Source organism: Paenibacillus sp. USHLN196, assembly GCF_037144955.1.
In the GTDB taxonomy this organism is placed as follows: Bacteria; Bacillota; Bacilli; order Paenibacillales; family Paenibacillaceae; genus Paenibacillus; species Paenibacillus xylanexedens_C.
Genome location: NZ_JBBCYH010000003.1, coordinates 633781 through 683325 on the forward strand (window position 1 = coordinate 633781; position 49545 = coordinate 683325).

Annotated in this window: 40 protein-coding genes (1 of these 40 only partly in view); 34 read left to right on the forward strand and 6 right to left on the reverse strand. The window is 44.5% G+C overall.

Annotated features, from left to right (window positions below):
• The 11 genes from WFI24_RS09540 to WFI24_RS09590 all read left to right on the forward strand — a co-directional run.
• Window positions 1-1360: the 3' portion of a hypothetical protein gene (locus WFI24_RS09540; protein WP_336760186.1), read on the forward strand. Its footprint begins 104 nt before the window's first position; the window shows 1360 of its 1464 coding nt (coding positions 105-1464); its start codon lies off the left edge, out of view; its stop codon occupies window positions 1358-1360.
• Complete coding sequence (locus WFI24_RS09545) at window positions 1344-1979, forward strand: YIP1 family protein (RefSeq protein WP_017688482.1); 636 nt, start codon at window positions 1344-1346, stop codon at window positions 1977-1979. Before WFI24_RS09540 ends, WFI24_RS09545 begins: the two co-directional genes overlap by 17 nt.
• Window positions 1980-1996: 17 nt before the next feature.
• Window positions 1997-4573 carry a DUF5696 domain-containing protein gene (locus WFI24_RS09550; RefSeq protein WP_336760188.1) on the forward strand — a complete coding sequence of 859 codons (2577 nt, stop codon included), beginning with the start codon at window positions 1997-1999 and terminating at the stop codon, window positions 4571-4573.
• A 53-nt stretch (window positions 4574-4626) separates the two neighbouring features.
• Window positions 4627-5472, forward strand: coding sequence for a carbohydrate ABC transporter permease (locus WFI24_RS09555; protein WP_336760190.1), 846 nt, complete (start codon window positions 4627-4629; stop codon window positions 5470-5472).
• Window positions 5473-5489: 17 nt separating this feature from the next.
• Entirely contained in the window at window positions 5490-6437 is a 948-nt protein-coding gene (locus WFI24_RS09560) for a carbohydrate ABC transporter permease (RefSeq protein ID WP_105598719.1), read from the forward strand.
• 58 nt (window positions 6438-6495) lie between these two features.
• On the forward strand, window positions 6496-6630 hold the full coding sequence (locus WFI24_RS09565; RefSeq protein ID WP_256704251.1) for a hypothetical protein: 135 nt from the start codon (window positions 6496-6498) through the stop codon (window positions 6628-6630).
• Window positions 6631-6712: 82 nt separating this feature from the next.
• Window positions 6713-8419 (forward strand): RICIN domain-containing protein, encoded by a 1707-nt coding sequence (locus tag WFI24_RS09570; protein ID WP_336760194.1) that lies wholly within the window; start codon window positions 6713-6715, stop codon window positions 8417-8419.
• Window positions 8420-8711: 292 nt separating this feature from the next.
• Window positions 8712-11063: a helix-turn-helix domain-containing protein gene (locus WFI24_RS09575; RefSeq protein WP_336760196.1), complete on the forward strand. Its 2352-nt coding sequence runs from the start codon at window positions 8712-8714 to the stop codon at window positions 11061-11063.
• Between the two features lie 275 nt (window positions 11064-11338).
• Window positions 11339-12193 carry an ABC transporter permease gene (locus WFI24_RS09580; RefSeq protein ID WP_091034906.1) on the forward strand — a complete coding sequence of 285 codons (855 nt, stop codon included), beginning with the start codon at window positions 11339-11341 and terminating at the stop codon, window positions 12191-12193.
• 27 nt (window positions 12194-12220) lie between these two features.
• Window positions 12221-13150, forward strand: coding sequence for a carbohydrate ABC transporter permease (locus tag WFI24_RS09585; protein WP_145325958.1), 930 nt, complete (start codon window positions 12221-12223; stop codon window positions 13148-13150).
• Between the two features lie 20 nt (window positions 13151-13170).
• Window positions 13171-14829, forward strand: coding sequence for an ABC transporter substrate-binding protein (locus WFI24_RS09590; RefSeq protein ID WP_442956202.1), 1659 nt, complete (start codon window positions 13171-13173; stop codon window positions 14827-14829).
• A 285-nt stretch (window positions 14830-15114) separates the two neighbouring features.
• Here WFI24_RS09590 and WFI24_RS09595 read toward each other — a convergent pair whose 3' ends face one another.
• Window positions 15115-16257, reverse strand: a complete 1143-nt coding sequence (locus tag WFI24_RS09595) for a glycosyl hydrolase family 8 (RefSeq protein WP_336760200.1) — start codon at window positions 16255-16257, stop codon at window positions 15115-15117.
• A gap of 290 nt (window positions 16258-16547) precedes the next feature.
• Here WFI24_RS09595 and WFI24_RS09600 point away from each other — a divergent pair, with 290 nt between their 5' ends.
• The 10 genes from WFI24_RS09600 (at window position 16548) to WFI24_RS09645 (ending at window position 28914) form a co-directional block, all read left to right on the forward strand.
• Window positions 16548-17831 carry an SGNH/GDSL hydrolase family protein gene (locus WFI24_RS09600; RefSeq protein WP_336760202.1) on the forward strand — a complete coding sequence of 428 codons (1284 nt, stop codon included), beginning with the start codon at window positions 16548-16550 and terminating at the stop codon, window positions 17829-17831.
• A gap of 41 nt (window positions 17832-17872) precedes the next feature.
• The gene (locus WFI24_RS09605; RefSeq protein WP_336760204.1) at window positions 17873-18646 is read left to right on the forward strand and encodes an alpha/beta hydrolase; all 774 of its coding nucleotides are present in this window, start codon (window positions 17873-17875) and stop codon (window positions 18644-18646) included.
• A 71-nt stretch (window positions 18647-18717) separates the two neighbouring features.
• Window positions 18718-19353, forward strand: a complete 636-nt coding sequence (locus tag WFI24_RS09610; RefSeq protein ID WP_336760206.1) for a glycoside hydrolase family 11 protein — start codon at window positions 18718-18720, stop codon at window positions 19351-19353.
• A 133-nt stretch (window positions 19354-19486) separates the two neighbouring features.
• The gene (locus WFI24_RS09615) at window positions 19487-20326 is read left to right on the forward strand and encodes a formylglycine-generating enzyme family protein (RefSeq protein WP_336760208.1); all 840 of its coding nucleotides are present in this window, start codon (window positions 19487-19489) and stop codon (window positions 20324-20326) included.
• Window positions 20327-20671: 345 nt separating this feature from the next.
• On the forward strand, window positions 20672-21787 hold the full coding sequence (locus tag WFI24_RS09620) for a response regulator transcription factor (RefSeq protein ID WP_336760209.1): 1116 nt from the start codon (window positions 20672-20674) through the stop codon (window positions 21785-21787).
• Between the two features lie 4 nt (window positions 21788-21791).
• A complete protein-coding gene (locus tag WFI24_RS09625; RefSeq protein WP_145325965.1) occupies window positions 21792-23573 on the forward strand; it encodes a sensor histidine kinase in 1782 nt (593 codons plus the stop codon).
• A 13-nt stretch (window positions 23574-23586) separates the two neighbouring features.
• Window positions 23587-25128 carry a response regulator transcription factor gene (locus tag WFI24_RS09630; protein ID WP_336760210.1) on the forward strand — a complete coding sequence of 514 codons (1542 nt, stop codon included), beginning with the start codon at window positions 23587-23589 and terminating at the stop codon, window positions 25126-25128.
• 138 nt (window positions 25129-25266) lie between these two features.
• Window positions 25267-26922, forward strand: coding sequence for an ABC transporter substrate-binding protein (locus WFI24_RS09635; RefSeq protein ID WP_336760211.1), 1656 nt, complete (start codon window positions 25267-25269; stop codon window positions 26920-26922).
• Between the two features lie 111 nt (window positions 26923-27033).
• A complete protein-coding gene (locus WFI24_RS09640; RefSeq protein ID WP_336760213.1) occupies window positions 27034-27999 on the forward strand; it encodes an ABC transporter permease in 966 nt (321 codons plus the stop codon).
• Between the two features lie 12 nt (window positions 28000-28011).
• Window positions 28012-28914, forward strand: a complete 903-nt coding sequence (locus WFI24_RS09645) for a carbohydrate ABC transporter permease (protein WP_336760215.1) — start codon at window positions 28012-28014, stop codon at window positions 28912-28914.
• A 193-nt stretch (window positions 28915-29107) separates the two neighbouring features.
• Here the strand turns inward: WFI24_RS09645 and WFI24_RS09650 are convergent, their stop codons facing one another.
• On the reverse strand, window positions 29108-29779 hold the full coding sequence (locus tag WFI24_RS09650) for a Crp/Fnr family transcriptional regulator (protein ID WP_336760217.1): 672 nt from the start codon (window positions 29777-29779) through the stop codon (window positions 29108-29110).
• 226 nt (window positions 29780-30005) lie between these two features.
• Between WFI24_RS09650 and WFI24_RS09655 the strand changes: the two genes are divergently transcribed.
• On the forward strand, window positions 30006-31184 hold the full coding sequence (locus WFI24_RS09655; RefSeq protein WP_336760219.1) for an adenosylhomocysteinase: 1179 nt from the start codon (window positions 30006-30008) through the stop codon (window positions 31182-31184).
• A gap of 155 nt (window positions 31185-31339) precedes the next feature.
• On the opposite strand, the gene WFI24_RS09660 is transcribed toward WFI24_RS09655, so the two are convergent.
• On the reverse strand, window positions 31340-31693 hold the full coding sequence (locus tag WFI24_RS09660; RefSeq protein ID WP_336760221.1) for a winged helix-turn-helix transcriptional regulator: 354 nt from the start codon (window positions 31691-31693) through the stop codon (window positions 31340-31342).
• 311 nt (window positions 31694-32004) lie between these two features.
• Between WFI24_RS09660 and WFI24_RS09665 the strand changes: the two genes are divergently transcribed.
• The 6 genes from WFI24_RS09665 (at window position 32005) to WFI24_RS09690 (ending at window position 40788) form a co-directional block, all read left to right on the forward strand.
• On the forward strand, window positions 32005-33111 hold the full coding sequence (locus WFI24_RS09665; RefSeq protein ID WP_336760223.1) for a Gfo/Idh/MocA family protein: 1107 nt from the start codon (window positions 32005-32007) through the stop codon (window positions 33109-33111).
• 20 nt (window positions 33112-33131) lie between these two features.
• The gene (locus WFI24_RS09670; protein WP_336760224.1) at window positions 33132-34478 is read left to right on the forward strand and encodes an NtaA/DmoA family FMN-dependent monooxygenase; all 1347 of its coding nucleotides are present in this window, start codon (window positions 33132-33134) and stop codon (window positions 34476-34478) included.
• 18 nt (window positions 34479-34496) lie between these two features.
• Complete coding sequence (gene nfsA / locus WFI24_RS09675; protein ID WP_336760225.1) at window positions 34497-35237, forward strand: oxygen-insensitive NADPH nitroreductase; 741 nt, start codon at window positions 34497-34499, stop codon at window positions 35235-35237.
• A gap of 134 nt (window positions 35238-35371) precedes the next feature.
• Complete coding sequence (locus WFI24_RS09680; RefSeq protein ID WP_336760227.1) at window positions 35372-35797, forward strand: MarR family winged helix-turn-helix transcriptional regulator; 426 nt, start codon at window positions 35372-35374, stop codon at window positions 35795-35797.
• Window positions 35798-36087: 290 nt separating this feature from the next.
• The gene (locus WFI24_RS09685; protein ID WP_336760228.1) at window positions 36088-38406 is read left to right on the forward strand and encodes a glycoside hydrolase family 95 protein; all 2319 of its coding nucleotides are present in this window, start codon (window positions 36088-36090) and stop codon (window positions 38404-38406) included.
• Window positions 38407-38526: 120 nt separating this feature from the next.
• A complete protein-coding gene (locus tag WFI24_RS09690) occupies window positions 38527-40788 on the forward strand; it encodes a glycoside hydrolase family 3 N-terminal domain-containing protein (protein WP_336760230.1) in 2262 nt (753 codons plus the stop codon).
• 99 nt (window positions 40789-40887) lie between these two features.
• Here the strand turns inward: WFI24_RS09690 and WFI24_RS09695 are convergent, their stop codons facing one another.
• The 3 genes from WFI24_RS09695 to WFI24_RS09705 form a co-directional block, all read right to left on the reverse strand.
• Window positions 40888-41532, reverse strand: coding sequence for a TetR/AcrR family transcriptional regulator (locus tag WFI24_RS09695; protein WP_336760232.1), 645 nt, complete (start codon window positions 41530-41532; stop codon window positions 40888-40890).
• Complete coding sequence (locus tag WFI24_RS09700) at window positions 41525-42727, reverse strand: MFS transporter (protein ID WP_336760233.1); 1203 nt, start codon at window positions 42725-42727, stop codon at window positions 41525-41527. The genes WFI24_RS09695 and WFI24_RS09700 overlap by 8 nt, the downstream gene beginning before the upstream one ends.
• Before the next feature lie 160 nt (window positions 42728-42887).
• Entirely contained in the window at window positions 42888-43436 is a 549-nt protein-coding gene (locus tag WFI24_RS09705; RefSeq protein ID WP_336760235.1) for a TetR/AcrR family transcriptional regulator, read from the reverse strand.
• 189 nt (window positions 43437-43625) lie between these two features.
• On the opposite strand from WFI24_RS09705, the gene WFI24_RS09710 reads away from it, so the two are divergent.
• From WFI24_RS09710 to WFI24_RS09735, 6 genes are all read left to right on the forward strand, one after another.
• Window positions 43626-44627: an NADP-dependent oxidoreductase gene (locus WFI24_RS09710; RefSeq protein ID WP_336760237.1), complete on the forward strand. Its 1002-nt coding sequence runs from the start codon at window positions 43626-43628 to the stop codon at window positions 44625-44627.
• Window positions 44628-44639: 12 nt separating this feature from the next.
• A complete protein-coding gene (locus WFI24_RS09715; RefSeq protein ID WP_336760239.1) occupies window positions 44640-45653 on the forward strand; it encodes an NADP-dependent oxidoreductase in 1014 nt (337 codons plus the stop codon).
• Between the two features lie 3 nt (window positions 45654-45656).
• Window positions 45657-46508, forward strand: a complete 852-nt coding sequence (locus tag WFI24_RS09720) for an alpha/beta fold hydrolase (protein ID WP_336760240.1) — start codon at window positions 45657-45659, stop codon at window positions 46506-46508.
• A 229-nt stretch (window positions 46509-46737) separates the two neighbouring features.
• The gene (locus WFI24_RS09725; RefSeq protein ID WP_336760242.1) at window positions 46738-47322 is read left to right on the forward strand and encodes a TetR/AcrR family transcriptional regulator; all 585 of its coding nucleotides are present in this window, start codon (window positions 46738-46740) and stop codon (window positions 47320-47322) included.
• Between the two features lie 229 nt (window positions 47323-47551).
• A complete protein-coding gene (locus WFI24_RS09730) occupies window positions 47552-48253 on the forward strand; it encodes an SDR family oxidoreductase (protein WP_336760244.1) in 702 nt (233 codons plus the stop codon).
• A gap of 34 nt (window positions 48254-48287) precedes the next feature.
• A complete protein-coding gene (locus WFI24_RS09735) occupies window positions 48288-49376 on the forward strand; it encodes an alkene reductase (protein WP_336760245.1) in 1089 nt (362 codons plus the stop codon).
• Window positions 49377-49545: the final 169 nt, after the last annotated feature.

Sequence of the window (49545 nt, forward strand, 5' to 3'; positions counted from 1 at the left end):
GGATGCGTATCTTTATTCCTTCTGGGGTGACGCAGTTCCGGCACCGGCGGCATATGAGGCAACAACCATTATCACCGGCAAGAAGCTGAACACAACTCCTATGAAAGAGCCTAGCGACATGCATGTTACCGCCAATCAGCACGTCTTTGTGCTCGATTCGGGCAATGGTCGCATCATTGAGATGGATCGCAATTTCAAGCTGGTACGGACGATTGATTCATTTGAGCAGGAAGGCAAGGAAGATCATTTTAAGAATCCACAGGGATTGTACGTCACGGAAAAAGGCCATCTGCTGGTGGCAGATTCGGATAATCATCGGGTGGTGCATCTGGATGAACAGGGGAAGCTGGTCAAGATTGTGTCTGAACCGAAATCGGATCTGCTTAAAGCAGACTTCCAGTTTAAACCGATACGGATTGTTATGGACAAAGGGGAACGCATCTACGTCATGGCCGAAGGCGTATTTGATGGATTCATGGAGTTCAGCGCCGACGGTACGTTCTCTTCCTTCATTGGAGCGAACAGAGTCCAGGTGGACCCGGTGGAATATCTGTGGAAAAGGTTTGCAACACGGGAGCAGCGCAGCCAGATGGTGATGTTCACTCCAACGGAATTTACCAATCTGGATATGGATGAAGAGGGCTTTATTTACGCCACTAGCGGGGATCGCGGCAAAGATCCGGTCAAGAAGCTGAATGCCCAGGGGACAGACATTTTGCGCAGAGAAGGCTATCAGACTCCGCAGGGTGATATGGTATATACCCAGGAAGCCGGGCCATCTCGCCTGATTGATGTGGATGTGGGGGACAGTGACATGTATTCCGTACTGGATTCCAGCAAGGGCCGAATCTTCACCTACAATGGAGACGGATATCTGCTCCATATTTTTGGCGGCATCGGGAACCGCCTGGGCCAATTTAATACACCTGTTGCCCTGGAACGTGCGGGAGACCGGATGTTAGTTCTGGATAAAGCGCTGGGCGAAATCACCGTCTTTCAAACAACTGAATACGGACGTACGCTCCACGAAGCGGTGCGCAGCTACTATAACGGTGATGAAGATCAATCTTCAGTGCTGTTTGCCCAAGCTGCCGAGATGAACGCTAATCTGGAATATGCGTATGCGGGAATTGGCAAAGCACTGCTTCGTCAGAAGGAATACGCCGAATCTGCGAAATATTTCAAACGCAGCATGGAGCCCAAAGGGTACTCCAAAGCTTTTCTTTTGTACCGCAAAGAGCTGATGCGTGAGAATTTTTCATGGATGATGTCCGGTATATTCCTGGCTGTCGCTGCGTTTGTCACCGTCATCATCGTTCGCAGGCAGAAAAGGAGGACTACGAATGCAGGCATCAAGTAAGCAATTATACCAGTACCCGCTGCATCTGATTTTTCATCCGTTTGACGGATACTGGGAATTGAAATATGAACGGAACCAGAGAAACTCACTGCTGATTGCTTTCATGATCCTGGTGCTTCTGGTCATCACCAAAATTTTGCATGCCCAGTACAGCGGTTTTCTCATTAACCTCAGTAATCCAAAGTACCTGAACAGTCTGCTTGAAATGGTGTATGTCATTATTCCAGTGCTGTTTTGGTGTGTGGCCAACTGGTCGTTAACCACATTGATGGACGGGGAAGGCAAGTTCTCCGAAATTTTCATGTCAACGTGTTTTGCACTGGTACCGTTGTTCCTCATTCATTTCCCATGGATCTGGCTGAGTCTTGTGATCTCTGCGCAGGAAACTGCCTTTTATTATTTCTCCAATGCACTCGCCGTTGCGTGGACGGTATATCTGTTATTTGTGGGGAATATGACGGTTCATCAGTACACACCAGCCAAAACGGTGCTCACGATGCTGCTGACACTTGTAGCGATGGCATTTATGGCATTTCTGTGCCTGTTATTCTTTAGTCTTGTACAGCAGATTGTATCGTTTGTCGTAACCATCTATCAGGAATTAGTGCTTCGGGGCTAAGGGAGGAGGAATTTGTTATGAATTATACCGTAGCCAAAAAAATAACAGGAATGCTGCTCGCGGGCAGTCTGCTTCTTGGCGGTTGTCAATTCTCGCCAACACCGCTCGCTCATGAGACAGTGACTGCCGCAGATCCGACGGAATTTCCCTCCCTGCCTCCCGGAGAGAAACTGAAATCATCTTTCAGCGATGTCCGCCTTCCCGGCATGGTAGGCATTGCGCAGAATGCTGCGCTGCAATTGTTCATTAAAGAAGAGACTGCCGAAATTGCAGTGATTCACACGCAGAGCGGCCAGATCTGGCGCAGCAATCCTGCAGATCGTGAGCAGGATGGGGTTGCAGCCGGGATAAACAAAGACCTTTTGTCATCACAAACGAAGCTCAGCTTCTTCAACAGCCTTGGACAGAGTAGCACCGTGAATTCCTTCACGGATAGTGTTGCATACAAGCAGATAAGCTACGAGGTGCTGCCAGGCGGCGTGCGGGTTCACTACCAGTTTGGAAGCACTGAGCGATCCATAGAAGACTTGCCGATGAAGATCAGCAAGGAGCGATTCGAACAAAAGCTGCTTGCACAGCTAGATAAGGCCGGGCAGCGGGCCTTGAAGGTCGGCTATGCGGAAGATAAGGATGAAGGCGCTTACGTCCGGATTGATAAGGCGATGCAAGGATTGCAATTGTCCCGGGCCTTGAAGGCTTTTGACACAGCCGGTTACACATCGGAGGATCTGGCTCAGGATCATGCCGAGTTTGGCATTGAAGAGGAACGAAGTGGACCACGTCTGTTTATGCTTACGATGGAATATGAGCTTGATGGAGAGGATCTGCTCGTGCGTGTTCCGTCCTCAGGCATACATTTTCCAGAGGAATATCCGATCAACAGCATATCTGTAATGGATTACTTCGGGGCCGGGGGTTCAGAAGAAGAGGGCACCATACTGGTGCCGGACGGTTCGGGAGCGCTGATCCATTTTAACAATGGCAAGCTGCAGTATCCTGCCTATCAACAAGATATATACGGACCGGATATGACCATGAAACTGCGGGAAGCAAGTTCGAATGAAGCCAGAGCCAGGTTGCCGGTATTTGGACTGATTCGGAAAGAGGGAGCTTTCTTGGGCATTATTGAAGAAGGGGATGCCGTTGCAGTTGTGAATGCCGATATCAGCGGTAAGCTGAACAGTTACAACAACGTATATCCCAGCTTCTATGTGGTGAACAAGAGCGATGTGACGCTTCAGGCAAGTGATATGGTTCGTACACTTCCGAAATTCCAGAAGAAACCGACCGCGTCTGATTTCGTCGTTCGATATGCTTTTGTCGGGGCGGATAAGGCCTCGTACTCGGGGCTTGCATCTCTCTATCGGGATTATCTGATACAAAACGGCGGGCTTCCCGAGCTGAATGCCAGCAAGGAGCAGAGTAACGTTCCCTTTTATCTGCAACTGTTCGGCGGCATGACAACAAGGCAGCATATGCTGGGCATACCGTATGATTCAACGGAGGCTTTGACCACATTTGATGAAGCCAAAAACATTCTCTCCGCCTTAACGGAGAAGAAGGTATCCAATATTCAGGTGCGCTATGCGGGATGGCTTAACGGCGGACTTCATCATCGACTGCCGGATTCCATCCAAGTAGATGGCGCGGTAGGCGGGAAAAAGGGATTGCGGGATTTCAGCGCATACACACAAGAAGCGGGTATCGGTTTCTATCCCGATATCGCTCTGCTGAATGTGCAATCCAAAAAAGGGTTTAAACCGTCCAAAGAAGCTTCGCGCACATTAACTCAGGAACCGGCGGTCTTGTATCCGATGAACCAGGCCATCCAGCGGCGGGACCGGGATCGTTCACCATCCTATGTGCTTTCGCCCAACATGCTGGAGGACGTGACGGCAGACATGTTAGATGAGCTCAGGTCTCTTCAAAAGGATGGACTGTCGCTAAGCCTGAATAATCTGGCAGCTCAGTTAAACAGCGATATGAATCCGAAAAAGCTGATGGACCGAACACAAGCGCTTGGCTCCGTAAAGAAGGCACTTGAACAGATCGGGCAGCAGGCTGGCTCGCTTGTTGCTGAAGGCGGGAACGCTTATGCCCTGCCGTATGTAACTGGTCTGACAGATGCGCCAATGACCAGCAGTCGTTTCAAGCTAGAGGATGAAGAGATTCCGTTCTATCAGCTCGTTGTACACGGCAGCATCGGTTATACGGGGACGCCATACAATCTCTCCACATATACCAATGCAAGGCAATATGTGCTGAAGCTGATTGAATATGGAGCCAGTCCTTACTTTGCATGGTTCAATGCGCCAAACCATGTTGTGAAAGAAACGGATTATGATGATCTCTACGCGGCGAATTATGAACAATGGATCGATCTGGCCGCCGAGATCTACAACGAGGTGAACCAGGTGAACCAGCCGTTTGCCGGACGTTCCATGATATCTCATGAATCCCTGGAGGAGGGCGTCTTCCGGACAACATATGAAGGTGGCGGGTTCGTAATCGTCAATTATAACGACTTCCCTGTAGAAGTTGACAACGATACAGTGGAAGCCCAAAGCTATGTGACTGGTGGTGAGCAGCTCTGAAGACGCTCCTGAAATGGAAATGGGGAAGTCGTACGTATGCTCAGCAGAAAGCCATGTGGGGCGTAATCTACGTGCTTCCCTGGCTCATTGGTTTTGTGTTGTTTTTCTTCATTCCGCTGTTAGCCTCTCTGCGATACAGCATGAGTACAATTCAAGCCAGCGCGGAAGGCATAGCGATTCAGTTCACCGGTGTCGCCAATTACATTCAGGCGCTCACCGTCAATACAAGCTTTAACCGTGCGTTAATTGAGGCGATCACAGACGTACTTATCAACGTACCGCTTATCGTTATATTCAGTCTGTTCCTTGCCGTCATCCTGAATCAGAAGTTCAGGGGCCAGGCTGTAGCGCGGTCGATCTTTTTCCTGCCCGTTATTCTGGCATCGGGAGTGATTATGACACTGGAGAGCACCAGCCTGATTGAAGCGGTTAATCAGAGCAGCACAGGTGGAAGCTCACTCGGGACATTTGAACTCGAAAATCTGATGGTTAACGCCGGAGTGAGCGATTGGATCGTCACGTATCTGAGCAGCGCCGTAGATCGGATCTATCAGATCGTCAGTCAATCCGGTGTACAGATTTTGATCTTTTTGGCAGGGATCCAGACGATTTCCCCTCAACTGTATGAGGCTTCGAAGATGGAAGGGGCGACGGGTTATGAAGCCTTCTGGAAAATTACGTTCCCGATGGTCAGCCCGCTTATTTTTGTCAATGCGATCTATACAATCATTGATTCGTTTGCCAATAACGCCATGACGGAACTGATCCGGGATACCGGCTTCGTCAAATTTGACTTTGGATTAAGTTCTGCCATGGCATGGGTCTACTTTCTGGCCATTGCCATCATTCTGGTTATCGTATCCATCATTTTCTCGAAGCGAGTCTTCTATCAAGATTAGAAAGGAGGGTGTCCCACTTGACAACATCACGATTATTATCGCTGGAGCATTGGAAAGGCTGGCTGTGGGCCATGATCCGATTCGTTCTGATTACCGGGCTTTCCTTCGTTATCCTGTTTCCCATATTTCAGAAGGTTTCCACATCCATCAAAGCTAAAGGTGATCTGTATTCGGCAGTGGTGGTGTGGATTCCACAGAACTTCTCCATCGACAATTTCAAAGAGGCGATACGCGTAATGGATTACTGGGCAACGCTGTTTAATACGTTTGCCCTGTCTGCAACGACTACACTGCTGACTACAGCATCCTGTGCACTTGCAGGATACGGATTCGCCAGACTGAAATTCAGGGGAAGCAACTGGCTGTTTGCCGGTGTAATTCTGACGATTCTTGTACCGCCAACGACCATTCTCATTCCGGTATACCTGAATCTGAAAAGCTTTGACCTGATGGGGCTTATGACGCTTATAGCCGGCAAACCTGTTAATTTGCTTAACACCTATTGGCCGTTTATTCTGACGGCGATTACGGCCAATTCACTTAAGGCCGGCTTGTACATCTTTATCTTCCGGCAATTCTTCAGAGGTATTCCGAAGGAAGTGGAGGAGGCGGCCTATGTGGACGGCGCGGGCATCGGACGAACATTTTCAAGAATCATGCTGCCCAATGCCATTCCGTCTATGGTAACAGTCATGCTGTTTTCCTTCGTATGGCAGTGGAACGACAGCTTCTATACGACGACTTATCTGACTTCAAGTAAAGTCATGTCGACCCAGTTATCGTCGCTTCCGTATAATCTGGCCCAGCAGGTTACTGACGGTGCAGCTTCCCAGGCCGATCCGTTCTATCTGAGTATGATCCAGGATACAGGAATTCTTCTTGCCATTCTGCCTTTGATCGTCATCTATTTATTCGTGCAACGATATTTCGTAGAGAGTGTAGAGCGTACGGGAATCGTCGGTTAAGTTAAGTTCTCCTGTTCGTTTGGAGTGGGATCAGACTGGAAGAGGAAGGAGGAACTTCATGCAACATTCCATCTGTGAAAAGGGGGCATGTAACGATCTCATGAACGTCTGCTCACAGCAGAACCGCGATCCTTCCCTGCGCAGGATCCCCCTGCTGGTGTGGAACGGGCTGCGGGAGCGGGCGCCGACCTGAGCGATCTGTTTGATCAGAGATACTCTGACGGAGCTAACCTCGCAATATTGCAAGGCAATATATCAGATCAGGAGGAATTAAAGTGAACAAGTTCATGACATCATGTAAACTTGTACTCATTCTGGCTTTATTGATCACAATTGCTCCATGGGGAGGCAGCCGTGCCGAAGCATGGGTGGGCATGCCGATGGGCAAGCTGCACGTAAACGGCAAAAACCTGGTGAACAGCAACAACCAGCCTGTGCTTCTGAACGGTTGGCATCAACCCTCAGGTGCCTACTGGACATATCAGGACAGCAATTATTATCTCAATCTGCACGGTAATAACCGTCATGCAGCTACACTGGCTTATCTGAAAGACATTACCGATACATTTGCGGACACCAGCGCGAAATACGGAAGCAATCATGGCTGGAATATGAATCAGGTACGTCTGTTCATCGATCGTCAGGACATGGGAGATGTGGCTGCTGGTACATATAACTTTGCCGGTGTGCAGACCGTTACGCAAAATGTAATTATTCCGTACATTCAATATGCCAAGACAAAAGGTGTCTATGTTGTCCTGGGACTGGACTTCACATTGAAGGATGATCAGGCAACAACACCTGCCAACCTGCAAAAATTCAACGAAATCTGGGGTTATCTCGCTTCACGCCCGGAGATCAAAAGTGCAGACAACGTTCACTTCGAACTGATCAACGAACCGGTGAAATCCTATGCCAATGGACATTGGGGTGGATACAACGGGGAAAATGACTTTGTGGATCACTGGAATGACTTGCGTAATTTCCAAAATTCCATGATTTCAACAATTCGCAGCAAAGGTGCGGACAACGTCATCTGGGCGGCAGGTCTGGGATACAACCAATTTTACAGCTTGACGGCAAGCCATCCATTGACTGATCCGCTCAATAACTATGGATATGCGGTTCACTGGTACCCTGGTTATGGCGCATATGACAACTTCTCCATCCTGCAAGACCAGTGGAATACCAACGTGAAGGCAGCTGCTGACAAATATCCGATTAACATTACCGAGGTAACCTGGTTCAAAAACAAACCTGGCGATTCGGCCTATTGGAACTTGTTTAATGGCAGCAATGAAGGGTTTGGCACTAATACCAAAACAATCTTCAACGCGGCAGGCAATGTCAGCATTGCAGCTCATATGAACGGATTCATTCTGGAGCCAGGCCAACGTAGTTCTTTTGCTGACCCAACGGCTGGACTGAAATGGGATGGAGATGCTTCACGGAGTGCCATGGGACGATTCCTGTTCAACTGGTACCATGAACGTGCTCAGACTTATCCGGGCAGTGGACAAGGCGGTGGACCGACAACAGGTCTGGTATCCGGTGCAACCTATAAAATTGTAGCCCGACATTCCAACAAGGTTGTTGATGTGCCTGGTGGTCAAAATGAAAATAATCTTCAGCTCCAGCAGTGGAGTGATCTGGGCGGTAACCCTCAGAAGTGGGTTCTTACCTCGATCGGTAGCGGCAACTATACACTGACAAGTGTGAACTCGCCGGACAAAGTCATCGATATTCGCAATGGTACCCTCACCAATGGGGAAGCGGTTCAACTCATGAGCAATCTGAACACAACCGCTCAGCATTTTAAGGTCAACGATCTTGGTAACGGGTACTGGAGTATCATTAACGTGAACAGCAATAAAGCGATTGAAGTGGCAAACGCTTCCACTTCGGATGGAGCCTTGCTGCAGCAGAACACCTACACAGGTGCTACAAACCAACAATGGAAATTTGTTGCCGTTAGCAATTAATAAGCACAACGTTAAACAAGAACCTCCCCAAGTCATTTCATGTCTTGGGGAGGTTTTTTGCGTTTATTTTGATACTTTGGGAAGGAGGGCATGCAAAGGTAAAATACAACTATATTTCTGCGCCAACCCGCAGAGTGACAATTATTTTCATGCAAGCATTGTACACTGCAGTACGTAAATGTACCATAAGGAAGAAGTTGTACCTTCACCAGGAAGAAATGCCCGGTGTATCATTGAACAGCTACCTTATCACATAGAAATGTAAGCGCTTGATAAAAAAGGGAGGGTACATATGCAGCTCCTATGGTCCAAATTTTCACCCGTGTTCCGCCGATTCCTCATTTCGTATCTTGTCATTCTGATGATTCCTCAAATTGCGGGATACGCCTCTTACCGAGCTTCCATTGAAGCGGCCCGTTCCAGCTCCATTGAAAACAGCTTGAAGTCACTGAGTCTCGGGAAAGAGATCATTGAGCGAAATCTTCTTCAAGTCGAAGCTTTTACCAGACAGCTTGCCATCAATCCCGATTTGCAAAATTTAATTGCTGGCCCAAAGCCGCATGATCTCTACAATGTCTACGGTATGAACCGCATGCAGCGGAGCCTCTCCATGTACAGCAGTACCAATGATTACTTGTCCCATTTCTTCATTCACATTCCAAACTACAATGCCATCATTACACCAAGAACCGTGTATTATCGTCCAGAGCATTATTATGCTGCCAATCAGCTGGATGGTATGTCGTTTGAACAATGGTATGACCGAATTCTCAAACAACCACACTTTAATGAAATCATACCGCTTCGAAACTATAAACGTGAAATACTCGGCACTGTGCTTGCAGACGTTCCCGCCATTACGTTTCTGCAATCTCTGCCTTTGAACAGCTTCAACAAACCGCAAGCGACGATTGGTGTCATGATTGATCAGGATCAGATGGCCAGCCTTACTCAACATATTGTGGATCAATATGGCGGCTGGACTCTCGTCACCGATGCGGAAGGGCAGATCATTTTCTCCCTTGGCATTGAACAGGTCGAGGCTGAGCAAATGGCACAGAAACATCGGAGAGAAGGTAACACTGCGGAAACGGAGCTGAACGTGCAGAATGTACAGCCTGGAAGTGATGGTCGGCTGCTGATATCGATACAGTCCAGTCAAAATGGATGGAATTACATGGCAGGGATTCCAGAGAAAGCACTCATGACAAAAGCGGACCAAATCAAACAAGTCACGCTGGTCTTTACTTTGGCAACCATTGCCTTGGGACTGTTATTCGGGCTGGTTCTGGCCTATCGGAATAGTGCACCCGTTTACAGATTGTTGGCCTCTTTTCGGGAACAAATCACCGATTCTCCAGGCAGACGGGGCAATGAATATGATTTTTTGGCAAGCCATATTAACAATCTGATTGCTAATAATGACTCACTTAAAAACGCCATGAATGAGCAGATTCCGTTATTGAGAGACGGTTTTATCAAACGTTTGTTAACCGGAGAAGTCTATACCTCACTTGAGTTGGAGGTTATCTCATCCCAAGCGCACATTTCTCTTCATAGCAGCAAGGGCTTGGCAGGCTTAGTGAAGGTAAACGGATATGCCAATCCGGACAGTGAAGAAACTATCCATGAACTGGGTGTCGCAAGGCTGCTCATCAAACAAGTACTTACAGAATGGAATGCGCAGCTGCTGATCACGGATTGGGGAACAGACCAGATCGCTTTTGCCTGTCCATTGGATGAGAACTCACTGAATGAAGCTATAGGGAGATGTGAAAAAGAGCTGAACACCTTGATGGAAGTGATCTACCGGGAGCATCGGGTATCCACAACAATTGGCACAGGTGCAGCTTACGAGGTCTGGAATGATGCGGGTCGCTCCTTTGACGAAGCCAAACAAGCTCTGGATTATGCCATTCATATGGGAACAGATCATCTGGTGAGATTTGAAGATACGATGAAGGAAAATGAAATGTACTATTATCCGATTGAGTCTGAACAGCGCCTGCTGAACACGATCAAAGTCGGGGAGCCTGAAGAGGCGATACGCATTCTGGAGCAATTGTTTCTTCGTAATTTAGAGGAGCGAGAACTGTCCTACGAGATGACACAGCAGTTCATCATGGAGCTGAAGGGGACTTTTCTGAAGCTGGACGAACCCAAATTCAAGCTGGATGACTCCCTGCTGGAGGAATATAAATCTCGGGTGACATCCATTCAGATGACAGAAACGATTACTTCGCTGCGTGCAAAATTCAAACAGTTAACAGAAGACATCTGCGGTGATTTCCAGAGAAGAAGAGCAGGAGCACATGCGGATACTGCAAGCGAAATGATTTGTTTTATCCAACATAATTATGGGGATGCAAACTTGACGATCTATCGGATTGCCGAGCACATGAGCAAGTCCGAGAAGTTTATATCCCAACTGTTCAAAGAACATACGGGAGAGAATCTTTCCGATTATGTAGAACGAGTACGCATTGATGCTGCCTCGAACTTGTTGCACTCCACCGGTCAGACCATTGACGAGATAGCGGAGGCCACCGGGTATAATAGTGCACATTCATTCCGTCGAGCTTTCAAGCGGGTACGCGGCATTTCTCCGAGTGTGTTTCGGAAAATGGACGTTCATAGCGGTTAATGTAGGTTGTTTCTCGGGAACTATATTCGCCTTTTGTACTTTCTCAGCGTAACTGTACCTTTACGCATCCCCAGCGCAATCTTATGATTACTCAAAAAGTAAGCGCTACCAAGTCAAGTTGCAGTTCAGCACGATTTGGAGCCAAGAATGGGGGGATGATTCTGAGAACCACAATGACCAGTGAATCAAAGTCCGTGGAGAAACCAAGTAAACCGTTTGCCTTGAAGCAAGCATTATCCAGAAGCTGGAGGCGACATTGGCAGCTGTATCTGCTGATCCTGCCACCGATTGCTTACTTTATTATTTTCAAGTATGTACCCATGGTGAATGCGGTCCTGGCATTTAAAGATTACAACGTCATCAAGGGGATCTGGGGCAGTCCGTGGGCCGGAACCAAGTATTTCGAATTACTTTTTCAGAATCCGGCGTTTGTCATGCTGATCAAGAACACGCTCTACATTTCGTTTTACAGCCTGATCGTTGGTTTCCCGATTCCTATATTACTGGCGCTGGCGCTGAACGAAATCAAAAACATACGATTCAAAAAAACAGTACAAATGGTGACGTATGCTCCATATTTCATCTCTACCGTTGTTATGGTCTCCATCATTATGCTCTTTCTGTCTCCTAGGCTGGGTATTGTCAACACGATTGCAGGTGCCCTTGGTTTCGAAGCGGTGAATTTTCTCGGTGAGCCTGGACTGTTTCGATCCATCTACGTATTCTCCGATGTGTGGCAGGGAATGGGGTACTCCGCTGTGATATATCTGGCTGCTCTGGCAGGTGTTGATCCATCCCTGTATGAAGCCGCCAAAGTGGACGGAGCCAACCGAATACAGAAAATCATTAATGTTGATCTGCCTGGACTACTTCCGGCAGCCGTCATCATTCTGATCCTGAGTGTAGGGAATATCATGGCTGTTGGGTTCGAAAAAATATATTTGCTGCAAAATCCGCTCAACCTGTCTGCTTCGGAGATCATTTCCACGTATGTCTATAAAATAGGATTGCTGAATGCCAATTATAGCTTCGCTACTGCGGTTGGCCTGTTCAACTCGGTGATTAACCTGATTCTGCTATTAATCGTAAACGCGGTCGCCAAGCGACTGTCCAATACAAGCTTATGGTAACAGGAGCGAAAGGAGGAGAACCAACCCATGCCTAACACACAGACAAATGCAGGTCGTTCGCGGGTCAAGAGCAGTAGTACGATTCGTGAATCCTGGGGAGACCGCTTATTTATAACAGTTGTTTACTTCATGCTGACAGTGGTGCTGATTGCCGTGCTATATCCCTTGATATATATTGTGAGTTCTTCGCTCAGCAGCCCTGCTGCCGTCTCCTCGGGAAAAGTCTGGTTGTGGCCCATTGACCTGACGTTTGATGGTTACAAGTCTGTATTGCGGAATGATCAAGTCCTTACCGGGTATGCCAATTCCCTTTTCTATACAGCCTGCGGCACCTTCATCAGCGTGGCACTGACCATTATGATTGCTTATCCATTATCCAAAAAAACGTTTGTTGGGCGCAGCTCGTTAATGATGTTTATTACCTTCACCATGCTGTTCTCGGGCGGTTTGATCCCTACCTATCTGGTGGTCAAAACCATGGGTCTGATTGATACCCGCTGGGCGTTGCTGATTCCCAATGCCGTCTGGGTATGGCAAGTCATCATTGCCCGCACCTTTTTTCAGAACTCGATACCGGAAGAATTGTCCGAAGCAGCAGACATCGATGGCTGCAGTGACATCCGGTTTATCTTCAGTATTATCCTGCCACTCGCCAAACCGATTATCGCCGTGTTGTCACTTATGTACGCTGTCGGTCAGTGGAATGCATACTTTGACGCCCTCATTTACTTAAAATCACAGTCGCTCTATCCGCTACAGCTGATATTGCGCAGTATTCTTATTCTGAACAGCAGTACGGGGAGCATGGATGCATCGGAAATGATTAAACAGCAGCAAATGGCTGAACTCATGAAGTACTCGTTAATTGTGATGGCCAGCTTGCCGGTGCTAATCATCTATCCTTTTGTTCAAAGGTATTTCGTGCAAGGCATGCTGATTGGCTCAGTTAAAGGATAAGTTCATTTTTTCTATTATTCATGAAGGAGAGGATTGTATTGAAAAAAGCGGGATTCATCATTCTTGCCTGTATGCTGTTTACCTCGTTGGTACTTGCCGGATGTTCAAGTTCTGATAAGGGGAACGGGGAAGGCAGCAATCCGTCAGGCAAGACGGCCATTAATGTGTTTGCCCACCAGGGTTCGGATACCAACCTGTCCACTAATAAATTCACGAAGAAAATGGAAGAGAAGTTTGATATTCAGTTCAACTGGACTACCGTTCCATTCGACGGTGCAGCGGAAAAAAGACAGATTTCACTGGCTTCCGGTGATTATCCGGACTTGTATCTGCTCATCCCTTGGGTAGATCGTTTCTCCCAGACAGACTTGTTGAAGTTTGGTCAGCAGGGGGTTATTTTGCCGCTGAATGATCTGATTGAGGAGCATGCTCCCAATATTAAAAAAGTGCTCGAAAGCAATGACTATTATCGGGCCATGAACACTGCTCCCGACGGAAATATCTATGGTCTGACGGGTCTGAATGAATGTTTTCACTGTTCATACCCAAACAAGATGTGGGTCAACACCAAATGGATGGAACAACTGGGCCTGACCGAACCCACGACGACAGAAGAATTTAAGGAAATGCTTCGGGCATTTAAAACGAAAGACCCGAACGGGAACGGCAAAGCCGACGAAGTACCGCTAAGCGGTTCGACTGAAAATTTCGGTGTGCACATTATTCCGTACTTGATGAACGGTTTTATCTATGACGACGATCGGAATTATCTCATTGTCAATCAGGGGAAAGTGGAGACCGTAGTGAACAAACCGGAGTGGAAAGAAGGGCTTGCCTATATTAAATCCCTGTACGATGAAGGGTTGATTGATCCAGGGGCATTTACCCAAAACGTCGGGGCCTTCAAAAAAATTGGAGATAACGCTGATGCACAGCTTCTCGGTGCGGGAGCAGCGATGCATCCATCATTATTTGTAACGACTACGGAAGGTTCACCTTACGGAAATGATTACAATCCCATCCCTCCACTGAAGGGACCAAATGCCGCTTATGCTACGTACAACTATCCGATTGATCCTGGAGCGTCCTTTGTACTGACAAACAAAGCCAGTGAGGAAACGCAGATCGCGGCCATAAAGCTGCTGGATTATATCTATACCCAGGAAGGAACCATGGCATCATATCTGGGAGAAGAGGGCGTAAGCTGGCGCAAACCACAAGAAGGAGAAGTGGCGCTCAATGATCAGATTGAGCCGTTATATAAAGCCATTCCGCTTCCTTCTGGAGAAGAACCTCGTAATGACAGTTGGGCTGCATTGAGTCAGTACAATCATTATCAGGCATATCGGGACTCCGAAGTACAGGGGACAGACATCTATGCCAATGATGGTGGTGAGCGACGTCTCTATGAGGCGACATTGTTAATGGAGGGCAAGGAACCGAAGGAGGTTTTCCCTCATTGGGCATTGTGGGTAGATCCGTCCCAAGCTGATGAAGCCAGCATGATGCAGACCAATCTCAAGGATTACATCGATCAGAACGCCCTGCAATTTATTACAGGCGCCAAAAGTCTGGATAAGGATTGGGATGAATATGTGAAAGGCCTGGAGGGACTGAACATTAATCGATATCTGGAGATAATGCAGTCTTCCTATGATACTTCTTCTGTCTCCAAATAATTAAAGTATCTGAATCATATCCAGTGTAACAATTCAGATATGTAGTTGAAACGAGGTGTCCCTCTTTTTAGAAGCATGGAGTACAGAGCGGGAAAAGTTACTGTCTGTATTTGCACAACCAAACGTTTCCGGTTCGCAGTCAACATATGCGAGCCGGGAACGTTTTTTATTGATATAGATTAAATCGTAATGTCATGCATCCTTCTTAAAGTTCTGTGATTGAACCTGTCCTGGAAGCCAAACGTTCACAGGACAGGTTCAACGGCTCATGCACATTCCCTTAGTTTAGTACATGCGATATCTTCCGCTTAGAGCGAGCATGCTGAAAAAATACAGGCAATTGTCGTAATAACGTCGCTCTCCCTGACGCAGAGGTGTGTTCCAGAAGTTACGAACGAATGTGTCAGCATGTGGAGTGTCTGCAGCCAGTGAAGCCATGGCATTGGTAGCCAGCAAACCTACAGGATGCAGTGAAGGTTCGTCGAAAGGTTCACCTTCTATTGTATAACGACGATAATCGGATATTTCAATATCACTGAAGAAGGATTGAATCCGATTGGATTGTTCGATCTGCCAGTGATCCTTGCGGAACCATTCCCAGTCCAGCGCTATATTCGCAGCAACACGGTAGGCATCACTGTAAAAATGTCTGAAATCACCATGCGGCTGTATTGGAGCCGGAGATCCGTCATAGTTCGCATATTCAGGTGATAGTCCGGTTACGGGATGGCAGGCTGTATGAAGGTAAGCACGACTAGCGGCCGCCGCTTCTTTCCAGAAGCTCTGATCTTCTTCATCCGCATATTTCGCGAATAGTTCATAAAAATGAGGCAGATGGTAGGATGGGTCGCTAAACGGTGTTTCTGGTATGAATTTGATCAGTTTTGTTTCCGGGTCCCACATGGGATCGCCTTCGCCGTCTTCGCCCTGATGTATACATGCACGAAGAATCTTGCGGGCTTGTGCCTTGTAATCATAAGGTTCAGCGCCATCGCCCCAGCGGTTGGAGGCAAAAAAAAGTGCCATGGCAAAAAACTCCTCACCATCAGGAGCAGGACCTTGTGAGAGTCGGGTTCCGTCAGGCTTGCAATGCCAGGCAAAATAATCTTTATAACGTCCCGCTTTATGTTGCATAAACGTGTGTGAGAAATTCCAGAGTCGATCAAATTCTTCCTTTTTGTCCATCTGAACAGCCATCATCATGCCATAGGACATGCCCTCGGAGCGAACATCGAGATTACCGGTGTCCAGCAAATAACCCTTGTCCTCACCCATGGGGTAATATATTCGAGTATTTTCATCGCCATAAAATAGCTCGTTCCATGTTTCTTCCAATCTGTTTGTGATCTCATTCTCATCGTAACCTAGCTTCAAGAAAAGATTTGTATATGTACCTGTATCCCACGCGCCTTGACCCGTGATATTCATGAGTATCCTCCTTCATCAATGCGGTTTTTCAAAATTATAACATGGAAATAGTATACAAATTAAAGCGTTTACACGAAAAATTATAGGTGTTCTGATCTGCAGGTCATTGCACTCAAATTAAAATGATATAGTGGTTAAAATCCTATACTTTGTCAGGTTGTTGTAAAATTATGTAAGCGCTACACTTTGGGAGAAGGATCACATCTGATCTAATAATAATACAAGCTGTGATCCTTTAAATGTTGTATGAGGATGGTCAGAATCTAACCGGAAGGATGTGATGATGATTTATGCTCCAGGATTCAGGAGATGCAGGTGAAAACACGGAATTCACTGCACCGCGCGATCCAGTTGGAGTGACAGCGTCGGCAGTCAAGCCCGCAATTGATTTTGAATCACATGGATATCGCGACATGATTGGCCGATCTCTTCTGAACAAAGGGAATAATGTCAGATTAAAACGAGCCATTGAGAAGGCAAAAAACGGTGAACCTGTCGTTATCGCTTATATTGGAGGCTCCATTACCCATGGTGCTGGTGCAGTACCTATTCATCTCCAAAGTTACGCTTATCGGTCGTATGAGTCGTTCAAGTTTATGTTTGCGCTTTCAAAAGATAGTCCGATTCATCTGATTAAAGCAGGTGTGGGTGGAACTCCTTCAGAACTGGGGATTGTACGTTATGATCGTGATGTGCTGAGGGGAGGTGCCGTTCAGCCGGATATTGTCATAATCGAATTCGCAGTCAATGACGCAGATGATGAAACCCAAGGTAAATGTTACGAGAGTCTGGTACTCAAAGCACTTACTGCCGATAACAAGCCAGCGGTCATCTTGTTATTCAGTGTATTCGAAAATGACTGGAATCTACAGGATCGTCTCGCTCCGGTAGGTTGGCATTATGATCTGCCAATGGTAAGTGTGAAAGATGCTGTCGTTGATCAGTTCAGCAAGACAAAAGGTGAAGGCAACGTTATTTCCAAAAAGCAATTTTTCCATGATATATATCATCCAACTAACATAGGACATCGAATTATGGCCGATTGTTTGGAATATTTGTTCGACGTGACGAATCGTTCTGAGTGGGATGAGAAAGATCATGATATTGAAAAAGCTCCGCTAATTGGAAATGAATTTGTTAATGTGAAGCTGTTGGATCGGAAAAACGGCAATAATATTGCCCGAATCGATGCAGGCTCTTTTTGTAAAACGGACACGGATCTGCAGATGGCTGAGATGGATGCTCATGACTATGGTACACCTCAGTTCCCCAACAACTGGATGCGTACAGGAGAGGGAAAAGAGGATCAGAGCAGCTTTCGGATAAGTTTGCAGTGCAAACGCCTCATTCTGATCTTCAAGGATTCTGGTAACGACGAATTCGGAACTGCACATATCAAGGTAGATGGGGTATTCGTCCAAAAAGTCGATCCGCGTCAAGTGAACTGGACCCATTGCCATGCCACACTTCTGCTTAACGAAGAGCATGTGGGGGAGCACTCCATCGAGATCGAAATGGCGGAAGGTCATGAACATAAATGCTTCACCATTCTGGGTTTTGGCTATGTGGATTAACTGAAGACTGATAGTCACTCATATGTTCGGAGGAAAAGAGAATGGAATTGATCTCACCAGCAGTAACGGGATATGACCAGTATCGGGAGAATATACCACGTGGAGTCATGGAGACGGTAGAGTATCCTTCTACCACGGTTGGCAATTCCCGTAAAGCTATGGTGTACACCCCACCAGAATTTTCTTCGACAACGATGTATCCTGTACTTTTTCTTTTGCATGGTATTGGTGGAGACGAAACCGAATGGCATAATCATGGTTCTCCGCAAATTATTCTCGATAATCTGTACAACGATAACTTGCTTGAGCCGATGGTTATTGTTTTCCCCAACGGTCGCGCAATATCGAATGACCGAGCCGAAGGAGACCTGTTTGAACCTGAGAAAATCAAAGCATTTAAACGGTTTGAATCCGATCTGCTCAATGATTTGATACCTTACATGGAGTCGAACTACCCTTTGCATAAAAGCCGGGATAAAAGGGCGATTGCTGGTTTATCCATGGGTGGAGGTCAATCCTTAAATATCGGATTAAGTAATCTAGACCATTTTGCATGGATCGGTGCTTTCTCCGCAGCCCCGAATACCAGAAGTCCGGAGCTACTTGTCCCTGATCTTTCGAAAGCGCCTTCATTTCTCTCGCTGTTATGGATCTCTTGCGGTGAACAGGACAATCTTATTGAGATTAGTCTTGGGGTTCACCAATATTTGACGCAACACGGAGTACCTCACATTTGGCATGAGGAAAGTGGAGGACATGATTGGCCCGTGTGGAAGAACGATCTGTATCTGTTTTCGCAACGTCTTTTCAAGTGAATTTGCTGAAGAACATTCATATCGGATTGTAGAATCAACCAAATCTATTAAAATTTCAGGAGGTATAATCTATGTTCAAATTTAGCAAAAAATTGTTAACCGTTGTTCTTGCAGCTTCCATGAGTTTTGGTGTCTTCGCAGCAACATCAAGTGCAGCAACAGATTATTGGCAAAATTGGACAGATGGCGGAGGAACGGTCAACGCCGTGAATGGATCGGGCGGGAATTACAGCGTGAATTGGCAAAATACCGGGAACTTTGTTGTCGGGAAAGGATGGACATACGGTACGCCTAATCGAGTGGTCAATTATAATGCCGGCGTATTCTCTCCTTCAGGTAACGGCTATCTCACCTTCTATGGTTGGACTAGAAACGCTCTAATTGAATATTACGTGGTGGATAGCTGGGGAACATATCGTCCTACCGGAACGTATAAGGGCTCGATGACTAGTGATGGCGGCACATATGACATCTATACAACGATGAGATACAATGCACCTTCCATTGATGGTACTCAGACTTTCCCTCAGTATTGGAGTGTTAGACAGTCCAAGAAACCAATCGGAGTCAATTCTACCATCACGTTCAGTAATCATGTGAATGCATGGGCGAGCAAAGGGATGTACTTAGGCAACAGCTGGTCCTATCAGGTGATGGCAACGGAAGGTTATCAAAGCAGCGGAAGCGCAAACGTGACGGTTTGGTAAAAATGATGTGATGCAGTTCAACTTCTGCACCTGCATTTGAATTCAATTTTCCGGTAGCGTTGAGTAACGTTATTCTCCAGACTAACGGACCTCGACGTTGCCGGATTTAAACTTAGTAAAGGAGAATAATTGAATGAGGAAGCTGGTATGGTTAACTTTAATCGCTATAGTTGTTAGTCTAAGTGCTTGTTCAGCAAGTAATACCAAATTAAACGATGACTTGGTATTTGTCGAAGGGGGAGCCTTCAAGAGTAGTAAGCCGAGTCAGATTGATAGGAATGAAACGCTGGATTCCTTCTATATTGGCAAATACGAAGTAACTCAAAAAGAATGGATGGAGGTTATGGGGGAAAACCCTTCTGGCTTCAAGGGAGATGACCTGCCTGTTGAAATGGTCAGCTGGTATGACGCAGTGGAATACTGTAATCAAAAAAGTATAAAAGAAAACCTGAAACCTTATTACAATATAGATAAAGACAACCAGGACACGAATAATCACAATGAAAACGACAATATAAAATGGACTGTAACGATCAACGAGGACGCCAACGGTTACCGTTTACCCACAGAGGCAGAATGGGAATACGCTGCAAGTGGAGGTCAAAAGAGCTTAAATTACACATACAGCGGAAGTAATAATCCTGATGAAGTTGCTTGGTACTGGGTAAATGCCGGCGAGAACATTCTGACGGGTGACTGGAGCTGGCCCGCTATTGAGAGCAACCGTAATCAAACCAAAAAAGTCGGAACTCAGAAGGCGAATGAGTTAGGAATCTACGATATGTCTGGGAATGTGAGAGAATGGTGCTGGGACTGGTACAGTGATTCGGAGAGTCCCAATCAATCCTGGCGAGTTGTAAAAGGCGGAGGCTGGATTGGCGGTGTCAATAACAATGAAATATCATTTCGAGGCAAATTTGATGCGAATGGTTTTGGTCCCGATCAAGGATTCCGTATTGTGCGTGGAGAATAGCATTTTTTTCCGAAAAGAGACCTCCTACAGTTCAACCTATACTTTGTCGGGTGAAAACCTATAGTTTAACAGGTTGTTGTACCAAAATGTAAGCGTTACACTTGAATTGTTATCCCGGCGCTTCGCTATAATCGGAGCGTTCTTATAGTACGGTCCGATGGAATCATTTTCTATGTTATTAATTAATGACGATGAGACTGGTAGAAATTTTGTTCTCCAAGTTGTGCGAGCAGACAACAATCCTGCTGTTGTTCTGCTGTTTAGCGTTTTCAGAACAACTGGAATCTACCTATAGATATAGATAAAATACATGCAGCTGATCAAGGATTAAAGAGAGGTGAGCTAATGTTCAAGGTCATTGTCGCGGATGATGAGCCGTTTATGCTAGAAGGATGGAGAACGATGATTGACTGGGGAGCTTGTGGATATGAACTGTGCGGAACGGCAACGGATGGGGAGGAAGCACTTGCTTTATTCAACTCGGTTGAACCGGATCTTGTCGTCACTGATATTCAAATGCCTGTTATGGATGGTCTTGGCTTGATTCACACCTTGCGAGAAGATCTCGCCTATACCTCTAAAATTGTTATCGTTACAGGATACTCGGATTTTAATTACGCGAAGCAAGCCATACGGTATCAGGTCGATCAGTATGTGCTTAAACCTCTTGTTCCCGAGGAAATTCATCAAATCCTTATGGAAATGATTGAACCTCTGGACAAACGCAGAAATGAGCAAAAACAGCAAAATGGAGTCATGGTTACAGATGAAACCTATGAGAATCATCTTAATGAATATCGGATAAGCGAAGAATATGATTTAGAGCAAATGATGAACATCTCCAAAGAGATCTTGGCGTTTATTGAGGCAGAAAATACGTATTCTATCGATATTGCAGTGAGCGCACTGTTAGAGAAGAGTGAAAAAGCAGAGGTTTCGTTGGAATGGATACATCATGTCATCCGATATATCCATGGGGAGTTGCTACGTAAATATGGAAAAAGAGAGGGTTGCAGAGAAATACTATGTGAAAAAGAATGGCATGAGGCTGCGAGTTGGTCTTCCGGCACCTTGCAAGACCTGTGTGTTCGACTGTCCAAGCAACTTTCCCAGTCTGAATTGAAGCAAAAGAACGGTACGGGAGGGCTGGTTGTAGAAGCAGTGAATGAATTGAAGCAACACTATCGAAGTAAAATTAAATTACAAGATGTAGCTAATCGTATTCACGTGAATTCTGCCTACCTGGGTCAACAGTTCAAGCGGGAGATGGGGGTCAGTTTCAGTGACTATGTGCACCAGCTTCGTGTTGAGGAGGCCCGTAAACTCCTGCGACGTACCAATATGAAGATCACTGACATTGCATTCAGGCTAGGATATCATGATGCTGAATATTTCACCCAAAAGTTCAGAGCGCATACAGGGGAGCTTCCGTCAGTCTATAAAAACAAAAACCAAGGGTGATCATATGCGTCATAAATTCTGGATGTTCAGTAAGGTTAATGATATTCCTCTCCGATCCAAATTTCTGCTTATTTATGTACTTAGTATTCTCCTTCCTGTAATAACGATTAATATCTTCTTTTATGAACGAACCTCTGCGGATATCAAGATTAGAGAACAGGAAAATCTGCGTAAATCCATCGACAGGGCTGCGGGGGAACTGCTAGGCATGATTGATGAGAGCGTTGCCCTGAGCCGAATTATTGCAGCAGACGATTCGCTCTATGAGGCACTGGATCGGACCTATCACTCCCCCGTTGATTATTACAACGTCTACCATGCATTCCTACGAGATAAATTAACACGGTATATGTCAGCGAATATTCTGGAGGTGCGTATCTATACGGATAACGATACCATTCAGACGGGCAGTCATTATATCGTGATGAAAGACAAGAATGTACTCCCTGGATTGAAACAGCTGAAATCCACCAGTGGAGGCATTCTTGTCGTTGATTATATTGAGCCATCCGGATTTAACGCGGGAAGAAGAATCAGTGTGATTGGCAAAATGGATACCTATACTTCCTATGCCAATTACAACAAGTATTCCAAGATTGATCTGGAACTTAGCCGGGTGTATAGCATTTTAAATCGTGAATCAGACAGTCTTCAGCTGCGTCTGGTGGACAGCAACAATCGAACTGTCGTTTCAAGTGGGGAATTCAGCGAAACCGACTTATCCCCCCCTGATAATGAATCAATGCTCAAGGAATCTGGCAATTCTGCTTACACGCTCGAAAAATCGTTGGGGAATCTAGCCTACCTAAAGGGTTGGAAATTGATTGGAGTTGCCGATACGCGTCACCTTGACCATCTTTTGCAAGAAGCCTTTAAATCAATTCTGGGGTTGCTCGCATTAAGTATCGTGGTCCCCTCTGTATTGATCTACATTATTTTGCGGTCCTACCACTATCGGATTCGCAAGCTATCCAGACATATGGAGAAGGTTCGTAACGAACGATTCGATCTGATTGAAATTCACGAAGGACGCGACGAAATTGGCGGGCTTATTCGTACATTTAACATCATGATTGGTAAAATTCATACGCTGATTAATGACGTATATAAACTGGAAATCCGTCAAAAAGATCTGGAGCTGGATCAAGTGAGGACTGAATTGTCCATGCTTCAGAGTCAGATGAATCCTCATTTTTTATTTAACACATTGAATGCTTTGCTGGTCGTTAGTACGAAGAATGGATATACAGAAGTAATTGAGATTATCAAAAGTCTGTCCAAACTGATGAGACAGTTGCTCAGTCATTCTGACAATCTGATTCCTTTGCAAGAAGAGCTGCAATTTACGAATCTTTATCTCCAGATTGAGAAGTTTCGCTTTGGAGAGCTGTTTGATTACACCTTCGAGGTTGATCCTGATGCAGCTTCGTTGCTCATTCCCCGAATGAGTATTCAACCACTCGTCGAAAATGCCTGCAAACACGGCTTGCAGGCGCGAAAAAATGGAAGAGAGATCAAGATAACGGCGAGACAAAACGCTTCTGAACTGGTTATTCAGGTGATCGATAATGGAATCGGTATGGATGCAGGGAGACTAACAGAGCTCCTGCGAGATATTCGTTCTGAAAGACCTAGGAACGGCGAGCATGTAGGACTCCGCAATGTCTACCGCAGGTTGGAACTCTTTTATGAAGGAAATGCGATATTTGATCTAAGCAGTGTACCTGGAAAGGAAACCATTGCAGGGTACCGTATACCGATCTCCAAGCTGGAACAGAGGAAATAGGAGGTAAACTCTCATGTATAAAGTACTGTTAGTCGATGATGAACCGTATGCCATTGAAGGGTTACAGCTTCTGATCAATTGGGAAAAGTATGGTTTCGAAATCAGAGGCGTGTGCGCCAACGGTGAGGAAGCCATTCGGATGATGGAACAAGATCGACCTGATCTCGTGGTGACAGACATTCGTATGCCTGTGATGAATGGGCTGGAACTTGTAGAAGAAGCACGACGATTGGAACATGATTCTGTGCTGTTTGTCATCACGAGTGGATACAGTGACTTTAATTATGCCAGACAAGCTATTCGATTAGGTGTCTCCAACTATTTAACCAAACCGGTTGATAGTACAGAAGCAGAGGATATGTTGGTCCGTCTCCGTATGCAATTGCAGGAGCGTGAAAACCAGGAGCGTATAAGGGAACATGCAAACGAGCAAAGGATCAAAGCGTTTTTGTCTGCACTGATTAAGGATAAGCAAAATATATCGGAGGAGGAGATGTCAGAGATCCTTCCTCGTTTAAACAAATCCCATTGGGCATACCTGCGGATAGCCTTTCAGGGAGATATTCAGGAAGTCTGTTCAGTAGCCGAACAAACGGCTGAAGAAACAACTTGCTGTTATGTGATAGACAGAACAAGAGACTCATTGGGACTTGTATGGGGGGAGGAAACGAATGATAGAAATGAGACATTTGAAGAAATTAAAGCTTTTACTCAGCGTTTGATGAACTATATGCAACATAACGGCTGCGAAGAAATTCATATCGCGGTTGGATTAACGGTCAACAAACTGGAGCATTTATCTGAATCCTTCCGCTCCGCTCAGGAAGTTGGGCGTTATTTATTTTTTAACCAAGAGCGTCTTTTGTTTGCCGAAGATATTCAGCTGGAGAATTGGCAGTTTGATCCGGAAACGCTGTCAGAGGTGGACCATATTTGCGATTTGCTTGAAAACGGTTCTGTAGAGGAACTCTCGTCTGCGATTCGGAGTGCTTTTGAACTGTTTGTACAGATGAAGGCTGCGCCAGAGATTATACATATTTTCTCTACACACATTATGTTCCGGGGACTGTCCCTATGTAAAGAATTGGGGGGGATTCCTAATGCTCTGATGAGCGAGTCAGCGAGCCGTATTTTGGAGAAGAGTCAACGAAATATAGAAGAGGTTGCTTGTAATCTGGAACAGTTTTGTTTGCAATGCAAATCAGAACTGGCAATTCTCCGGGAAAGACAAGTGGGAGGAACTCAGGCCTCAGTAGCTGAATACGTGCAGAAGCACTACAAGGAGACATTTACGATCCAGGAGCTCGCAGAGCGATTCTATATGAACCCGGTTCATCTGGGTCAATCATTCATGCGCAAGTACGGCAAGGGTGTTATAGAGGTGGTACATGATCTGCGAATGGAAGAAGCGAAGCGCATGCTCCGGGAGACGAACCAGACATCAAGTGCGATTGCAGAACAGGTAGGGTATCGCAGTTACCAGCACTTTCTTAGACATTTCGAAAAAAGAACAGCCATGAAACCTGTAGAATACCGGCTGAAGTATACGAATTGAGGCTTGTAAGAAAAGAACCCTCCTGAACAATACCTAAAATTACAGGGGGGTGGACCTTAAATTCGTGTATTTTGTAACCGCATACATTTATTCATACTAAAAATAGTAAGACATACCACTTCCAAGGAGGGCAAGTACATGGGGGGACTTAAGAAAAAGAAGCTTTGGGGTTCCGTATCACTCGTTCTGGCTTTAAGTTTGGCACTGGCAGGATGCAGCGGTGACAATGAGAAAGCGACTACACCAGATGGTAAAGAGGTACTGAACATCTCGGCCTTTATCGGAACGCCAAATCAGGCGCCAGCTAAAGATAACCGAATCTACAAGAAGATCCAGGATGAACTTGGCGTCAATCTTGAGATGGAATTTCTGGTAGGTGATCTTCAACAGAAGCTCGGCGTTATGATTGCCGGTGGCGATTTCCCTGACCTGATCACAGCGGATACCAAGTTGGTTTCAGCCGGCGCGGTTATCCCGCTGGAAGATCTAATCGAGGAGCACGCACCCAATCTGAAGAAGCACTTCGGTAAAGACTGGAACCGAATGAAAGACTCCAGTGACGGACATATTTACTGGTTACCTAACTATGGTGTGTATACTGGGGAGTTCATTAGTAACTATTACTCTGGCCCTGCCTTCTGGATTCAAAAATCCATACTGAAGGATGCCGGGTACCCGACTCCTAAAACGCTGGATGAATTCACTCAGTTGATCCGTGATTACGCAGCCAAGAATCCGACTATTGATGGTCAACCGACAATTGGCTTTACTACACTGGCTTCTGACTGGCGGACCTTCCCCTTGCTTAATCCACCAGAGCATCTTACGGGTCATCCCAATGATGGTGGTGTGGTTGTAGATGAGAACGGCGTGGCAAGTTTTTTTGCCGACAAAGACATCTCCAAACGGTATTATAAGGAACTGAACAAAATGTACAATGATGGATTGCTTGATAAAGAAGCCTTTGTTCAAAACTACGATCAATATTTGGCCAAAATTTCTTCGGGACGAGTGCTTGGCATGTTTGACCAGCACTGGAATTTCCAAGCCGGAGAAGACCCACTCGTAGCACAGGGCAAGATTGGCCAGACATACGTAGGCTTCCCGCTAGTCTATGATACAAGTATTAAAGATCATTATCTGGACCGTCCGGTTATTAACTTGAACAATGGTTTTGGTATCAGTAAAGATGCTGAAGATCCTGTCGCACTCATCAAATTCCTCGATAAGCTTATGGACGAGAAGTACCAGAAGCTACTTTCATGGGGTGAAGAGGGTGTAGACTATCAGGTGAATGAAGAGGGCAGATTCTATCGTACGCCAGAGCAACGGAAAGAGCAGGATGATCCGGCATGGAGATTGGTCAACAAAGCAGAAGGTTTCTACGCTGCAGCACCAAAGCTCGAAGGAACATTTGAAGATGGCAATGCGATTGGAGCAATCAACCAGCCTGAGGAATTCTATGACAACCTCAAACCGGAAGATAAAGAACTTCTGGATGCTTATGGCTTCAAAACGTGGAGTGACTTCTTCTCCCCTGCACCAGAGAATCCAGTGTACTATCCAGCATGGCAGGTCGATCTGAAAGAAGGCTCTGATGCTGCTGTAGCGAACAAGCAAATGACAGACACTTCATTGAAATTCTTGCCTAAGGCGATCATGTCGAAACCGGATGAGTTTGATAACATTTGGAACGAATATGTAGACGCTTACAAGAAAATCAATGTTAAATCCTATGAAGACCGGATTAATGAACAACTGAAATGGAGAATTGAAAACTGGTCTGTTAAATAAAAAAATGCGGCAATGATTCCCTCGGAAGGTACCAACCAGAGGCTTACTCCGAGAGTGCCTTCCGGGACAATCATGCATAATGTCGCTGCAAGCCAATAGGAGGAGTGAAACATGGCGAACACGCCTGGAGCCATACCGGAGCAATCTACCCGCACAGCCGTTCCCAAAACACCCATATTAAAACGGTTACGCGGTCAAAGACAACTGATGTTCATGTCATTGCCCATCGTTGCGTACATTCTCGTATTCTCGTATTACCCCATTTGGGGTTGGGTTATGGCTTTTCAGAATTATAGTCCTGCCAAGAGTTTCTCCCAGCAGGAATGGGTCGGGCTCAAGCACTTCAAGTTTTTGCTAACAGACGATGCATTTCTAAATGTGCTTCGTAATACCATTGCGATGAGTGTAATCAATATGGTGCTCGGATTTGCGACAGCGATTATATTTGCCATTTTACTTAACGAGATCAAACATAAGTTATATAAGCGAACCATTCAAACCATATCGTATTTGCCTCACTTTCTCTCATGGATCATCGTGACAGGCATCGTGGCAAGTTCACTGTCTGTGGACGGCGGGATCGTCAATGTGGTACTCATGAAGTTGAATATCATTCAAGAACCTATCATGTGGCTCAGTGTTCCCGAATACTTCTGGGGTATTGTAGGCGCATCTCATGTGTGGAAAGAAGTAGGCTGGAATGCCATTATCTATTTGGCGGCCATTACTTCTATCGATCCTTCGCTCTATGAAGCGGCAGAGATCGATGGTGCAAACCGATATAAGAAAATGCTGTATGTGACCTTACCCGGAATCAAATCCATTGTTATCATTTTGCTGATCATGAATATGGGCTGGATCTTGGAAGCTGGATTCGAAGTTCAGTATCTGTTGGGTAACGGTGTGGTTGTGGACTGGTCACAGACGATAGATATATTTGTCCTGAAATACGGACTACAGATCGGGAACTACTCTTTGGCTACCGCAGCAGGTATTTTCAAGACGGTAGTTAGTATTACGCTGATCTTTGCGGCGAATTCTATATCCAAACGACTCGGGGAAGACCGATTAATATAAGGGGGACTAGAGATGGGAATCAATAAATCTCGGCTTGAGCCGATTGTCTTCCATACGTTAAACGGTGTGCTGATGATCGCGATCGCGATTGTTACCCTGTATCCGTTTGTGAATACACTCGCCGTATCGTTCAATGCCGGTAATGACACCATCCGGGGCGGGATTTATCTGTGGCCTCGGGTATGGACAGATCAAAACTACAGGGCTGTATTTGCAGGAGGGACTATCTTTAGCGCCTTTGGTATCTCGGTGGCGAGAACGGTTTTGGGAACAGTCTTAAGTCTGTTTCTGACCTCCATGCTAGCGTACACATTAAGTCGAAAAGATTATATATTACGTAAACCAATCACCATATTTGTTGTACTGACGATGTATTTCAGTGCAGGACTTATTCCAACCTACTTCTTGATGAAAGATCTACACTTGTTAAATAATTTCCTGGTGTATATTATTCCTGGACTAATCAGTGCCTTCAATATGATTGTTATTCGAACTTATATCCAGACACTACCCGAAGGATTGATCGAATCGGCCAAAATCGATGGTGCTGGAGATTTCAGAACATTCATATCGATTATTCTACCGCTGTGCCAACCAGTTCTGGCTACCGTTGCTCTGTTCATTGCAGTCGGTCAATGGAACTCCTGGTTCGATACGTTTCTGTACGCCTCTTCCAAGCAAAACCTGAGTACCCTGCAATATGAGTTGATGAAACTGCTGTCCTCTTCCATGAACTCTAACAGCAGCGCTGCGGTTGCCAATGGTGCAGATCTTGGTGCTGCACGTAACATGGTCACTCCAGTATCGATCCGGGCAGCCATTACAATTGTAGCGGCATTGCCGATCCTGGTCGTCTATCCATTCTTGCAGAAGTATTTTGTTCATGGCTTGCAGCTTGGTGGGGTAAAAGAGTAAACTTAGATGCAGTTGCAGTTAACAGATCAAAAACGGTCACTATGGTGACCGTTTTTTTCATGTTTTTCAAACGGAACGTCATATGAAAGAATGGGTACGGAATTTTCGAGCCAGAATATGATAATCAATGAATTGCAGTTCTGCTACTTTTAGCAGGACTATTTTTATAGGTGGACTGATTGCAGAGAACGTTCTAGAAATCGGTTGAATATCGGTGTAACTGCTCCATATCCAACACCTTTATTGTTCTATTTTCCTTCATGATGATCTGTTCTTCAACCAAATGGCTTAATAATCTTCTAATATGTCGATCTGAAATACCCATTATGCTTGAGATATCTTTCATGACAAATGGGATCGTTAATGATTCCAATTTATCTGCGGTTTGCAGAATATACTTACACAGTTTATTTTTCGCAGGATACAACAATGACCTTGCATTTTTCACGGAAGACTTCATGAGTTTATCCGTAAGCACGGTACACATATGCGATAAAAAAGAGACTGAATGGGTTAAATGAGAATGTACAATTTCCAAAGGAATGAGTAGTATGGTTGATGGTACAACAGCGACAGCAGTATGAAGATAATTGCATTGTTGAAAAAATTCCAAGTCACCCAATACTCCGTTTTTTTCTACATAATCGACAATGGCCACGTTTCCTTGATCTGAATAATTATGAATGGCGACTCTGCCGTCAATTACAATATATAAATACCTCAATTCGTCGTCTGAGATAATAACCGTCTCGTTTTTCTTATATAGTTTCACTTGTAAAGTGGTCAAAGCTTCATCCGTAATAATATCCTGTAAGTTCACTTCGAATAAGGCATTTGTGATATCAGTGTGAATCTTATTTGCCATAACACGTGAGGACTCCTTTATCATTAAATTTACAAATAACCACTACACATACATATTAATGATTTAAATACATCATTTAAAATGAGTTTTTAAATTTATTGTTACAATGATTATATTGGTGAATTGGGCAAAAAAAGCGGACATTTGTCCTCATTGTTATTCCTTTTTTAAGATTATACTTACCTCGAATTACAGAACAAAACGGAATAGTAATAGGGGTGCGTATATGAATAGTATTATTGATGATTTTAGTTTGGCTAGTGCGGGGTTAACGAGATTGCAGTGGTTTAGGGAGAGAATGCCATTGGTCACTGAGGTTAATCAATTGTTCAAGGAGCAGCAAGTCCTTAATGAAATGACTATCGCGATCAGTATGCATATTGAACCCAAAACGGCATTTTGGGTAGAGGGACTTCTAGCTGGCGGGGCTAAACATATCTATTTGGTGGGTTGTCTTGGAACAACCAAGAAGGACACCGCAGCTTACTTGGCATCGCTACCTAATGTCACTGTTTTAGCGAAAGAAGGAGATCGTTATGACGACCACAAACGCTATCTTCAGATGGTCATGGCACATCCAATTGATCTTTTCCTGGACAATGGTGCAAGTCTGATTCTTGCTCACCATGAACTGAAACCCAATTGGATTCCAATCGGTGCAAACGAAGAGACACGTACGGGAAGATTGTTGATTGAGAAGAGTGGGATTCAGCCTGATTACCCAGTCATCGTGATTGATGATTCGCCTTTAAAGCAGACTTTTGAGAATGCTCTAGGTGTTGGACAGTCTGTTGTAGATGGCTTCATGCGCACAACGAGTCTTCTCGTTGGAGGGAAAAAAGTTCTTGTTGTGGGGTACGGTTATTGCGGCAGCGGCATTGCTAAAAAGTTTCGGGGATTGGGTGCAACTACGTTAGTCTATGACATGAATCCTGTTCATCTCTTGAATGCAAAAACAGACGGCCATTGGGTTGGCGAACTGCATGAGTTAATCCCCCAAGCAGACGTGATTATTACGGCAACAGGATCTTTTAATGTCATTACTGAGCAGCATATTTCTCTTTTCAAAGAGAAAGTCATCCTTGCTAATTCAGGGCACTATGGGTTTGAGATAAATGTTGAAGCAATGAAACAAGCTTCTCAATCCGTTGAAGTCGTCAAAGAAGGCATTGAACGAATCACTTTTGCAGAGAAAAGCATATATTTACTTCACCATGCGAGCCCCCTTAACTTAGCAGGAGCTGATGGCAATCCCATTGAGATTATGGACATGGGTTTTGCACTGATATCCTATTCTGCCTATCGCATTGTTACAAATGCAGAATCACTTCAACAAGGGTTGCAACCCGTACCGAAAGATATTGATAGTCAAGTTAGTCAGCTATTTATGAACTCCATTCAATAAAGGTAGGTTACACGAAGCGCCGATAGCCGCTATATTAGCGGCTTTTTTGGATTTTATTCAATAAATTGCAGCTAACCACGGATATGCTAGATGCCCCAAAAATAATTAAAACCAATATTATTGAATACGGTGGATGTTGACGTTGTATTCTAAGCTTACGTTGTCTCACCGTATTCTCTACCGAAGTCCGCCATCTTTTCAAGGATCGGAAGTAACTTGATTCCCTTGTCTGTTAATGAGTACTCGACCCGGGGAGGAACTTCCGGATATACATCACGTTGAATAACGCCATCATTCTCCAATTCTTTAAGCTGCTTCGTGAGAGAGCCTTGAGACAGATCCCCAAGGAATTTTTTGATATCCGTATATCGACGTGTTTCGTCTTTTAGATACCATAATATAAAATATTTCCAACGCCCGGAAAGGACATTCTGAGTAAACGCTATGGCGTACATGTCACTTTTTCCATCTATAAACTCTTGATCAAATCCTTCGTTGCATACTCTCATTGATATCACTCCTGATCCAAAGGTACAAAAAGATGTACTATGTTCATTTAAATTGCCCTCTTTGCAAACAAAACGAATACACCTATGATGGTGTCAACACCAAAACAATTTTAGTTTACCTAAAATGTAAAAGAATAATAATGATATTTTGATTCTATAGTTAGCAAGCTAAATAAATATATCATAGAAAGGAGTGACTGATAAGGGCATACAGCAAGTAGTAGGAAATAGGGATGCGTTGTTTAGATATACATGGTTGGAGAAAAACTGATAATCGATCATACCGTGAACTATAACAAGGGAGATGTTTAATGATGAGTAAAAAAATTCGTACAGGAATCATTGGAGCTTCAATTAATAACGGATGGGCAAGTGGCACTCATATTCCAGCGATTGAGCACCTGGATGAGTATGAGCTTACCGCAGTGGGAACAAGTAATATGGCAAGTGCGAAGAAGAGCGCAGAAGCTTTCGGCGCAGATCACGGATTTGATAACATCGAGGAATTGGCTCATCATACCGATGTTGATATGGTGGTTGTTAGCATTAACGTTAGGGAGCATTATAATGCAGTCAAAGCTATCGCTCCTGCTAGCAAACCAATCTATTGTGAATGGCCCCTGGGTTCTAATACAGAGGAAGCGCTCGAAATGCAGGAGTGGGTATCCTCTGCCCAATTGCCAAATGCGATTGGACTTCAGGCCAGACAAGCACCAGCAATTCAGTATGTGAAAGATCTGTTGGCAGAGGGCTATGTAGGGAAAGTGTTGTCTGCCAACCTGAAGATCTCTATAGATGGCATGGGTGGCATTGGTGACAAGTCGACTGCGTACTTGTATGACCGAAAAGTTGGAGGGAACTTGCTGACCATTGTAGGGGGACATAATCTGGATGCCTTCACTTACATGCTTGGGGACTTTACAGAATTGTCTGCCACCACAGCTCAACAGTTTCCAGAAGTGGAATTGGTAGATATTCAGAAAGTCATCAAGAAAACAACGGATGATCAGATCATGATTACTGGAAAATTGACTAATGGGGCAGCAGCCAGCGTTCATATTCAAGGTGGAGTTAAACATCAGACAGGACTAACGCTAGAAATTTTCGGAGACAAAGGAACGATCGTGCTGAGTGCACCTGCATCCATTCAATTCGGATCACACCAATTACGCGGTGCGGGACCAATGGACAACGAACTTCGTGAACTTAGTATTCCTGATTCCTATTACTATGCTCCTGACTCACTTAAATCCGACTCTGGATTTGTTCTGAATATAGCTCAAGCTTATCGTAAGTTTGCCCAAGATATCCACGAGGGGACATCTACAACACCTAATTTCGCGGATGCAGTAAAACTTCATCAGTTACTTGATGCTGTCGAAAAATCAGCACAGAGCGGTGAACGTCAATATCTATAATCTTCAAGGAGAAAAACGTTATGAGTAAAAGAAGTGAGATGCAACTGGCACTACAGATGGTTTCGGGATATGGAGCAGAATTCAGTGCGTGGAGAATGCCTGGGACAGATCCCGGAGCTTATACGAACACGGATAGTTATGTGGAACGAGCTAAATTGGCCGAAAAGGGCAAATTTCATATGATTTTCATCGCTGATACACCAGCACTAACCGTTAACTTAGGTCCTCAGACGCCTATGTTTCCTATGGATCCAATGTTGGCACTGATGGCCGTGGCAAGAGAGACAACGCACATTGGATTAGTTGCTACGCTGTCTACGACATTTAATTATCCCTACAACATTGCACGTCAGTTCAAAGCACTGGATGTAATCAGTCATGGACGTGTGGGCTGGAATGCGGTTACCACATCCGATCCTGCAGCAGCGGCAAACTTTGGGGCACGTGTGGCAAGTCGCCAGGAACGCTACGACAGAGCACATGAAAGCATTCAGATTGTTCAGTCTTTATGGGGAAGTTGGGAATCAGATGCTTGGACGTTAGATGTGGAGGGAGGGGAATTTGCGGATATGAACAAAATCCGACCTATTAACCTTCAAGGTCAATATTACGCATCTCGTGGTCCTCTGCCGATTCCTCCATCCGAGCAAGGACAGCCGGTTATTTTCCAAGCTGGAGGAGGGATTGAAGGACTTGAGTTGGCGGGGAAATACGCTTCAGGTGTATATGCTAATCCATATGACATAGAGTCCGCTCGTGAGCACAGACAAGCTATTCAACAAAGTGCTATTCGTTTCGGTCGAAACCCAGATGATATCAAAATGTTTGCGGGTTTTATGTTTTCTCTGGCTGCTACGGAAGAAGAAGCGTTGGAACGTCGAAAACAGCTCATGAGTTTTAATCCTGAGGAGATACCCCATAGGGTAAGTTACCTTGGTTCCATGATCGGTATACCGCTCTCGGTAAACTCGGTAGATATCGATAAACCATTAGAACCAAACTTGTTGAAAAATGCATATGCCAACCCAATGGACCCCCGTTCCGCAAGGGCTTTGAAGTTACTTTTAGAAGGATTAACGATTCGTGAGGTTTTGGCCCATGGCGTTATTAACTATCACCCAGTGGTTGCTGGTACCCCCGTGCAAGTTGCTGATTTCTTGGAAGAATGGTTTTTGGCAGGTGCATGTGATGGATTCTCAGTGGTACCGGATATATCTTTTGACGGAGTTGCCGATTTTGTCAATATGGTTGTCCCCATTTTGCAGGAACGCGGTCTGTTCCATAGAGAATATGAAGGGAAAACACTACGCGAGAATATGGGTGTTCCTTATGAGTATGGAATGCGGGAAAATGAAATAACTAGATAGGTAGAGGAGAGGGCTTTTATGAATAACACACTCGAATTGCTTCATAACCATACATCGTATCGTTCTTACACATCTCAACCTCTGACAGTGGAACAACGAGATGCAATCTTTCAGGCAGCGAATCAAACTTCATCGTTCAGTCTTCTGCAGGCTGTGTCCATTATTCGCATCACAGATCCAGTTCTTCGAAAAAAAGTCAGACATCTCTGTGTCGATCAACCCTATATTGAAGAAGCGGCAGAATTCTGGATCTTCTGTGCAGACTTCAACCGAAATCATGAAATCGCTCCGGATGTGGATATTGAATATATTGAATTTTTGTTGATTGGTTCATTCGATGCCGGCCTGATGGCACAAAATGCGTTAACCGCGGCCGAATCGATGGGACTTGGCGGAGTGTTCATTGGTGGGGTCAGAGCCAATATTAGCGAACTATCTGACGTATTGAATTTACCTAAATATGTTATCCCTCTGGTGGGATTATGTATCGGTAATCCAGCTGGAGATAAGCCGGAACTGAAACCACGGCTCCCCCAATCCATGGTATTGCTTGATAATCAATACCAACCAATGGATCAAGAGAAATTAGCAATCTATGATGAGACCATGCTGAAGTATTATGAGAATCGTCCGACGAGAGCTCCTTTCACCGTAAAAAAAGTAAAAGGATGGAGTGACCATATCCAGGATCACCTCGAGAGAAGTATTCAGCCGCAAATGATGGCCTATTTGAACAAGCAAGGTTTTGCCAAAAAATAAGGACCAACCAATCTTTGTTGTGAAACTTGGATAGGAAATAGCTCTTGAGGACGACACTAAGGTGAATTGACACCTATATATCCCCATGATACATTTAGTCTGCTAAAAATTCGGATGCTAGGGAGGGATCGTTCATGACAGATGCAGTAGATTGTGATATTCGACAGTCCTTAGATCGAATTTCCTCCCAAATGCGTCGAAATTATAGTGAATCTCTTCGGGAACTTAATCTCTATGTAGGACAAGATAATTTGTTGTATCGGCTGTGGTTGGGTGATGGAGTAACACAGATGCAACTAAGTGAACATATGAAATGCGAACCACCAACGGTTACGAACATGGTCAAATCACTGGAGCAGAACGGATTTATCTATCGCAAACGTGATGTACAGGATGCAAGGATCATGCGTATCTTTCTAACCGATAAGGGCAAAGAATTAGAAAAACCGGTTGAGTGTAAATGGAAAGAGCAACAAGAGAAATTACTTCAATCCATTTCTTCGGAAGATCGGCTGATATTGAGGAAATTGATGCAACAAATGGAGCGAAATATCCTATAACTTAGGTCAAGTTTTTCACGTTAACTAAATGGAATGAACGAAACAGAGTCGCTATTATAGCGGCTTTTTTTATTGCCATACCTATACTTCCTTACACAGAACAAAAACTTGTACTGTCAGTTTCGGAATTTACGATTAAACACCTCTAATGCTGGGATAGGATTGTGATAATTCAAGTTAATTTTGTTCATTTAGATGTTCATGAGATTACAGTACACTGAAACAACATACAAACGGAACAGACTAAACACCAAAAATTTGAGGAATTATAATTCGTTGGAGGGTTTAACGTGAAGACCAAAAATATCTGGTTTACTCAACCTGCTGGAACATGGGAAGAGGCATTACCTATCGGAAATGGAACTCTTGGAGGCATGATTTTTGGGAAAACACAGCTCGAAAGAATTCAGCTTAATGAAGATAGTCTGTGGTATGGTGGTCCGATGCAGCGGAATAATCCCCAAGCACTTGAATCTTTATCTCAGATCAGAAGACTGATTTTTGATGGTAAGATTAGTGAAGCAGAAGAACTCGCAGCAGTTACTCTGGTAGGTGTTCCTGACGGGCAAAGACATTATGAGCCATTAGGGGATTTGTATATCGCTATGGATCATAGTGAACATGAACCGAATGAATATCAAAGACATCTCGATCTGGAACAAGGCAAGGTAAACGTGAATTATATGGAAGATCAATCCATATACAGCCGTGATTATTTTGCCAGCTACCCGGATCAAGTGCTCGTTGTTCATCTCAACTCTAGCATGCCTGGAAAGTTATCTTTCTCCACTATTTTTGGCAGGGGAACTGTTCTGGAATCCACACGATATTCCGATATTCTTAAGCATCCTGTTGGTTTCCAATCCTATCTGGACCGAATCGAGAAGCATGGAACTAATAATTTGATTATCCGAGGAAGAAGTGGGGGAGAAGAAGGAATTCGATTTTGTTGCGCGATTCGCCTTATATCTGAAGGAGGACAGGTTCACTATTCAAGCGGTCAGCTTTCTCTGAAGAATGGTAATTCAGCAACAATTCTAATCTCGGCTTGCACAGATTTCCGAGTACCCAAGGAACAACTTGAAGCGGAGTGCCTCCGCAGAATTGAGGCCGCTTCAACAAAGCCATATAGCGAACTGCTGGCGGGTCATGTCTCGGACTATCAGTCCTTATTCAAAAAGATGGATATACATCTCGAAGATGAAAATAAAGATGTGATATGTTCTGAACTTCCAATCGATCAGCGCCTTGAACGGCTTAGAGCTGGTAAGCATGATCAGGAACTGATGAGTCTATACTTTCAATTTGGTCGCTATCTGCTTATCTCAAGCAGCCGACCAGGTTCTTTACCGGCAAATCTTCAAGGGATATGGAATAAAGACATGCTCCCTGTATGGGATAGCAAATATACAATTAATATTAATACACAGATGAACTACTGGCCTGCAGAAAGCTGCAATCTGTCTGAATGTCACGTTCCATTGTTTGATTTTATAGATCGACTGCAAGTCCGAGGAAAGGAAACCGCTAGCATGATGTATGGATGCAAGGGGTTCGTTGCTCATCACAATTCGGATATCTGGGCAGACGCTGCTCCGCAGGATGTATGCATGACATCGACGTTTTGGACCATGGGAGGAGCATGGCTCTCATTACATCTGTGGGACCACTACGAATACAATAAGGATGTTCAGTTTCTTAAAAAAGTTTATTCCACGATGAAGGATGCGGCTATGTTTATTCTGGATTATCTAATAGAGGATCCTTCCGGCAATTGGGTGATATGTCCTTCGTCCTCACCGGAAAATCGCTATTTATTAGAAAATGGAGAGTCGGGGGCTTTATGTTTTGGGGCTTCAATGGACAATCAGATTATTAGAGAACTCTTCACGCGTTGCATTGAAAGTACCCGGATCTTGCAAGAAGATGAGGAATTCGGAGAATTACTCCGTAGTGCTTTGACCAAAATACCGGAGACCTCCATTGGAAAACATGGCCAGATCCAAGAGTGGAGTAACGATCATGATGAATTGGAACCTGGTCACAGACATATTTCCCATTTATTCGCTTTGCATCCTGGAACGCAAATTACGTTGCAATCTACGCCTGATCTGGCTAAGGCAGCTCGCGTAACACTCAACAGAAGATTGAAACATGGTGGTGGACATACAGGATGGAGCAGGGCGTGGATTCTCAACATGTGGGCACGATTAGAGGAGTCGGAACTTGCACACGATAACATCGTGGAACTTCTACGTTCCTCCACGTTACCCAATCTGTTTTGTGACCATCCTCCATTTCAAATTGATGGGAACTTTGGAGGTACTGCAGGGATAGCAGAGATGCTTCTCCAGAGCCATGACGACGTAATCAGATTGTTACCTGCTTTACCTGCAGCGTGGCCGAAAGGATATATTCGTGGTATTCGGGCACGTGGCGGATTCGAATTAGATCTGGAATGGGAGAAAGGTCGTCTGTTGAATACCAGAATTCGCTCTATCGGAGAATCAAGAGTAACCATATCCTATCAGGACCAAAAGATAGAATTATCCTTTTCTGGCCCCAATTCTATGATTGAATTGAAAGGATACGACTGGATTAGGGCATAAAAAGTTACCTGATCCAGCAAGCTATACTTTTCATAGTTATATTAATACTGTAAAAAAGCGCAACAAACGATATCGTAGTAGCGTCTATTCATCCATAGAATAGCAACAGGAGTGAAATGGATGCATGTAAAATGGATGACAATTATAGGTGGTGTTCTCGGCTCCATGCTTATAGGGGCGGCGAGTGCAGCTGCGGAAGAACGTTTTGTCGATCTGCAGCACTCCAAATGGGCTGAGGATGGCATTGAGTACATGGCGAAGCGTGGAACAGTAGCGGGATATGGCAACGGAATATTCAAGCCTCAGGCACAGGTGACGAGGGCACAAGCCGTCACTTTTATGGTTCGGGAGCTATATCCAGATCAGCTTCAAAAAGAGGTAGAAGGCACGATATATGCGGATGTCCCAACTACACACCCCTTCCATCGTGAGATCGCAATAGCAGCTAAAAATGGACTTGCGAGTGGTTTCCCTAACGGGACCTTCCGACCGGATGCGCCGCTTAGCCGCGCAGAGACTGCGGCGTTCCTTACACGCGCATATTCACTCGCGGAAGGTAATGAACCCGCAAGATGGACAGATACGGACATGCATTGGGCAGCAGCACCCATTCTTATCATGAGTTCCAATGGTTTGGTCGGCGGTTATTCGGATGCCACTTTTCGTCCAAATCAATCTGTCACGCGCGCTGAATATGCCGTATTTATGGCGCGTGTGATTCGCTTCGAACGTGAAGCCGCCATTCGGACACAAGATTGGGACAAACTGATATCCTATATGACGGTAAGCGAGCAAGTCGGCCAGATGCTTATGCCTGATATTAGGCAATGGAACGGTAAAGCGACGACGACCGTTAATGAAGGACTGAAACGCACTATCCATGATCAAGACTTGGGCGGACTCATTCTTTTCGATAAAAATATTGTAGACGTGAAGCAGCTTACAACCTTTACACACCATCTGCAAAGGGAAGCCGGCGACATTCCTCTATTTCTTAGCATCGACCAAGAAGGAGGCGTTATTAAGCGCATTCCAGGTGGGACGAATCTGCCAGGTCAAATGGCGCTAGGCGCAACCGGAGACACAGCACTGGCCGAAGCCGCCGGGCAGTTGACAGGGGAGGAACTGAAGGCACTGGGGCTGCAGATCAACTTTGCTCCGGTGCTTGACATCAATAGCAATCCAGACAATCCCATCATTGGCATCCGATCATTTGGCTCAAATGCAGATTTGGTGTCCCGGCTTGGTATCGCAACGATACAGGGCTTACAGCAATCCGGGGTGATGGCGGCAGTTAAGCATTTTCCGGGGCATGGAGATACGAAGGTAGACTCCCATCTTGGAATGCCGGTACTAACTCATAATCGCGAGCGACTTGATGCGGTAGAATTGAAACCGTTTCGGGCTGCGATTGAAAATGGGGTAGAGATGATTATGACCGCGCATATTGCTTTTCCTGCGATAGATAACGAGTATGTCACTTCGCTCAAAGACGGAGAACGTGTGCCGATCCCGGCTACCTTATCGAAAAAGGTACTGACCGGACTGCTTCGCGGAGAGCTGGGATATGAAGGTCTTATCATTTCGGATGCTTTTACCATGAATGCAATTGCGGAGCATTTTGGGGAGAATAAATCGGTAGAACGCGCCGTTTCCGCAGGTGTTGACATCATCCTTATGCCGAAAGATTCAGCAACCGCCCATCAAGCGCTGGTGAACGCAGTGAACAATGGAATGATCGCGGATGAAACCATACATGCATCCGTGAAGAGAATATTGGAGATGAAATCGAAATATGGTTTGTTTGAACGCAGCGAGTCGCTTTCACACAAGCTAGCTCAGCTTAATGGCATCATCGGATCGAAGGAGCATCGAGCAGTGGAACAGACAATCGCAGAGCGAGCAGTTACTGTACTCAATAGCCGCGAAGGTGTGCTTCCTGATCCAATTAAGCAAGGCGACCGGGTTGTTATTGTCGCAGCCGAGCAGGAACAGGCAAAACAGCTTGAGAAGCAACTGTTGCAAGCCGCTAATAACCTGTCGTTAAAGACGGAAATATCACTTGTTGGACAAGGCAAAACGAATGAAATGCTTCAGGCAATTAGCAAAGCCAATTACGTCATTCTGGCATCTTACCAATTCCGTAATGTGGCCAGCCAGTTTGGATGGAGCGATTATCAAACCTTGATTAATGTGATGAACAAGAATGAACAGCGATACACGCTGTTGTCTCTCGGTAACCCTTACGAAACGATCTATTTGCAGGACGTGCGCTCAGGAATTGCTGTGTATGGAAAGCAGGAGCCGAATACGTCTGCCGGGATCAAAGTATTGCTTGGCCAACTGAAGCCTGAAGGAAAGTTACCCGTACAAACGGATTAAATGATAAATAAATGAAGAAAAAAAACGGATTCCAGTATACGGGATCCGTTTTTTTATTTAAATTTTGATTTTACCGATCCATTTACATAATTGCTAACTTCACTCATGTAATTCCTCGCTACAGACAAAATGAAGCAGCATCTTCACAAACTGCTCCCTGATCCGCGTATCCATTTCATCGGATTTGGACGGATCGATCTTAACGATCCTCTGTAGCATACCCATCATCGTTGTGAAGATGAATTGAGCAAGCTCGAGTGGAGGGGACGGATTCTTGATACTGCCGTCAGCAACGCCTGTAGTTAAAGCATGCAAGAGGAAATGGTCTTCTTTCCCTTGCTGGTTGAATCGTTCGTACTGTTCTCTTAATTCAGGACTAAAATCATACATTTCATAGTTGATATCAAATAATTGAATAAATCGGATGTAGTCTGGATGATCCTGGGCAAACACAACCCATGTATTCAACATGACCGTGAGTTGTTCTCGTCCGTTCATGTCCTTCGTTGATGTACGACTAACCTCATCTGTTAAATGTTCAATCAGTTGCATCTGAATGGCTAGAAGAAGCTCATCCATAGACTGAAAATGTTTGTAGAAGGTCACTCTGCTAAGTTCAGCTTTAGTGCACACATCCTTAATCTTCACCTGAAGCAATCCATATTTCAAAAAAAGTTCCTTACCTGCTGCAATCAAATCATCACGATGTTTATTTCTCAATTGTTGATGCCAGTTTTCATTCACTTGTATACAATTGTCCTTTCTTCGAACGAAATGCGTTCAGGGTCAGTCCGAGAGAAGCGAGCAGCATAATTGCACCAAAAATATACGGGAAGTTTATGTTTTTGTCAAACAATAGCCCTGCGATCAGCGGACCAATCACCGTTCCGAGACTTGAGAATGTGGTGTTCAGACCCGATGCATAGCCTTGCCGATCTCCTGCATTCTTGGATATTAACGTGCTGACCGAAGGTCGCAAAAACGAATTAAAGGCAAAGAATAACGCAGAAGCGAACAACAGAAACACAAGGTTGACCTTAATTAACATTAACAACAAAGCTATAGGTGTGATTATCAAGGAGAGACGGATCAGTTTAACTTCACCGATTCTCTGTACGAACCAATCCAAAAGCCAGATTTGCACAACGATACCGATAATCGCGCCCAAGGTAATAATGATGGAGATCGTCGCAGCGTCAAAGCCGTATTTTTGCTCTGCAAAAAGAGCGAATACCGTCTCATAACTCATGAGGCCAAAGGTCATGACGAGCAACACAATCAAGTATTTGAAATAGGGGACTTTAAAAGAACTCCAGATTTTCTTGCCCAAGTGATCTCCTTTTTGAAGACGGGTGGAGATGGTTCTTTTCTCGGGGGGAAGTGTCTCAGGCAATAGCAGCGTCATTAGGGCCGCAATCAGTCCCAGACCCGCTGCGAAGAAATAGGGCATGCGAATGCCCATCTCGGCAATGAGCCCGCCCAGACCAGGTCCCAGAACCATCCCCAAGTTCATAGCTGCGCCGAAATAGCCCATGCCTTTAGCACGTGTCTCTGGCGTTGTAATATCGGCGACATATGCGAGGTTTGCAGGAACCATCAAACCGAGACTGATTCCACCGATAAACCGTGCGACATAGAGGAACGGCAATGACGTCGACAGCGCAAATATGATATCTGAAATGACAGACAGAAACATACCTGCGATGATCAACTTTTTGCGTCCAAATCGATCAGACAGTTGTCCCCCGAGAGGTGAAAAGAAGAATTGAGCGGCACCGAAGGCTGCAACTAAAAATCCTGCTACTGTGCCTCCCGCATGAAAAAGCTTCAAATACTCCGGCAATATGGGGATAAGCATCCCTTGCCCCAATAAAGCGATAAACAGATTTAACATCAGAATGAACAATGGAAAGCGAACTGATTTTGGTAATGTACTCATGTACGTCATAATCTCCTTCGTTTACATGGTGTTAACCTTTACGTCATGTAAACCATTTTAATGGGTTCGAAGGAGATCTGTAAATCTTTTTTTGGAGAAGCAGTCATTTCGTTACTGACAATGTCAATTACGCTCGTTCTTCGTCTGTAGTAGTCTCGATCTAAAGCCCATGCTTGATTAAACTCCAGATGCACTCGAATCTGTCTTCGTAGTCGGGTAAATTCCAAGAATCTTTGAAGGACGGGAGATTAAATACCGCAAACGCAGATAGGATTGCCTCTGCCCGTTCTAGGTTGGGATCGTGATAGTTCATCAATTCGTCAATAATTTGATAGGATTCCCACAGTACGTCTCGTAACACTTGCGGATTGCTGTCGACGTATTGAGTATTCAAAGCGAACATTTGTGGATTCTCGTTATACGCGCGTTTTTTGGCGTTAACAAATGCCCAGAGCCAATCGTGGAGCAAGTCTTGTGTATTGATCAAATTATTCTTGTCTAATTTGATTTGTTCTGAAATCATTCGGTTGAACCAGGTCTTAGATACCGCTGCCCAGAGCTCCTGTTTATTTTTAAAGTGTTTATACAGCGCTGCATGGGTGATATTTAATTCATCCGCAATTTGAGAGAGTGTAACTTCGGATTTTTCCGTGCGTTCAATTAATGCTTCTGCTGTTTCAATAATAAGCTCTTGAGTGATTTTAGCCATGATTTTCGGCCCTTCTTTCTGATGAAAATCCTTTAATATCTGTTTGTATATACACCCGTATGTTAGCACAAAGGAGAAAGAGTAACAATTGTTGACTTTTGTAACCTGCGATAATATGCTTGTTATACAAGTTACAAAACCTAAAAAAAGTTACTAGCATATTATTCAGTGCATAGGAGGCCATTAAATATGAAGGCAGCACAGATTACCAAATACTCAAAAAATTTCATAGTAGAAATTAATGATATTCCAGTCCCAGATATAAATGATAACGAAGTCTTAGTCAAGGTGAAAGCGGCGGCGGTTAATCATTTAGAATTACTCATCGGTACTGGGAGTGTGAAGCTTATTCAGGATTATGAGTTCCCTTTGATCCTCGGAAACGAACTGACGGGTGTTATTGAGAAAGTCGGAAAGAATGTTCGGGGGTTCAACGTTGGCGACGCCATTTATTCACGCCTACCACTACAAAAAATCGGTGCTTTTGCGGAATATGCGGCAATTCATGCGGACGCCATCGGGCACTTACCCGCTAATCTCGATTTTGTGACTGGTGCTGCTGCACCATTAACCGGTTTGACTGCCTATCAAGGTTTGCATGAAGAATTAGCAGCCCAATCTGGCGAAACTGTGTTTATCCCCGGAGGGTCTGGGTCATTTGGCCAAATGGCCATTCCTATTGCCAAAAGCATGGGGCTTGAGGTCATCGTCAGTGGAAATACGCAAGCGCGTAAACGGACTATTGCGGTTGGAGCAGACCGATATATTGATTACACGACTGAGAATTATTGGGAACAGCTTAGTGATGTTGATTATGTAGTTGATACCTTGGGACCAAGCGAATTTAATCATGAACTTTCTATTATTAAAGCAGGAGGTCGCCTTCTTTCTCTGCGAACCGGTCCTAATAAACGGTTTGCCCAAAAACTAGGCTTGTCAGGTTGGAAACAGAAACTCTTCACCATTGCTGGGGCAAAATACGATTACAAAGCGAAGAAAAAGAATATTCAATATCATTTCATTTTTGTTCGCAGTGATGGTGCACAATTAAAGAAAATCACCAAGATTATTGAAGATAACGGGATTGTACCAGCGGTGGACCCGACTGAATTTCATATTGAAGATATTAATGAGGCTCTGAAGCTTGTTGCGACTGGTCATCCTAACGGAAAAGTCATTATCCGATTCTAAGGAGAGCACCTAATGAAAGCTGCACAAATTTCTAGATATTCCAAAACACTTGAAGTGAAAATCAACTCAATTGATATTCCATCAATCACATCTACGCAGGTTTTAATCAAGACAAAGGTAGCTGATGTTGATCCACACCTTGTCTTGGCGATTACAGGCAAAGTTAAGATATTTGATCGTTACAACTTTCCATTGACTCTGGGCAACCAGCTAGCCGGAGTGGTAATCGAAGTCGGCACCGGTGTCATGGATTTTAAGGTCGGTGATCACGTGTACACTATGCCACCGCTAGACAAGATGGGGGCGTTTGCCGAATATGTCGCAGTAGATGCGGCAATTGTGGCTAAGATGCCCACCAATCTTTCCTTTAAAGAAGCAGCGGCCGTGCCATTATCTGCTTTGACGATCATCCAGGCACTAGCCATTTTAGATGTTCGGCAAGGTGGTAAATTATTTATTCCTGGGGGGACGGGTGGCTTTGGTCAGATGGCCGTTCCTTATGCGAAGTCACAAGGACTGTTTGTGACCGTCAGTGGTAGTGGATCTGCACGTGATATGGCCAATCAACTCGGTGCAGATGAGTTTATCGACTATGAAACGCAGGACTATACTCACATACTGAGAGGCTATGATTATGTTATTGATACCCGTGGCGCCAGTGAAATTAGTAAACAAATGAAGATACTAAAGCCCGGTGGTAAATTATTGTCGTTAAGCGCTGGTCCCAATGCCCGTTTCGCTAATCGAAGCGCAGACTTGTCAACGGCGAAGAAGATTCTGTTCAGTTTACTGGGGTTGCCTTTTGATGGACTAGCGAAATGGCATAAGAAGAGTTATGACTTTCTGTACGTACAGCCGAATGGTCAGCAATTAGCAGCTTTCACACAGTATCTTGAAAAAACAAACATTAAGCCGGTGATTGATTCCGAGTACACGTTTGATCAAGTGAATGCCGCGATTGCTAAGATTGCGACAGGGTATTGCGAGGGGAAAGTTCTGTTAAATGTAGAAGATGGAGGTTACTAAATAATGAAAACTAACGATTCATATGTAGAAGCACCAAATCTAAGTGTTAAGACGGCAGATGGAACAGTTTACGCGTACCGTGAACTAGGAAAGAAAACGGGTATCCCAGTCATCTTTTTCACTCATTTATCTGCTAATCTGGACAACTGGGACCCACGCGTAGTGGATGGTATTGCCCAAAAACATTGGGTCATTGCATTCGATAATAAGGGTGTTGGACTTTCTAGTGGGAAAGTCCCAGATACGATTGAACAAATGGCAAGAGATGCGTTGACGTTCATTCATACATTGGGATTTGAGCAAATCGATATTTTGTCATTTTCGATGGGTGGTATGATTGCACAAGAACTATTGGCCATTGAACCAAGACTGGTTCGTAAACTTGTTTTGTCAGGAACAGGCCCGCGTGGTGGTAAAGGCATTGAAAATGTTACGAAACTTTCTGATCGTGATTTGATACGTGCCATCTTCACGTTGAGAGATATTAAAACCTATTTATTCTTCACGCGAACAGATAATGGCAAAAAGAAAGCAAAAGAATTCTTGGTTCGTATCAAAGAACGTAAAGAGGCGCGAGATAAGATGATTAGTATCAAAGGATATCGTAGACAACTTAAAGCCATCCACGAGTGGGGAATGGCAAAACCTGCTGATTTGTCAGAAATTACGCAACCTACACTTATAGTGAACGGTGATGATGACAGAATGGTACCGACACCTAACTCCTATGATTTGGCACAACGCATTCCAAATAGCAAGCTCATTATTTATAAAGACTCCGGTCACGGTGGGATTTTTCAAAATCATGATGAATTTGTGAAATCAGTAATAGCATTTTTAGATAAACAACAATGAAAATGAAAGTGCCCAAAAACTAGGGCATGTTGAGAAATAAACTATGCGTGAACGCAGGATTTACCAAAGTTATGCACTTTTCAATGAAGTTCGCCCCGGATTTTATCACGCATACTTGGGGTCAAACGATTCATAAACTAGGTAATAAGAAAAACTAAGCTTATACATTTTTTATTCTTTACCGATCGTTCTCAATATGTTATATTGAGTATGGGAGGAGGGAACCAGAATGGCACGTTATAAAGAATTTGAAGAAAATGTAGTACTAGATAAGGCAATGAATCTCTTTTGGGAACAAGGTTATGAAAAGACTTCAATGACGGATCTAGTTGAGCATATGGGTATCCATCGGAGAAGTTTGTATGACACCTTTGGCGACAAACATACGTTGTTCCTGAGAGCAATGGATCGATTTCGAACTAAAGTAAATAGTAAGCTTGCAGAAGTAGTTAAAGGCTCTGACACGGCTGTTGAGGCTCTTCAATTGATTCTTAGTTACATGATATATGGGAATGAGGATGAAGATTCACCTTCTGGTTGTTTAATGGTCAATTCTGCCGTGGAATTAGCTATGCGCGATGTAGATGTGGATTCTAAGGCCACTGAATCATTTACACTGGCAGAGCAACTGTTCAAGGATATTATTTTGTGGGGACAGAAGAATGGTGAATTAAACCTAGATTATGATGCCGGAGTACTGGCAGAACATCTGAATGTAGTGGGTATTGGGTTGAGGGCAATGGCGAGAACTTCCATTCCTAAAGAGAAACTGCAACGTACAGCCAACATCTCTATAGAACTTTTAACCACATAGTATTGTTAATTGTCCTTTATATAGCATTGTATATCATTTTTAGAATGATCGTTTTAATATTTTGGACTAACAAATCTTTCTTTTTGAAGAGATCGCTCTTTTTACCAAATATAGAATGATCATTCTTATATTATAAAACATATCCCTCCTCCACATAAGCATTTGTATCTGAGAAGAATACAAAAAATATTTTAGAATACTACACTATAAAATAAAAAGGAGTAATAAAATGAAAATTTCTGAACAAGTCGCATTTGTTACTGGAGCAAACCGGGGATTTGGCCGCCATCTTGCCCTTGAACTTCTATCAAGAGGGGCGAAAGTGTATGCAGGTGCAAGAAACCCGGAGACTATTGATATTCCAGGTGTTACACCAGTTAAGTTGGATATTACCAACCCTCAAGAAGTTGCAGCTGCTGCTATGATCGCTCAGGATGTTACCGTGCTAATTAACAATGCAGGTTCATCAACAGGAGCGTCTTTACTAGACGGTGATCCTGAAAAAATAGATTTGGAATTTAATACACACTTTTTCGGTACACTGTCCATGGTTCGGGCATTTGCACCGATCATAGAGAAAAACGGGGGAGGATCAATTTTGAATATTCTTTCCGGATTATCATGGTTTAGTTCGGGAACTTTAGGCGCATATACGGCTGCCAAGGCTGCAGAGTGGGCATTAACGAATGACTTACGATTAAATCTATATCCACGCAATGTAAGAGTAGCTGGTCTACATGTTGGCTTTATGGAGACAGACATGACTGCTAACGTAGACATGCCTAAATCCAATCCTGCAGATATCGCGAAAACAGCTATTGACGGCATAGAATCTGACAGCTTTGAAATTATCGCAGATGAAGTTAGTCGTCAAGTACAAGCTGGACTTGCCGGTGGTGTAGCTGCACTATACCCACAACTTTCTAAATAAAAAACTATTTTAAACTACAGAGGAGTTGTTCAAAATGAGTAAATTGTGGACTAAAACAAAAATCGGAAAAATGGAATTACCTCATCGTTTAGCTATGGCACCAATGACACGTAGCAGAGCAGAAGAGGACGGTACACCAGGTGAACTAAGCTCCCTTTACTATGCTCAAAGAGCATCGATGGGGTTAATCATTAGTGAAGGCACACAACCTTCTGATGATGGGCAAGGTTACTTGAATTCACCTGGTATCTATACTGAAAAGCATATAGAAGGTTGGAATAAGATTACGAATGCAGTTCATAAAGCTGATGGTCATATATTTATCCAATTAATGCATGTGGGCCGCATATCGCATCCAGATAATACACCTCATCATCGTCAACCTGTTGCTCCATCTGCAATCGCGCCAGGTGTGGAGATGTTCACCGCTAAAGGAATGCAGAATATCCCGGTTCCACGGGAGTTAAGTAAAGAGGATATTCAAACAACCATTGCTGATTTCCGAAAAGCAGCAGCGGCGGCTATAAAAGCAGGTGCAGATGGCGTCGAAATTCATGGAGCGAATGGTTATCTGATTAATCAGTTTCTTGGAGAGAATTCAAATACACGGACAGACGAATATGGAGGCTCTATAGAAAATCGTAGTCGCTTCGCGATCGAAGTAGCGAAAGCCATTATCGAAGAAATTGGAGCAGAAAGAACCGGCTTCCGTATTTCGCCAGGAACACCTCTTGGAGGAATACAAGATGGGGAACAAGGTTCTAAGCTTTATCTCCATCTCGTAAAGGAATTAGCTCAATTGGATTTGGCTTACCTTCATGTCATGCATCTTGGAAATGAGAAGCTTCTCCAAGACATTCGTACAAGCTGGACAAATGCATTATTGGTCAACAGAGCAGGGCGTGCCATTGATGATATTAGTGTAGATATTGATAGTGGCACAGCTGATCTGGTACCTGTTGGTGTATGGTCTTTGGCTAATCCAGATTTTGTAGAACGTCTCAAAGTAGGGTTCCCTTTAAATGAAGTTGATCGTAATACTTTATATGCTGGTACCGGAAGTAAGGGTTATACAGATTATCCTACGATGGATGAAGTGAAAGCACAAAAGTCGATGAAATAAATTGTTGCTTTGCTTTCAAAAGAGAGAGGTTTAAGTTGGAAACAGGCCGTCCCTATAATGATATGCTCCCATCACAGTAGACAGTAGAAAAAACAAAACTCTACTTCTACCATGATGGGAGTTTTTGTAATGTCCAAAAGAAGCCCGGTTTCATATGAAATCAAGATTC

Excerpts from the sequence above, each read along its gene's own strand:
- WFI24_RS09545 (WP_017688482.1), top strand. The coding sequence starts at position 1,344 with ATGCAGGCATCAAGTAAGCAATTATACCAGTACCCGCTGCATCTGATT.
- WFI24_RS09550 (WP_336760188.1), top strand. The coding sequence starts at position 1,997 with ATGAATTATACCGTAGCCAAAAAAATAACAGGAATGCTGCTCGCGGGC.
- WFI24_RS09555 (WP_336760190.1), top strand. The coding sequence starts at position 4,627 with ATGTGGGGCGTAATCTACGTGCTTCCCTGGCTCATTGGTTTTGTGTTG.
- WFI24_RS09565 (WP_256704251.1), top strand. The coding sequence starts at position 6,496 with ATGCAACATTCCATCTGTGAAAAGGGGGCATGTAACGATCTCATGAAC.
- WFI24_RS09575 (WP_336760196.1), top strand. The coding sequence starts at position 8,712 with ATGCAGCTCCTATGGTCCAAATTTTCACCCGTGTTCCGCCGATTCCTC.
- WFI24_RS09585 (WP_145325958.1), top strand. The coding sequence starts at position 12,221 with ATGCCTAACACACAGACAAATGCAGGTCGTTCGCGGGTCAAGAGCAGT.
- WFI24_RS09590 (WP_442956202.1), top strand. The coding sequence starts at position 13,171 with ATGAAGGAGAGGATTGTATTGAAAAAAGCGGGATTCATCATTCTTGCC.
- WFI24_RS09595 (WP_336760200.1), bottom strand. The coding sequence starts at position 16,257 with ATGAATATCACGGGTCAAGGCGCGTGGGATACAGGTACATATACAAAT.
- WFI24_RS09600 (WP_336760202.1), top strand. The coding sequence starts at position 16,548 with ATGCTCCAGGATTCAGGAGATGCAGGTGAAAACACGGAATTCACTGCA.
- WFI24_RS09605 (WP_336760204.1), top strand. The coding sequence starts at position 17,873 with ATGGAATTGATCTCACCAGCAGTAACGGGATATGACCAGTATCGGGAG.
- WFI24_RS09610 (WP_336760206.1), top strand. The coding sequence starts at position 18,718 with ATGTTCAAATTTAGCAAAAAATTGTTAACCGTTGTTCTTGCAGCTTCC.
- WFI24_RS09615 (WP_336760208.1), top strand. The coding sequence starts at position 19,487 with ATGAGGAAGCTGGTATGGTTAACTTTAATCGCTATAGTTGTTAGTCTA.
- WFI24_RS09620 (WP_336760209.1), top strand. The coding sequence starts at position 20,672 with ATGTTCAAGGTCATTGTCGCGGATGATGAGCCGTTTATGCTAGAAGGA.
- WFI24_RS09625 (WP_145325965.1), top strand. The coding sequence starts at position 21,792 with ATGCGTCATAAATTCTGGATGTTCAGTAAGGTTAATGATATTCCTCTC.
- WFI24_RS09630 (WP_336760210.1), top strand. The coding sequence starts at position 23,587 with ATGTATAAAGTACTGTTAGTCGATGATGAACCGTATGCCATTGAAGGG.
- WFI24_RS09635 (WP_336760211.1), top strand. The coding sequence starts at position 25,267 with ATGGGGGGACTTAAGAAAAAGAAGCTTTGGGGTTCCGTATCACTCGTT.
- WFI24_RS09640 (WP_336760213.1), top strand. The coding sequence starts at position 27,034 with ATGGCGAACACGCCTGGAGCCATACCGGAGCAATCTACCCGCACAGCC.
- WFI24_RS09645 (WP_336760215.1), top strand. The coding sequence starts at position 28,012 with ATGGGAATCAATAAATCTCGGCTTGAGCCGATTGTCTTCCATACGTTA.
- WFI24_RS09650 (WP_336760217.1), bottom strand. The coding sequence starts at position 29,779 with ATGGCAAATAAGATTCACACTGATATCACAAATGCCTTATTCGAAGTG.
- WFI24_RS09655 (WP_336760219.1), top strand. The coding sequence starts at position 30,006 with ATGAATAGTATTATTGATGATTTTAGTTTGGCTAGTGCGGGGTTAACG.
- WFI24_RS09660 (WP_336760221.1), bottom strand. The coding sequence starts at position 31,693 with ATGAGAGTATGCAACGAAGGATTTGATCAAGAGTTTATAGATGGAAAA.
- WFI24_RS09665 (WP_336760223.1), top strand. The coding sequence starts at position 32,005 with ATGATGAGTAAAAAAATTCGTACAGGAATCATTGGAGCTTCAATTAAT.
- WFI24_RS09670 (WP_336760224.1), top strand. The coding sequence starts at position 33,132 with ATGAGTAAAAGAAGTGAGATGCAACTGGCACTACAGATGGTTTCGGGA.
- nfsA (WP_336760225.1), top strand. The coding sequence starts at position 34,497 with ATGAATAACACACTCGAATTGCTTCATAACCATACATCGTATCGTTCT.
- WFI24_RS09680 (WP_336760227.1), top strand. The coding sequence starts at position 35,372 with ATGACAGATGCAGTAGATTGTGATATTCGACAGTCCTTAGATCGAATT.
- WFI24_RS09690 (WP_336760230.1), top strand. The coding sequence starts at position 38,527 with ATGCATGTAAAATGGATGACAATTATAGGTGGTGTTCTCGGCTCCATG.
- WFI24_RS09700 (WP_336760233.1), bottom strand. The coding sequence starts at position 42,727 with ATGAGTACATTACCAAAATCAGTTCGCTTTCCATTGTTCATTCTGATG.
- WFI24_RS09705 (WP_336760235.1), bottom strand. The coding sequence starts at position 43,436 with ATGGCTAAAATCACTCAAGAGCTTATTATTGAAACAGCAGAAGCATTA.
- WFI24_RS09710 (WP_336760237.1), top strand. The coding sequence starts at position 43,626 with ATGAAGGCAGCACAGATTACCAAATACTCAAAAAATTTCATAGTAGAA.
- WFI24_RS09715 (WP_336760239.1), top strand. The coding sequence starts at position 44,640 with ATGAAAGCTGCACAAATTTCTAGATATTCCAAAACACTTGAAGTGAAA.
- WFI24_RS09720 (WP_336760240.1), top strand. The coding sequence starts at position 45,657 with ATGAAAACTAACGATTCATATGTAGAAGCACCAAATCTAAGTGTTAAG.
- WFI24_RS09725 (WP_336760242.1), top strand. The coding sequence starts at position 46,738 with ATGGCACGTTATAAAGAATTTGAAGAAAATGTAGTACTAGATAAGGCA.
- WFI24_RS09730 (WP_336760244.1), top strand. The coding sequence starts at position 47,552 with ATGAAAATTTCTGAACAAGTCGCATTTGTTACTGGAGCAAACCGGGGA.
- WFI24_RS09735 (WP_336760245.1), top strand. The coding sequence starts at position 48,288 with ATGAGTAAATTGTGGACTAAAACAAAAATCGGAAAAATGGAATTACCT.